The sequence below is a fragment of the Photobacterium sp. DNB23_23_1 genome (assembly GCF_052873815.1).
In genome coordinates, this window is record NZ_JBNNXT010000022.1 from 1 (window position 1) to 57,671 (window position 57,671).

Below are 57,671 nucleotides of genomic sequence, written 5' to 3' on the forward strand. Positions count from 1 at the left end.
ATTGACGCAAACGACTTCTGACAATGAGCTTTTCCTTGCAAAATCGGAGCAGACCATACATTTTTTAATATTTCATTGTGCTCTTCAAGACGAGCAAGTTTCTTTTTTAATTCGCGGATTTCGATTTGTTCAGGCGTCATCGGAGAAGCTTTAGGTGAAACTCCTTGCTGCTCTTCTTTAAGTTGGCGAACCCACTTATCCATGGTTGATTTGCCAACATTCATGGCCTTGGCGGCTTCAGCTACCGAGTAGCCTTGGTCAATAACCAACTGTGCGGCTTCTAGTTTAAACTCGGGGCTAAATGTTCTTCTGCTACGTTTTGTCATTGTGTCACCTGTTAGCTTTCTGAGGTGATGATATCACCTCTAATCAGGTGGCCAAATTCACCGTACCACTACACTCCACCTTTTATATACATGGCCAAAATTAAAGTCGAGGGGTATATTAGTCTACAAGGGGATAGATACCATTTTCATCATGTACCTCAGCCCCTGTGATCGGTGGATTAAAGACACAAGCCATAACCATTTCTTTATTTTTATATGCTCTTAGAAAATGTTCATCGTGTTTATCTAAAATATACAAAGTACCCGGTTTTATCGGATAGGTTTCACCACCTACCACTTCAATTTCGCCTTCACCACTCATGCAGAAAACAGACTCTAAATGGTTTTGGTAGTGTATATGGGTCTCAGTACCTTCGTAGATTGTTGTAATATGGAAGGAAAAGCCCATATTGTCGTCTTTGAGCAACATACGGACACTTTCCCAATTATCGGCAACAACACGTCGTTCACTGTTGCGACACTCACTGAGTGTTCTAACAATCATAATTCTTCCCTGTTAAGATGCTTTTTTATAAAATTTTGCAGCGACGGCCTCTACTGCCCCCTCGAATATACTCAACCCTTGGGTTAATTCAGCGTCACTAATTGTTAGCGGACAAAAAAACTTCACGACCTCATCGTTTGGGCCCGCAGCTTCGATGACCATACCGTTCTCGAAACACGCTTTCGCGATATCACCGGCAATATCTCCACGCTGGCATTCAATGCCGCTCATCATGCCGCGACCTTTACCCCGTACAAACATCTCGGGGAAGCGCTTAATACAGCGGTTGATGGTCTTATTCACCTGCTGGGCACATTGTTGGATATGCACGGAAAAATCATTGGTGGACCAATAGATCTCCAGTGCCATGGCTGCGGTTACAAACGCATGATTGTTACCACGGAAAGTACCGTTATGCTCACCTGGCTTCCACTGGTCGAGCTCCGGCTTAAGTAGCACGACCGCCATCGGCAAGCCGTACCCGCTAATCGACTTCGACAGCGTGACAATATCAGGCTTTATGCCTGATGGTTCGAAGCTAAAGAAAGTGCCAGTCCGGCCACAACCTGCCTGAATGTCATCAACAATCAGCAAGATATCGTGTAACTGACAAATTTTACTGAGTTTCTGCAACCATTGATTCGAGGCGACATTGAGCCCGCCTTCGCCTTGTACGGTTTCCAACAGAACGGCCGCAGGCTTATCCATGCCAGCCGAATTATCATCGAGCATGGTTTCGAACAATTTAAGGCCATCAACCCCGGCATAGCCTTCAAACGGTAAGCGGGTGACATTGTGTAGTTCTGAGCCCGCACCTTGTCGGTGATGTTGGTTTCCTGTGGCTGCTAATGCACCCGCTGTACAACCATGAAAGCCATTGGTAAATGCCACAACACTACTTCTGCCTTTTACTTTTTTTGCCAATTTCAATGCCGCTTCGACGGCATTGGTCCCCGTAGGCCCCGTGAACTGCACTTTGTAGTTAAGCTTTCTGGGCTCAAGAATAATTCGATTCAATGCCTCAAGAAATGTGCCTTTTGCTTCAGAATGCATATCCAAACCATGGGTAATACCATCCATTTCAATGTACTCAAGTAGCGCTTGTTTGAGTAGTGGATTGTTGTGACCGTAATTGAGAGATCCCGCTCCAGCAAGAAAGTCTAAGTACCGCTCGCCTTGATCCGTTTCAAGCCAACACCCTTTCGCTTTGCGAAAAACAACAGGGAAGCTGTTCGAGTAAGAACGAACATTAGATTCTTGCTTTTTAAAAATATTCATAATAAGACCGTTTTTGATACCGATTTAATGAAGATTATTTTAGGGGGATTCGATACAGATATTCTGTATCATGCTTGTCTTTGAAATGATCCTTTTCATCAAGAAAAGTCGTCACCTCTCCGAGCTTTCCATGGAGTAAATCTAACTTTTGAAACAGTGTCCAAGAAGCTTCATTTTCTTTGGTGATAGTCGTTTCAACTACCGTTATGTTTTCTAATCCTTTCCTGCCCAGAAGCGCTTTCAGCATACCAAATGCCAAACCTTTACCTCTGTAGAAAGGGGCGACAGCAACTTGCCAGACAAAAAGCACATTCTGTTCATCAGGTTTTTGATAGGCCGAAATGAAGCCAGCTATCTCACTGTTTTTCTCCGCCAAAATGCAGGTCTTACTGAAATGCGTTGATTGCAAGAAATTACAATAGGAGGAGTTCATATCTAATGGCGGACAATTTGCAATAAGACGATACACGTCATCACCATCATTGCGATTAGGTTCCCGAAAATTCCATTTAGGGCTTGAGTCCTCTCCAACATCTGAATGCGGCATCCAAGGAGCTGATGTGATCATGGGTAAAAAAATCCTTTGAGCCCTAATTAATTCCCTTTTTTATTATGAGCACTTTTCAGTGCCAGCAATCAACAAAACAATAATATAATAGGAAATTGTGCGATCAACATCACACTTTACAATGAAAGCACCTGAGCACATTAGTTCGAACCCTAACGTATTTACTAAATATGTTATGCAGTAGCATTGATTAACACAGAGAGAAACTTTTACCAGCCATCTACACTATGGGTAACGACCATTTACGCCAATATGCTGTATTGATAGCGGTTTATATCGACAAATAATCAAACTAACGCGAAGTATATTAAAGTTCGCGCAACAGTAACCCGCTAACAGATAAAAGCACCAAAACATCAATTAGTGATCTAACGATTATCCAAAATTAACAGCCTAAGCATTCACCACAAAAGAGAGGCGAATGTTAAGTAACGCCGAGAGGACATTAAAAAAATATTTCACAATGGTAAATAACAGGTAACCACACACTCACACACATCAAATAAAAACCATTAATTACAACAACTTAAAATCATAACCAACCTAGCACTCAACCACGTACAAACACGCCTTAACCCATTATACCGTATGCCATACATTGAAATAATCACTCAAATTTCTTAGAGTACAAAACGTTACACAACAAAACATATACAAAAGGATGATTGACATGGATCCCATACTGGAAGTTAAGGGACTGTATAAAGTGTTTGGAGACGATCCTAGTCGCGCATTTTCGCTTATTGAGAATGGTATCGATAAAGATCAAATTTTCGAACAAACTGGACTCACCCTGGGCGTGAACGACGTTTCTCTAACCATCAATGCAGGAGAGATTTTCGTTATCATGGGCCTATCCGGTTCAGGAAAGTCAACGCTAGTCCGGCTACTGAACCGTTTAATAGAGCCTACCAGAGGCAGCGTCTACCTGAGAGGAAAAGACATTGCTCATATCTCAGAAGAAGAACTTAGAGAAGTTCGCCGCCACAACATATCAATGGTATTTCAAAACTTTGCACTGATGCCTCATATGACGGTGATTGAAAATACCGCATTTGGCCTAGAGTTGGCGGGCGTCAATGTTAAAGACAGAAACATCAGTGCACTGTCGGCACTGCAACGTGTCGGCCTAGACTCCTATGCAGAATCATACCCAGATGAACTGTCTGGCGGCATGAAGCAACGTGTGGGCTTGGCCCGTGCGCTGGCTTGCGACCCTGATATTTTGCTCATGGACGAAGCGTTCTCAGCGCTGGACCCCCTCATAAGAGCTGAGATGCAAGATGAACTAATACGTTTGCAAAACGATGATAAGCGTACGGTCGTTTTCATCTCCCATGATCTGGATGAAGCAATGCGGATAGGGGATCGCATTGCGATTATGCAAAACGGTGAAGTCGTTCAAGTCGGTACTCCAGATGAAATTCTTCACAGCCCAGCTAATGACTATGTTGAAGCCTTTTTCCGCGGCGTAAATATAGCCAATGTCCTAACAGCTAAAGATATCGCCCGTAAAAAGCCCTCGGCAATGTTCAAAAAATCAGAGCACGACGGTCCAGGCTCCGCGTTACAAATCTTAATGGATCATGACCGTGATTACGGCATCGTTATTGATAAATCCAGCCGGTTCTCAGGCATTGTCTCACTTGATTCTTTGCAGCTTGCGCATAAGGAGAAGCGTTCATTAGCCAGTGCCCAGCTAGAAGATACTATCACCTTAGAGCCCGACCAGCCGATTAACGCCATCTTAGGCCTTGTGGCTAGCGTGCCCTACGCCGTCCCCGTCGTTGACGAGCAAGGCCACTATTTAGGTGTCGTGACAAAGTCACGTCTTCTGCAAACATTGGATAAGGATTAGTCTCATGTCATCGGAACAAACGAACAACGATCCTTGGTCACAACCAACAAGTCAACAAAGTGACCCTTGGTCACAAGGAGAAGATTCAGTATCAGGCCCAGACTGGTTAAGCTCAGAAGTCGTAGAAGAGAAGCCTTTCGATTTGTTAAACCCATTTCAAGATGCCGTTTTACCACTCGATAATTGGGTAGAGTCTGGCCTCAACTGGTTAGTTGAACACGGTCGCCCTGTCTTTCAAGCCATTCGTATTCCAATCGATTTCATACTAACGTCTTTTGAAACGGCATTGGTTTCAACACCTGCCCCTTTCATGATAATAATCTTATTCTTATTAGCTTGGCAGTTTTCTAATTTCCGGCTGGGTGTGTCGACCATTATATCGCTGATGTTTATTGGCCTAATCGGTGCTTGGTCACAAGCCATGACCACGCTTGCTCTGGTCTTGACCTCTGTTTTTTTCTGCCTATTGATCGGACTCCCTATGGGAATTTGGCTCGCGAGAAGCAACACGGCAGCGAGATTTATTCGACCGATTCTTGATGCAATGCAAACCACCCCAGCTTTCGTATATCTGGTCCCGATCGTTATGTTGTTCGGAATCGGTAACGTACCCGGCGTCGTGGTCACCATCATATTCGCCTTGCCCCCAGTCGTTCGACTGACCATTTTAGGGATTCAACAAGTGCCTGAAGAGTTAATTGAAGCGGGCCACTCATTTGGCGCAAACAAAAAACAAATGCTGTATCGCATTCAGCTCCCTTTGGCACTTCCAACCATCATGGCAGGGGTCAACCAAACCCTAATGCTGTCTTTGTCCATGGTCGTCATTGCTTCGATGATCGCTGTCGGCGGCTTAGGTCAAATGGTACTTCGTGGTATTGGCCGGCTGGATATGGGGCTCGCCGCTGTTGGAGGCTTAGGTATCGTGATTCTGGCCATTTTACTTGACCGTATTACCCAAGTCCTAGGCACTAACGCTGGTAATACAAAGTTACGCTGGTACCACACAGGACCGGTTTCATTCTTATTAAGACGTAAAAACAAAACGAAGCAGCCTACTATCAACTTGAGGAAAAATACAAATGAGTAATTCATGGAAGAAAGCACTTTTAGTCGGGACCATCGCCTCTGTCAGCTTTTCCGGCCATACACTGGCAAATGATCTACCGGGCAAAGGTGTATCCGTTCAACCCGTACAGTCCACCGTTGCCGAAGAAACTTTTCAAACATTAATCGTAAACCGCGCTCTAGAAGCACTCGGTTATGATGTTAAGCCAACAAAAGAAGTGGATTACAACGTCGGTTATACGTCTATTGCCAAAGGTGATGCCACTTTCCTCACTGTTGGCTGGTTTCCTCTTCACGCTGATAAATACACCATGTCTGGTGGTGATGAAAAATTCTACCGTCAGGGTCAATATGTCAGCGGTGCAGCGCAAGGCTACTTAATCGACAAAAAAACCGCTGAAAAATACGGCATTACCAATATCGGACAACTAAAAGATCCAGAGCTGGCCAAGCTGTTTGATGCCAATGGAGACGGCAAAGCGGATCTCACCGGGTGTAACCCGGGGTGGGGATGTGAAATGGTGATTGAAGAGCAACTCAGCGCCTACAGCCTACGTGATACTGTCACCCACAACCAAGGTAACTATGCGGCCATCATTGCAGATACCATTTCGCGTTATAAAAAAGGTGATCCAATCCTGTATTACACATGGACACCGTATTGGGTAAGTGGCGTACTGGTACCAGGTAAAGATGTCGTTTGGTTAGAAGTGCCATTCTCTGCCTTACCTGGCGAGCGCAAGAATATCGATACAACACTTGCCAACGGTAAAAACTATGGATTCGAGATGAACTCAATGAGTATCGTCGCCAACAAAGAGTTTGCCGAGAAAAACCCGTCTGCCGCTAAATTGTTCGAGATTATCAAACTCAACATCAATGATGTCAGTGCACAAAACATGATGATGAGCCAAGGAAAAAACAGTACTGCGGACATTGAATCACATGTTAACGGTTGGATTAAGGCGAACCAGAAGCAATTTGACGCTTGGATTACTGAAGCCAAGAAGGCCTCGCTGTAAGCGAGCCTAATGTATACCAACCTACATAAGTATTAGAATCATCTTTTAGCTTACAAAATTAACCCTCACTTTTGTAAAAAGTGAGGGTTTTCTTTGCGCTGATGCTTCTGGCGACCTAAAGAATATTTCAATACTCCCCAAGTATTCACCTCTACAATGGGATATTGACCTTGCAGCTACCTTTGACAAAGTGGGCAAGTTTATTTATCCACGAGCCCTAGCTTGTTCGAAAGCGGTTCGATAGCCCAACCTTGCAACACAACAGAAATCAACACGATAAAGAACACCATGTGGATCATCTCTTGTGAACCCGCAACGCCAGCAGAAGCGGGGATCAGGGCAAATACGATCGGGGTAGCACCTTTTAAGCCAATCGCTGAGATGAACAATTTCTTCTTAAACGATACCTTCCTAAATGGCAGGTAACTAAGGAAAACGGCCAACGGTCTTGCCACAAAGATCAAAGCAATAGCCGGAATGATAGCTGGCCACATATCCCCGATTAGTTCTTTCGGGAAGAACTGCAAGCCAAGGATAATAAACATCAGTGACTGAGCAAGCCACGATAAGCTGTTAAAGAAGTGCTTACTCACCTCTCGGCCACGTTTAAGTTCATTCCCGATCACCACGCCAGCGACGTAAGACGATACTAAGATATTGCCACCAAGCAAATCACTACCATATGCTGCGATAAAGAAACACGCCAAAATAAAGACAGGGATCAAGCCATACTCTTCAAGCTTAATTTTGTTTAGCAACCAAACGCAACACCAACCGATAAGGTAACCAGCCCCTAGGCCGACAAGGATCTGCTGAACGAGCTCAATGCCAATACTGATGCCGCTGATCTGCTGGCTCGCATTAACCAGCATCTCTGTCAATATAGCCACCAGTAGCAATGCTACGGGGTCATTGGTTGCTGATTCAAACTCCAAAATCGTATCGGTTGATTCTTTCAGTTTAAGTTTCTTTGATTCGAGGATAGAGAATACGGCAGCGGCATCAGTTGAAGAAACGACGGCGGCAAACAACAGACAGGTTAAAATGTTGAAGTCTGTGATGTAGTAGAGCAGTCCGCCGAAAATGAAAGTAGTAAACAACACCCCAACAGTAGAGAGCAACCCACCCTCTTTATAAGCCACCTTGATACTGGCTTTGGAGGTATTCAAGCCCCCGACAAAAACTATCACATTCAAGGCTAACGAGCCGATGAATGACGTTAACGCCAAATCGTCATAAACAAAATTAAATTCACCATTACCGAACAATAGACCAACACCGATAAAAATCAGCAACGAAGGCAGGCCCAAGGTTTTTGACGGCTGATGAAGCAGGATTCCGATGGCAATCAAAGCAGCCATCCCTAACATAATTAATTCTGTACTCAATAGACTTCTCCCAACAACACGGATGAATAACAATCTGGTAACTCAAATTGTACCATGCGCGCTATTGCTTAGAGGCTAATGTCTGCTGACAAGTTGAAATTATTATAAAAATTGATGTAATCAAACATTAGCTCTTTTGATTACTCAACGACTAACGATAACACCAAGCAGTCATATGCCTGCACATCAAGTTGGATGCTCCCCAAACCATTTTCGACTACCAGCGATACATCAGTCTCGGCATAGAGTTGTTCAACTAAGGCATACTCACCATCTGTAAGCTGCCAGTGAGCAATCAATGCCGCCGGCAGTGACAACGTCACTCGACGTTTTACTCTATCTGTAAAATTCGCCAACATGATCAACTGCTCGTTCGTATCAAAACGACTAAATGTAAACATCTGATCATCATACCCTTCACCATATTCACGGTTGTAGGTATGCAGCTCTTGGTACTCCCCCATCAATGCCGAACTAGTCAAAGAAAAATTCATCAAGCGTTGGTAGAAATCGCGTAACCCACGCTCTTCTTCCGTTAACTGCCCCCCGTCGAACTCGCCATGGTTCATCCAGCGTTGATGGTTTGGCACACCAAAATAATCAAAAATAGTGGTACGAGAAGCCAAACCAAACCCTGCATCTTCAGTGCCGGCTTCACCGACTTCCTGACCGAAGTAAAGCATGGTCGGTGAGGTACTCAGTAACGTTGATACCAGCATGGCTGGCTTGCCCTTATTGGCATCACCTGCAAATTCCGGACTCGCAACACGCTGCTCATCATGGTTATCAAGGAAATGGAGCATATGATGCTCAATGTCCATCAATTGCTCTTGAACCTCGACAATCGCATCGGTGGAGCCCTTGCCCTGCATGATCAACTTCAAGGCATCGTACAGATCGACTTTGTCATAAAGGTAATCCATTTTGCCTAGATGGATGTAATCACGGTACAAATCCGGCTGATACACTTCAGCCATCAAGAAAGCATCAGGGTTAACTTGTTTGATTGAGGAGTTCATATAACTCCAGAACTCAACCGGCACCATTTCGGCCATGTCATAGCGAAAGCCATCGACACCCATAGCAAGCCAGTAGAGCGCAATATCACGGAACTTGATCCATGAATTGGGTACCTCTTTATCTTGCCAAAAGGCAAAATGGGCAGCGTGGTCTTCATTCTCATATCCTTCTGGCAGTACATCAAAATCTTTGCTGCCATCAGGACGGATACCGTAGTTAACCTTGACGGTTTCATACCAATCATCAAACTCCGGCTTAGCCAGACGCGAACCGTTGCCGGTCCATTTAGCTGGCGACTCTACATACGGCGTAGTCATCGATGGATGGTGTTCACCACCTAGAGGTAGATAACCACCTTTCGCATCTGGAACCGAGAATGCCTCGCCAGGAATATAGTAAAAGTTATTATCTTTATGATAAATCACGCTGGTATCGTCAGATGCACCGAAATCTTCGATGCCCTCTGGGTTAGTCAAACCCTGATAACGCCTTGCCACATGGTTAGGAACGATATCAATAATGACTTTAAGACCATGTTTATGCGAGCGCTCAATGAGCGCCTTGAATTCATCAAGTCGGTTGGCTGGATCAATGGCTAAATCAGGATTGACATTGTAGTAATCCTTAACGGCATAAGGTGAACCTGCACGGCCTTTTACCACACTTGGATGATCGTTTTCGATACCATAGTCAGTGTAATCTCGCACCAAAGCGTGGTGCGGTACCCCGGTATACCAAATGTGGGTCACACCCAGCGCTTTAATTCCACTCAGTGCCTTATCGGTAAAATCAGCAAACTTGCCGACACCGTTTTCTTCCAATGTGCCCCACGGCTTGTTGGTCATATTGGTATTACCGAACAGGCGCGTGAACACCTGATAAACCACTTCTTTAGTCTGCTTAGTCGTTCGCTTTTGAGTAGCGGGTGAATGCGTTGAATATGTCATGAAGTAAACTCATTAAAGCAAATAGAAAAGATAAAGAACGAGCAGACGATTGCCTGCCCGATATACCCAATATTTCTCAAGGTGAGGATTCGAAAAACACCTTGCTCATGTGGGTAATGTTTAAACCAGCGCCTTACTGTTTTATCAACTCAAGGAAGGTTGTTTCCGCCGTGCTCGAACCTGCACGTTTGGCCTCTTCCATTAAGGTTAGGGCTTTTTTCAAATCGTTGCTCTCCACTGCCGCTTTAATCTGGCTATTATAGAAAGCCTCGCTCTCTGGGAGCATTTTCGCTGATGACGGAGTAGCAACACTTACCGCTGTCGTTGTTGCTGTCGTTGTTGCTGTTGCTACTGGCGCAGAGTTAGACTTCGTAGCAGTGGGGGTCGCTACCGCAACCTCAGGCACATCCGTTGCACGGTAGGAACGCAGTGCAACAGGTTTAAGATCTAACTCAAGTGAACCGAATTTCTGATGCTGAATAACCGGATCGGTCACCATCGGGCGAGCCAAGCCTAACTCTTCAGCGCGGATACGCTCAGGGTGTGGCACTTCAATTTGTCCTTCACGGTATTCAAGCGGAGAATAGACCACCATATATGGCGTTGCCGTTTGAGTCATTTCAAAGCGCTTATGGTAGCTATTTAGCTGGAATAATGATGAAGGTTTAAAATCGAAATCAGTTAACTCAAAAGACTCAACGACTTGGAAAGTCGGACTGAGCAAAAGTACTTTGGGTGCAAACACACCCGATGTGCGCATCCAACTTTTTAGGTCAACCCGCATACGATCAACATTTTCTGGCAGCACAAAACCTGAAAAGTAGCTTTTACCCTCGGCAAAATCACCTATTTGCGAATGCTCATCGACCACAAAATCGATACTATCTCCACTCATTGGGATCCACGCAAACTCACTATAAGCATGACAACAAGCAGGTTGAGAAATCGTAACGTCTTTTACATCTTCTGTCGTTGGGGAACTTGCACAGCCAAGCAGTGAAGCTGTCAGCAATGCCGCTAATGTTAGTTTCATTATTTTCATTTTATCTCCTACACCCATACTGCTGGGTGGGTATATATCTATCTGCTTTCACTAATCTACTTAAAAAAGCCAATAGGTATATAACCAATATCATTTGAAAAGGCAGCCCGAGGGCTGCCTTGGTAAAAATGTGATTTAGAACCAGATTTCAGTGTGGACACCGACTACATATTGGCTCTTCTCGCCATTATTTGCTGCGGCTTCATCATCAGCACCAAACCAAGTCACGTATGGCTTGATTTGCGGGCGACCGAAGTAATCAGCATTAACTGTAAAGACTGAAGCGGCTTCTAGGCTGTAGAAAGCAGTTTTCTCGTCTGAACGGCCCCAAGCTTTCTGATTTAAGTCTTCAATTGCGTAAGAACCCGTAAACTCAAGACGCAAGTTATCATTTACTTTATATGTTGGGCGTGCAGCAAAGATTAAACGCTCGACTTCATCAGTTCTGTCACCAGTGATACCCCAGTCTACATTTTCAGGAGCCCAGTAAGTTACTTCCGTACCTAACTGCCAGTTTGACCCAATGTTTGCTACACCGTAAGAAGTGATAAATAGCGATTTAGAATCTTCGCTAAATGCACCACCTGCACTCCAACTACCGTAGTTAACACCTCGGTTTGACGCTAGACCCGTACCATAACCAATTGCTGTTTGTGTCCAACCGTCGAAACCGTAGTAATCACGGTTATAGGTAATAGAACCACCAATTCCGCGATCAGCATCATCAGAGCCGGCTTCTGGGTTTGTGCGAGAAGCACGCATTAGTTTCAGATCGAAATCAAATGAACCGCCTAGAGCTTGTACACCGTAGTAGTAAAAGTCCAAAGAGGTTGCTGTTTGACGTGCACCCGGATCAGGCACTGAAACATCACAATCACCTACATCATTAGATGGGTTACCATCGGCATCTACACATTCAAATACATAATCTCGAGATGACCCAGCATCAGGGTCGACAGACATCATTGCAACACCCGCCTTGTGCCCGGACTCTAGGTTCATTTCAAAACCTGCACCCATACCAGAAGATTGTTTCCAGAACTCACCCGTTAGAATACCCGCAGAACGGTTTAAGAAGCGCTGACCACCCCATATCTCAGAGTTCGCAGGAAGGTAAGGTAGGTTACCAAGAGCAACATAGGCTTCTTTAACTTCAAATTGCGCATCTGTATTTTTCTTCTGAGAACCCTCTGAAGAATATGCGTAAGTATTACCGTTACCGTATTCAGAACGAATAACAAAATCACTGTAAACACCGTTTGCAAACTCAGTGTGTTTCTTGATAACAAACTCAACCTGATTGGTGCTCTCACTCGTTGCGGTGTTGGCGTAGCGGTAATCTTCTTTACCCATATCGCCATCAAACGTTGCGAAGTTGTCATCAAAACGTAGGTTCATAGAACCATAACCATTAACTGTCCAACCATCAGTGATGATATCAGTGGCAGATTCAGCGGCTACATTGTGTGAAGCTAGCGCGGTAAGTAATGCCGCTGCTACAGGTACTAACTTGTGTTTCATAGGAGTGTCCCTTTTATATTTTTATCATGATTGCTATCTAGCAATCTTTTCGGGACTCATATTCAGTCTTGATACAGTTTTCGACATCCTCCCAAACCGGGGAGGAGCAGGGAGGATGAGAGGGGCGTAGGAAATGGGGTGGAGAAAGGTTCCGTGATAAGCCTCACGAAGGTTAGGCGTAAAACTGAAAGTTAATTACAGTTCAAGCCAGAAAAACACGAAGCCAGTCACTTAAATGCAGTATTAATGAAATTATCGGTAACTTAAATTTTTAAAATTTTTTAAGAAAAAAAAACTTCTCTTGACTGATAAGATTTTCTCGCTTAAAAATCATTATTGATATGTAAAATAGCAAAGAGACGTACAGGATGTTCGCTAAATTAGCTCAACCATTTCCACTAGGGGCTACATTGTGTGATCAGGGTTGTAATTTTTCTATTCATTGTTCGGAAAACAAAGAGATCCAACTGGTTTTATTTGATAACAACAACAAAAAAACCTTCATTGAATTAGAAAGTCAGCACTTAGATATACATTATGTTTTTGTAGAAGGTATTAAAGAAGGTCAGGTATACGGTTACCAAATAAAAGACAAGAATGAATACCGTCTCATACTCGATCCTTATGCCCAGGCGCTAAATAAGACCCCCTACTATATAGAACCATTTACTGCCGATAGGAGCTGGCACTTTGCTAAATCGGTTGTTGTCGATCACCGCTTTGATTGGGACGGCACTACCCTCCCCCAAGTACCATTTGAACAAACGATTCTTTTCGAAACACACGTTAAAGGCTTTACCAAGCAACACCCTAAAGTTGAAGAGAAATATCAAGGCACCTACCTTGGCTTATGCCAACCAGAAATGATTGACTACTTCAAAGAACAAGGTGTCACCAGCCTTCAGCTCCTCCCAGTCACTTCCTGTATGTCTGAGCCTCACTTGCTAAAAATGGACAAGGTCAACTATTGGGGGTACAACAGCCTATGCTTTATGGCTCCGGAGCCACGCTATGCGACGGCCGATCCCGTTACCGAAATGAAGACCATGGTCAGGGAACTCCATCGCCATGGCATTGAAGTGATCATGGATATCGTGTTCAACCATACCGCCGAAGGGGGTGAGGGTGGCCCTAAGTTCCATTTCAAATGTCTAGATAAGAACTATTACTTATTGGACACACACAAGAACTACAAGAACCATACCGGTTGTGGTAATACCCTTGATCTGACTTATCAACCCAGTTTGACCATCGTGCTTGATACTTTGCGCCACTGGGTCACCCATTACCAGATTGATGGATTCCGTTTTGATTTGGCCGCCACTCTAGGCCGTCACGGCGATCGCTTTAATACCCAAAGTGCCTTCTTCAAGGCCATCGCACAAGATCCGATCCTACAGCAGGTGAAATTAATTGCCGAACCTTGGGATATCGGCCCTGACGGTTATCAGTTGGGCTATTTCCCTCGCGGCTGGAACGAGTGCAACGACAAGTTCCGCGACACGGTGAAAAGCTACTGGCTATGCCAAGAGAACAACGTCAAAGAGTTTGCGACCCGCATTATGGGCTCGCGAGACCTGTTCAGTGCTAGCAAATGGCCTGACAAACTGCCCGTCAATTTCATTTCATACCACGATGGTTTCACCCTTCAGGATTTGGTGTCTTACAACCACAAGCATAATCACGCTAATGGTGAAAACAACCGAGACGGTCATGGCGACAACCGTTCGAACAACCACGGTGTTGAAGGGGAAACAACTAATTATGCCGTCCTAGGCCGTAGAGAGCGTCAAAAGCGCAACCTCATGACGACCCTGCTATTTAGCTTTGGTATTCCTCATATCCTGGCTGTCGATGCGCTCTCTCACACTCAAGGAGGGAATAACAATGCGTATTGTCAGGACAATGAGATCAGCTGGGCAGATTGGACGACGTACAAAGATAAAACGGAGTTCAGCCAATGGTTAGCTATCATGCTAGAGCGTCGAAAAACCTACATGTCCCCATTCATTCGTGCTTTTAGGGGACAGAACAGGGGTCAACACCGGATTCATTGGAATCGTTCAAACGGGCAACCGATGAATGCCGAAGACTGGCAAGGGCTCGAAGCCTTTTCACTGTACCTTGGTTTGTTTGATTCAGGCAAGGAGCTGTTATTCTTGATCAATGGCTCTCGGATACCTACCCGTTACCGCTTGCCGGAAGGTAGCAAATGGCAAGTGATCTGCGATACGTCTGAGGCAACACTTGGCTCTCACCAAGTACAAACAACGTATATGCAAGGTGCGCAATCACTGACGATTTTGTACCGCGACTAGCTCTCTCTGTAACCCCAAACGACTCAGCCCGGCCTAACTATGCAGACCGAGCTGAGTTTACCCCTGACAGGTTAGCTTTCGCTTGCATAATTAACTCTTCAGGTATATTCAGGCGCTTCAAATACGCTTTCACTTTCTGAACACTATCAGAGAAACAATCATCACCCATTGCAGCTTGTAACGCCCTCTCCAGCAGCCTAAAGCTTCGGTACTCCCCAATTCCAAGCTGGTTCGTCTTGAGATAATTGTCAGCGATTTCCTGTTTCGAGGCCCCCATCAACAACTGGAAAAAAGCGCAAGTAACGCCGGTTCTATCAGATCCCAGCCTGCAATGGACTAAATATGGCCCTTCGTGTTCAGCAACAACGGCTATCAAACGCCGAATACCATCTTCAAAGCCCAACTCGTCATGATTTAGTGCCTCATTTCTGTCAGACATGAAATACACCGTCTCGTACGACACTGGTACACTATGGATGCTACCGGCCTTCCAGCGTTGTTTGTAATAACTATCAGGCGCTGACAACATAGAATCAGCGAGTACCGCTTCATTATCTGATAAATTGATTACGTTATGAATTTGATGATGTTCAATAAGCGCCATAACTGCTTCTTGCCTAGTCGGCTCAATCATCTTTAATTCTGAATGATTGGCTCTAGACGGCGTCACGGGGTGGTAAGATCGGAAGAGCCAATCTGGTTTTAACTTTCCACCAATGACAGGTCGAAAGTTAGCAAACTGGTAGTCTGAAGAAAAATGTGATTTTTGGTTTTTTATAATGAATGATTGCTTAGATGCCTCTGATATCTCTTTTAATTGGCATTCAGAAGGTTTTTCTAAAAATAATAATTGGTTTAAGCCACCGTTGCTTTGATTATTAAAACAGTGACCATTTTTAAAGTTCTCTATGTCAACCGGAGCCTGTGTTACCTCATTCCAAATAACGTATTCAATAAAGCCTGAGTTACCAATTTTATTCACTTCATTGACGTATTTTGTTAAGCGGCAGACATCACCACTTTTTTCAAGGCGAAAACCTTCATCAAGCTTCCAATTCGTAAAAGTTCCAATTAAATATAAATGTTCACACGTGCTAGAAAGACTGAATAGAACTCGATCACCTTCAATTTTATAACGCATAACTTGCCTTTCCCCCTAAAAAAAGCTCTATTCCAGCGATGAAATAGAGCTAAGCCTAACAATAGTAATGACAATAAACAGCCGTTAACGGGATTTAGCGACTTTCAGGTAGCAGTACAGCAAAAGATTCATACGGCTTCAGCGTAATAGTCGCTGGTAACACGTGATGGTGAGCATAGTTAGCAATGACACACTCGACTTGCTCTGCCTGTAAATGCTCTGGCAACGCCAGTGTAATTTCTTCTGCGGTAAAGTTATTGAGCACAAACAAGCGTTGGTTTGCATCAGACCGGACATAACCAAAGACTTTGTCGTGATCTGCAAATACCGGCTCAAACTCGCCGTACACAATAACCGGCAAGGACTTACGTAGTTCAATCAGTTTTTGGTAATGGTAAAACACTGAATTCTGATCATCTAACGCTGCGTCAACATTGACCACAGGGTAGTTAGGGTTAGCCTTGATCCACGGCTCGACAGACGAGAAACCGCCGTTATCACTGCTATTCCATTGCATCGGGGTACGGCCATTATCACGGCTATTCTCATGTACCGCAGCCAGCATAGTTTCTGGCGCGACCCCATTCTCTGTCCGCTCTTTGTAGAAATTCAGTGTCTCGATATCACGGTAGTCATCAATGCTCTCAAAAGCGACATTGGTCATACCGATCTCTTCCCCTTGGTAGATATAAGGTGTGCCTTTCATCATATGCAAAGTCGTTGCAAGCATTTTTGCCGACTCAACACGGTACTGGCCATCACAGCCGTATTTCGATACAACACGAGGAAGATCGTGGTTGTTCCAGAACAAAGAGTTCCAGCCCCCATCAGCCAGTTCAACCTGCCACTTGGTCAACACTTTCTTGAAGGTTGGCAAATCCAGCGCGATTGGTTGCCACTTATCTCCGTGCTTCCAGGTCAGGCTAATGTGTTCAAACTGGAAAACCATCGAAAACTCTTCGCGAGATGGATCGCTATACAACTTAGCAATCTCAGGCGTGGCATCCCAGGTTTCACCGACTGTCAGCAAGTCTTTATCTCCGAAAGTCGCTCGGTTCATCTGCTGGATCAACGGGTGTAGGCGTGGGCCGTTACCAGTGATTTTCTTATCAATTTCCTTACCGATAAGATCAATAACATCTAAACGAAACCCTCCGATACCCTTATCGATCCACCAGTTCATCATCTTGTGCACTTCTTCTTGAACCTTAGGGTTTTCCCAATTCAAGTCGGGCTGGCGCTTGGAAAAAATGTGCAGGAAGTATTCGCCGGTTTGCTCATCGAACTCCCAGCCGCTCCCACCAAAGACAGATCCCATTTCATCCGGTACTCCACCATTTTCTGCAGGTTGGCGCCAAACGTAATAGTCACGATAGGGGTTATCTTTTGATTTACGCGCTTCGATAAACCAAGGGTGCTCGTCGGAAGTATGGTTGACCACCAAATCCATGATAAGGCGAATATCGCGTTTTTTTGCTTCAGCCAGCAGCTCATCCATATCCGCCATTGAGCCAAATTCTGGTGCGATATCTTGGTAATCGGAAATATCATAGCCATTGTCATCCATCGGTGATTTGTACACCGGTGACAGCCAAAGGACATTGACACCCAAAGCTTTCAAGTAGTCCAGCTTGCTGATAATACCTTGAAGATCACCCATACCGTCATTATTGCTATCGCAGAAACTGCGCGGGTAAATCTGGTATACAACGGCATCGTGCCACCATTTAGGCGTAATATTCATGGGAAACCCTCAATAAGAAGTCATGGTATCGAAATTAGCAATATCTTATGCCGTTGCCTTTCTTATGAAAAATACACCACCCTCTCCGTGATATAGCTTTTTCCTATATCATAAAGATTATTAACGACGGAGATCACAAGTTTTAACCCTTTCGCTTTGTGATGGATTTCAAAAAATGTGAGACTGCCTGCAAAGATTTTTCACTGGTTTTATCAATGGACAAGCACTACCGCCAGTTTCTCGCCATTGCTGAGCATGGGAATATCAGCTCTGCGGCTGAGCAGCTCAACTTGAGTCAGCCTACCCTCACCAACAATATGAAGAAGCTGGAAAAAAGCTTAGATGTCACTCTATTCACCCGCCGTTCGAAAGGAGTGGAACTTACCGAATACGGTAGATTATTCCAAGAGCAAGTGCAGGAGCTAAACCGTCGCCACGATACCATGCTGGATAAACTTGCCGATCTCAAAGCAAGGAAAACAGAAAAGATCAAAATGGGTACTGGAGATGCCTGGTGGGAGGTATTTGTAAAATCCGCCTTGCAAAGCTATTGCAAGCAGCATCCAGGTATTTCAATTCAGCTTGAATTTGGTAACCATCTCAAGCTAATGGATATGCTGATCCACGGTCATATCGACTTATTCATAGGACACGAAATTCACGGCCTATCCCGTCGCTGTAATGTGCTGTTCACCCCAATACTACAAGATCAAGAAGCACTGTTCGTGCATCGCTCCCACCCTTTGTTAATCAGTGGTCATGCCGATGGTGACACCGACTTGTACCCACTGCTGCAAGTCACGCCAGACCAAGACAGTTATCAGCACTTGATCGAAAACCCACAACCCAAGCAACAAGAGCAAGAGCGAAAAAAACTCGGAGAGCGCATTAGCTATGAGATCAATTCCCTCAGTGCCAGTTTGGATTTATTGACGAGCTCCAAAGCCATCATGCCGTATACCAAAAGTATGGCTGACTACTTCGAGCAATTTGACATCGTCCCACTCCCCAGCACATCTTCGCCACAAACGGGCATCGTTGGCATTTATCATCTCAATGACCCCCTAGCCGTTCATGTCACTGATATAAAAAATGTTTTATCACGTTCATGGTAGGCCCTCACCTTTCCCAGTTTTAAACTAATACCAATCTGGATAAGTAGTTAATCAAGTATTTATCCAGAGCAAACGTGGTCGGGCTGGCATGTTGGCGAGTCATTAATAACTGGATAAGCTGAAAGCGTCGTTTGGCTAGTTATTCACTATTTTGCGCAATGGCGTCGATATGCCAAGGTAAGCAATCAAGAAGGTAGTGAGTTTGTTTAATAAAAAGAAAAGTCACCATAGCAAAAAGCTCTCTCTCGCCTTGGGACGTTCAGACACTGTTTCACGAATTGCTTAGCCCGTGCTGATGAGTAAAGAGACAAATCGGACTCTATTAATTGCATAGTTTCGAAGTCTAAACCTAATTCTTCGCAAGAAACTCTAAGTACACTGCTCTCACACAGAGTTTCATCGCTCCAACGAAGTGTGTATATATAACCAACCTCATCGGCATAGCGAATGTTCTCTACTGTTCCAATCCAGCCTGATATATCTTGACCAAAGTCAGGGTCTACCATACCGCAATTAACAGTGACCATATCTGCAATACTGAATTTGCTCTTCGCCTGTTTCATATACTATCCCACCACCAAAAGTTAACCATTTTCTGAGCTAATCATCATTTTGGCTCATGCCAAAGTCGCCTAATCCGCGATTGGAAAACAGTGAGGCCAGAGGGGGAACACCGACCTCACTGCCTTGTAAGCTACTTTGAAAAGCTCACAACTGTATAACTGACGACTCAATCAATACCTTAATAAGCTAACACAGAATGCAACGCTGAAGTTAATAGCAACATTTTAGTGACCAGCCCCACAAAACATCACACAAAATAAGAAAAACAGGTGATCCACAGCGCAAAATACAGATGAAAATTTACAACAAAACAGAATAATTAAAATATTCAAGAATTAAATAAAGACATACCTCACAATTTCAAAAGCACACCCAACACCAGCATAGTGAGCAATATCACATTAACGGAAATACCAACGAAGAAAAGTGCTACTGATGAGCATCATTATGTCTGCAGTTCGGGCAGCATACATTCATTTAGATAATTATTTTCCAATTAACTCACGAAATGTAATTATATTACACACAGAAAAAGGCCAGTGAAATGGCCAAAGATAGGGTAACTCTTAAACGCGAACAGAGCCGACTAAGAGTCAGGCTCTGCTTTGAGTACCCCACGACGGATCTGATCTAACTCGATTGACTCAAACAACGCTTGAAAGTTACCTTCCCCAAAACCTTCATTACCTTTGCGCTGGATAATTTCAAAAAATACAGGCCCTATAACAGTGTCGGTAAATATCTGTAGTAATATGCCAGTCTCATCACCGTCAATCAGGATCTTCAGTTCGCTGAGCTTAGCAACATCTTCATGATGTCCCGGCACGCGCTTATTGATCCCTTCATAATAAGTGTCGGGAGTATTCATGAAAATCAAACCACCCGATTTCAGCTTAGCGACGGTCCCGAATATATCATCAGTACTCATAGCGATATGCTGGATCCCTTCCCCATTGTATTGATTGAGGTACTCAGCAATTTGCGACTTATCATCGTGAGATTCGTTAATCGGGATCCTGATCTTGCCACAGGGTGCCGTCATCGCCCGCGATAGCAAGCCCGTCATTTTACCTTTGATATCAAAGTGTCTTATTTCCCTAAAGTTGGCTATTCGCTCATAAAAGCTCGCCCACAAATCCATATTACCCCGATTCACATTATGGGTAAGGTGATCAATCACCAGCAGCCCAGCATCACACTCTTGCATACGAGCCTGATAATCGGGATAGAAATCAAAGTCGATATCATAGATATTGCTATCACCGTATCGATCGACCAAGTAAATCAGTGACTCGCCAATACCGTAGATAGCGGGAATATTGAGCTCCATTGGCCCAGCCTGAGGCGGGCAAGCCGTTGCGCCTTTATCAACCGCATAAGCCAATGCTTGAGCGGAATCAGCGACCCTAAACGCCATGGCATTCACACTCGCACCATGGACTCCAGCAAAACCAGCCGCCTGAGAATGTAACTCCCCGTTGATGATAAAATTTACATCACCTTGACGGTATAACCATACAGACTTGTGTTTATGTTTGGCGATTTCAGCAAACCCCATATCGTGAAAGAGTTGTTTGAGGTTTACAATCCCTTCAGCCGTTGGGGCGGTATATTCCACAAACTCAAAGCCGTCTGTCCCTAGTGGGTTCTCATTCATCTTCATCATCCTTTTCTGCCATAAATCATCATGGTCGTATGACCTTATCTAAAGAACTAGCAGTTCCGTTATAGGATGAGAAATTCGTGCTGCATACCATGTTGCAAAAATGTAAAGTAAAGACGTAAACTCTCATTGCCAATTTCAATGACTCACTTCTGATGAGTCATGATCTAACTATCACAAATGACTTTTTCTTCTTATTTCTCAGTGAGATTTTCCTTCTCTCATCACCAAAAAAGAAAATTTCACACTACAGTTAATAAAGGAGGTAAATAAGATATGACAGTGACAAAGCGGGACCAGCTCAAACTACCCAAACGAAAAACGCCAGCGGTACAACTCTCATCTGAAGTAGAAATATACCTGCCCACATACCATTTTCTCGTTAACGAATTTGAACATGCCAGAAGGCATGAGCTGGGAATAATCCGAGATGATCACGAAGAATTTATTCATCAATATCGAGTCGCACTGAGAAGAAGCCGTACGCTGATCAGCCTGCTTAAGCCCCTATTCCGACGTCAGGATAAAGAGATATTGAAAGATTGCTTAAGGCAGCTCATGCAGCATACCAATTTGGTACGTGACCTTGATGTATTCCTGATAAACATGGAGCAGTATTTTTCATTACTCGAACACCAGCACCACAAAGGGTTGACCCGCTTCTTTGATGATATTCAATCCCAACGTAGGAAAGCATTGAAATTCCTCAAAGGATGGCTGAAATCCAGCGAATATAATTCTACGTGCAAGCAGGTACTTACTCAGCTTGAAAACATGAGGAACAACCCCACAGTCGAGGGACAGCTCGAATCAAACAGCACAGCACATAGTTTTTTATGGCGTCAATTCAAACAGATAGAAAGCCAGTGCCATAACATTGATGCCAATAGCGATGATACCATCATCCACCAGCTACGAATCGACTGTAAAAAATTTCGTTATTTATTGGAGTACTTTACACCGGTTTTACCAATAAAAGAGACCAAGCTACAGGTAGCCCAACTCAAGATTTTGCAAGATAGATTAGGCAGTTTTAATGATTCATCAGTGCAATTGGATTTTTTCAAGCACTACCTGACCGAGCAAAAACTAAAAAGTGGACGCTATAAAGCGATTGAAGAGCTGATTGATATTTATGCCGATTACCATTTAAAAGCTAAACAGCTAACTGTAGAGCAACTTATCCTGTTCAGGCAACCCAACAACCTTGACCTTTTTTATACCCTGTATCAAGCGCCGGCACCGTGATAGAACCGGCCCTTGAGAGCAGTGCTAACCCATACCGGTGTATGGGCTGACACCTTAAAAGAACTAGCCATTAAGTGCACGAACGATATCTTTTTCAATAGCCTCAGGGGTTTTAGTTGGGGCAAAGCGCTTCACTGGCTTACCGTCACGGCCTATCAAAAACTTGGTAAAATTCCATTTAATTTTCTTCCCCACCAAGCCCGGCAGCGCGCTAGTTAGGTATTTGAACACTTCATGGCTATCTGGGCCGTTCACATCCACTTTTTCAAACATCGGAAAGCTAACGCCGTAGTTTAGCTGACACACTTGTTCTATTTCATTATTCTCACCCGGTTCTTGGCCGCCAAACTGATTACATGGAAAGCCAAGGATAATGAGTCCTTTATCCTGGTACTTATCAAATAACATCTGTAAGCCTTTGTACTGAGGCGTAAAACCACACTCGCTTGCGGTATTCACGACCAGTACCACCTTCCCTTCAAACTCTTTCATATCAACAACATCACCGTTGATCTTGCTGGCAGAAAGTTCATAAAAGCCTGACATAACTTTTCCCTCTGAGTAATTTGGACGTCGTGTTTAGATACACAAGTCTCTTGTTTATACAGTCTAAGTGAATGATTTAGAAAGTTAGCTCTAATTTTCGTATACTGCCTTAAGCGTACATTTACCAATAGCCCAGTATGAAACCATTAAGACACTTATTAAACGAATTTGGCTTTGAGCAACTCCCATTTAGTGACGCCGAGCAAGAATTTGCTAGCGGGTTCATTGACTTTCGCTCTGACTTTTTCGTTCGCGTTTGCCAACAAAAAGCTGACAAACCCCAGCAAGATCTAGCTCTTGGCTTAGTTACTCACTCTTTTCAACAAATATTGGATGAGTTTCAGGCGACTCAGTGCAAAATCTCAGAAATAGATGCGCTCTTCCAACAACATGTCGGTGTAGAACATGCCCAGAAATTCCACACTATGAATGAGATGGAAGTGAAGGCCATAGGGGTGATTTGGTTTTTGTGTCAGGGCTTTAATGGTATTGATTTTAGCTATGCCAATGATCACGCTACAGAAATCAGCGAACAACTAACAATGAACGACAGCCAGCAAGCTGAAGCGCTACGACAGCAATTCATGCAATCCTATTACGTTGGTGTTGATCAGGCTCACATAGTCAAGCCGAAAGCCGGCTGGATATTAACATTTAAAAAAACCATAAAATCACTTTTTAATTAAAGGCTTAAGCTAAAACAACGATAATCGCTCAGTCAACCTCCCGACCTACTGATCATTAACCACTGAAAAATAAAGGTTATAATGAGAAACAGTCAACCAATAAAAATTTTGAATATTTATCCCACTGTAAATTGTTAAAACAAAAGATAATTAACAAAACAATATACAACTTTTACATCATCGATCGTTGCACGTTTTTTGCCCAAAACGTATGATTACCCCACTTCAAATATGTTGTTCCTTAAACGATTTATTGCTCGCCTATCATGGATTTGATAGGCGTTTTTTTTAGATAATCGGACGGAACTGAATATCTAGGTAATGTTCCAATTTCTGCTGCAAACGCTGTTTTCTCTCAACGCTCAAGAAACTTGCCATAATCGCATTCTCGCTGAACCTTGCCACTTCTTGTTTAGTCAAACCAAAAGCCTCGGCCACAGCCAAATAATTATCATTAAGATAGCCACCGAAATATGCAGGATCATCTGAATTGATCGTTACGAGTACACCTTGCTTCAATAGTTCAACAATATTATGTTGTGTCATTTCACCAAAAACATTGAGTTGTACATTAGATAATGGGCATACCGTTAATGGGATCTGGTGTTCTATCAAATATTGCACCAACTTAGGCTCATCAGTGCATCGTACACCATGATCGATACGGTCAACGTGAAGCGCTTCGATCGCCCCCCAAATATAATCGGCCGAACCTTCTTCTCCGGCATGGGCGACTGTTTTAAGCCCCGCATTTCGCGCCATCGCAAATACTCGCTCAAATTTTTCCGGAGGATTACCCAGCTCAGAAGAGTCTAACCCCACAGCCACAATATCATCCTTATAAGCTATCGATTGCTTGAGGGTTTCAATCGCATCTTCTTCAGATAAATCACGCTGGAAACACATGATCAAACCCGATGAGATGCCAAGGTTGGCTTCTCCATCCTTCAAAGCTCGTGTAATTCCTTCTGCGACGACATCAAAAGGGGTACCTGTTTGGGTATGGATTTGCGGGTCAAAAAATACCTCGGTGTGAATAATGTGCTGTTCTTTACAACGTTCAAGGTAGGCGTATGTCAGATCGTAGAAGTCCTGCTCAGTTTGAAGAACTAGGGCACCTTGATAGTAGAGGTCGAGAAAAGCTTGGAGATCATGAAATTGATAAGCGGCTTTTAGCGACTCAATAGAAGAATAGGGCAGCGTGACGTTGTTTCGCTCGGCCAGAATAAACATCAACTCAGGCTCGAGCGTGCCTTCAAGATGTAGGTGAAGCTCAACCTTGGGCAAACCACTGATAAAGCTTTTCATTACTTTCCTCCACAGAAAGGGGAAAGCTCTCCCCTTTGGAGTCTAAGACGGTATTGAAAGTAGTGTAGTTAAAGTTGGGGCCTTCCCCAAGTAGGTTCGGTGCTCATTCCAATGGATATTTTCACAGTGATAATGTAAAACACCCAAGCAACTGTTCATTATTTGGGTGTCATTGCAGATGTTAATCGAGCCCATTAATGCTCGTGTGTAATAAAGTGTTGTTACTCGGTTAAATCAGTATCTATCCAGTATTTAGAGCCTGAAATATTGGCATCAAGTAGTAGCCCTTTTTCACCAATTTGATAAATGGCCATACCGCCGTTGTATTTAGCGGCCAGCTCGGCGCTCTCAGTCCCGGCTACAGCACCAACTTCAGAGGTCGCTTCCCAGCCATCGGTAACAAATCCATCAAAGGTTTTCTGATCTTCAAAGAAGATCACCTGCTGGTAGAACTTACCGCCGAAACCAGCAGCCAAACCCGCTCCGAACATTTTCATGTATGTATGTTTTTCGGTTTTGCGGTTAATGGCAACTCCAGCCCCTTGGTTGGTATGAAGCATGAGCGAGAACTTACGCGAATCAAACACGGCATAGCCATAGGCGCTATCGAACAGTATCTTGGCAGAAGGTTGTTCGTTAAATAACCGAACTAAGGCCGTATCCGCCATGGTATTCAAGGCGAGACGGGCTTCCTCTGGGGTTTCCGGCTCTAGCATCTCATCCAGCTTGGTATCAGCAACATCCAACCACTCTTTGCTTTTCTCTACCGAGGCATCCGTCCACTCACCGGCGGTGTTATAGGCATCCTCACCCCATTGAGACGCTGACTCCCATGTCTCTTTGGAAAAGTCCGACACTGACTCCCAAGCTTCTTTAGTTCCTTTACCGACTTCTTCACCCAAATTTGAAGCCGCATCTTTAATTTCATCCCAACCAGCATGAACCGGAATAGTCGCGAGTGCCAATACCGCAAAAGCAATTTTCAGTTTCATTAGATTTCTCCTAATTCAATGACAGCAGTAGACATGGTGAAAGTTTAGCTGACAATCCACCGTCAAAACATCCTCATCTGAAATGCAGCCGAAAACTGCCACTCACTAGAGTGACATATCAGAATGAAAAAACAAAAGATGGATAATGTTATTTAGAGGGTAATAGCCAAGCCAAAAAAGAAAAAGTAACTCGGCACTCGGCCATAGGCTTTAATGCCACTCTCAATTCATCTAAGAGTGGCTGTTTTCAATTTTAACTAAGCGCCAGATCACTCCAAGTCAAGCGAGGGTTAGAACAATCCGTTGCACTCTCACTGTCTTTTTTCTGCTTCAGGCTTGGAATACTGCTAACATCATCAATCCAAGCTATTTGCGACTCACTGTATAGGTTCATACTCGGCGTTAAATCATTGATTGAATCAAGGCCACCAAGATGCAGCATTTTCAATCCTGAGTGTTTAATGTACTCATTGAATAAAGGCGTGCCACAATCGCCGCAGAAATATTTAGATGCTTTTTCTGAGATAGCAAATTGTTTTACTTCGCCTTGGGTAATAATAAAATCATGATCAAGCACGGCTACATACGTCGATATGGCCGAACCATTCATTTTTTTACAGTGATCACAATGGCAGTTAACCACTTTTTGAACAGGGCCTGTGATCTGATACTTGATAGAACAACAGCTGCAACTTCCCGTAATATTAGTCATTATTTTGTCCCCACTTTACTGCCTCTGCCAAACTAAAACGCTCGGAATCAAAAATGACATAACCTCTAACATCCTGGCGGGTTATTACTTCAGCTAGATTAATACACCCTTTAAAACCAACAACACCAAGACGCTCACTCAATTCAACTGGTGCATTATCAAATACCGTATTCAGAAAAGGAAACTTAGCACCTGAAACGATGCCTGTTTCATTAAAAACGTCCATTGCCTGAGCCAGAGTATCACTATCTGTGTACTCTATTATTTCTACAGCTTGTTCCAACAACATAAAAATGGATTCCATTTCAATCAACGAATAAACATACGAGACTGATGTTACCTAAATCCTCCCCCTGTGCAATATGCACTGGATCAAGTGGTCAAGAAAGCGTTATATCCAAATAACTTCACGAAACTTAATGTTACAAAGTGAAATGGGTTGGTTGTAAAATCAACGGCTGTAATACGCAAAAAGCCGACTTTTCAGTCGGCTTGTCTTTATTTCACGGTCAATTTAAGCGTTGTGCGCGTATTCATTGCCGCTCACTATTTTCACTTACTTTTTCTTTGGACGGAAAGGCTTCATCACTGCTTCGTTACATTCAAGGTACGGGCCTTCCATCAAATCGATGCAGTAAGGGATAGCTGGGAACACGGCATCCAAGCACTCACGGATCGACTTAGGTTTACCCGGTAGGTTAACTATAAGGCTATCACCACGTAGGCCTGCAGTCTGGCGAGACAAGATAGCGGTCGGTACGAACTTCAATGACTCCGCGCGCATCAACTCACCAAAGCCCGGCATCATTCGGTCACATACCGCTTCAGTTGCTTCTGGAGTCACATCACGCTTAGCTGGACCGGTACCACCAGTGGTTACAATCAGGCTGCAGTCTTGCTCATCAGCCATCTTAATCAGCGTCGCTTCAATCACATCCTGTTCATCAGGAATGACTTCGTACACCGGCTCCCAGTCCGACGTCAGGTAATCGTTCAGTGTATCGATAATCGCCTGTCCAGAGATATCTTCGTATACACCAGCACTAGCGCGGTCACTGACGGTCACGATACCGATTTTTGCTTTAGTCATTGGTTGTTCCTCAGGCTGAGCCTTGTTATCCATTCGTACTTTCACGCAGCAGGAAAGTAATGTTTCTTCATGTATGCAAGTTTAAGAAATTCTCTTGGATTGTTAAACACCTAATCGGAGTTAACTCAACTATAAGCCGCCCATTAAGGTGTATTTAGTCTCTAGAAAATCTTCTAGCCCTTGTCTTGCCCCTTCTCGGCCCAGACCGGACTCTTTTACCCCTCCAAAAGGTGCAACTTCGGTAGAGATCAACCCTTCGTTGATACCTACCATGCCATACTCCAGTGACTCACTGAATGTAAAAGCACGAGACAGGGACTGAGTATAAGCATAAGACGCTAACCCAGAACTGATATGGTTGGCTCGGCGGATCACTTCACTGTCGTCAGAAAAACGGAACAATGCCGCAACAGGGCCGAAAGTTTCTTCCGAGGCAATTAGCATCGAATCATCCATATCAATCAGCACTTGCGGGGGAAAGAAATGGGAACCTTCAGGTTGCGGTTCACCATGAGCAAGGGTGGCTCCTTTTGCCAGCGCATCATCAATATGGCTTTGAACTTTCGCGACAGCTGCGGCATTAATAAGAGGCCCGAGATTTACCCCTTCTTCAAAACCATCCGCCACTTTCAGCGCTTTGACTTTTACGACTAGCTTGGCCGTAAATTCATCATATACACTGTCATGAACATAGATACGATTGGCACAGATACAAGTTTGTCCAGCATTGCGGAATTTAGCCACCATCACCCCATCAATGGCTTTATCGAGATCGGCGTCATCACAGACAATAAATGGCGCATTACCACCTAGCTCCAACGCCAACTTTTTCACCGTATCAGCCGATTGCGCCATCAGCAGTTTGCCAACCCCTGTCGAGCCTGTGAAAGAGATTTTCTTTACAATCGGGCTCTCGGTAAGAACCCCGCCGATAGCAACCGCATCCCCTGTAATAACACTAAATAACCCGGCAGGGATCCCTGCTCTGTCCGCTAACTCCACCAAAGCCAAAGCCGTCAACGGTGTATCCGGTGCAGGTTTCAGCACCACTGCACACCCCGCAGCAAAAGCGGGCCCACACTTACGAGTAATCATAGCGGCAGGGAAATTCCAAGGCGTAATTGCGCCCACCACACCAATCGGCTGTTTGGACACCAAAATACGAGCATCCGGTTTATGACTCGGGATCAATTCACCATAAGCACGCTTCGCTTCCTCGGCATACCATTCAACAAAGCTAGCAGCATAGGTAATTTCACCTTTCGCTTCCGCCAATGGCTTGCCTTGTTCCTGTGTGAGGATCGACGCCAGATCGTCAGCATTTTCGACAATCAATTCGAACCACCGGCGTAGTACTGTTGCGCGCTCTTTTGCTGTTCGTGCCGCCCACTCACCCTGCACCTTATCAGCGGCATGAATAGCGGCATGCGTCTCATCCCTGCCTAGGCTCGGAACGGTTGCAATCTGCTCTCCTGTAGAGGGGTTTGTCACTGGTGTATAAGCATTATCAATCGCAGTCACCCAGTTACCTGCCACATAGCAGGCCTGTTTCAATAATTGGGGATCATGTAGCTTCACGAATTATTCCTTTTGAGGGCATCAGTTTATCAAACAGCATAAAGACTAAAGAATACATATAGAAGTTAGCTTGATCGTATTTTCAGACATTGATGACAATTTATGACTAAGTACCCTGTCATCACATTACATTCATTAACAAAGTAGCAACCACGTGGAGATATCAGCACAATGAATACGATTGCGTCAGGATACACAGTCAATTATTCTGCCTTAACAAAGACAAACACACACAACAAAAGACAATCGAATGAAACGTGAACATAACTACCCAATTGGGACACCGGGCAAGCCATGGGGCGATGAAGAGAAAGTACAATGGCTCGCGCAAACAACGATTAAGCGCTCATACTTAGAAGAAGTTGTATCTAAAATCAATGCACTAACAGCAGACTTCGACTTACTCCAATATGGAGCCTTAAGCTACGACGTTGAAAAATACCCTCTGTTTGCCATTAAAACCCGCAACTGGGACAACAACAAACCCGTTGTGCTTGTCACCGGCGGTGTTCACGGTTATGAGACCAGCGGTGTTCACGGCGCTCTGCAGTTTGCTGAGACTCAAGCCGCACAATACAGTGACAGCTTCAACATTGTGATTGCACCTTGCGTGAGTCCTTGGGGCTATGAGGTGATCAACCGCTGGAACCCGAATGCAGTCGATCCTAACCGCTCTTTTTATGCCGATAGCCCTTCAGAAGAAGCAGACAATCTGATGAAGATGGTTAACGGCCTGGAAGGCGAAATACTGGTTCATATCGACCTGCATGAAACGACAGACAGTGATGAACTTGAATTCCGTCCAGCACGTGAAGCCCGCGACGGCAAAGTTTTCATTGAAGACGGTGTGCCAGATGGCTTTTATACAGTCGGTGATACCGAAAACCCACAGCCAGAATTCCAAAAGGCGATCATTGACTCAGTACGCAAGGTCACTCATATCGCTCCACCAGATGCTGATGGCAATATCATCGGTAGCCCAGTACAGCAAGAAGGTGTGATCAACTACCCGCTGAAATCACTTAGCCTGTGTAACGGTATTACTGACTGTCGCTATGGCACGACCACTGAAGTCTACCCAGACAGCGACCGGGTAACACCTGAACAGTGTAATGACGCTCAGGTCGCCGCTATTAACGGTGCACTGGATTACGTTATGAAGCAACTAGGTTAATTACCGCACTCGAGGTATATCCAAACGAGCAAAAAGCTGGAGCCAAGTGTTCCAGCTTTCTATTTCCCCCTTCAACCATTCTTCGATGCAGTCATTCGCCTCAATCCATCGTCCTATTTCTAACACATCTTTCGCATTAACCCAGCACCAGCCAAAAAAAACTTCTATAATTTAATAATTTAAATAAATTATCAGGTAGTTATGCGCATTTTGTTTTTGCTGGCAATGGTTGTTTTCATTAGCGCATGCTCTAGTACCTACCACACGGGTTATTCAGCAGATCTACAAGGCTGTCTCAGCCACTTAACCGCTTTCAAAAAGGAGGTAAGGCGACAGCAAGTCTCAGATGTGCAGGTACTCAATCACAAAGCATTCCCCTATCTTGCCTTTGACCGTTTCAGCCAATCACAACTTGAGCAAGTGACCACCGACAGAGATCGCAGCCAGTGGTTTGATTACACGTCTCAACTCGCCACTCGCCAGCGCCAAGCGGAATTCAATAATCTGATCGTTAACCGATTCGACCTGCAGGTACTGGATCATTGCGCGGAAATACTCGTGACAGAAGCAAAGCATAATGATCGTGTATGGGAAGAAATCATTAAGCAAAAAGTCTCTGTCTCTGATAGTTACCAACTCTGGCTGCGTGTTTTTGGTCTTTACCCACTAAGTCGTCAGGTCGCTACCTCCTCCATTGATAAAGAGAAAAAAAGGATCTTGCTAGGGTTTAGTGAACCTCCCCGGCACACGGCCAGCTATCGCTTAGCAAAAACATCACTCCCCCTGGCGGATATTGAAGCATGGTTCAAGGCTGCCCTGCTGTATTCAACCTCAGGTTGGCCCATACTAACCGACGACCAAATATCGCAGCTTTATCACTTTTATTCCCCGTTGATAAATGTAGAAGATCACTCTGAAGATGATATCCCCGGGACTGTGCAGTATTTAGCAAATAAGCAGCAACCGGCAGTTAATCCTTCAAAACCAGCGATCTATCTGCACCACAGTTATACCCAGTTATACGGCAAGACATATTTGCAGCTGAACTACAGTCTTTGGTTTGCCAACCGCACGCCAACATCATCATTCGATCCCTACGCAGGAAAATTTGACGGGGTATTACTGAGGTTAACGCTCGATCATCAAGGCCGTCCATTGTTGCTCGATTCAATTCATCACTGCGGGTGTTACCACATGGTTTTCAACCTCACCGACCGCTTTGAGTTCGAGGACGCAATACCCGACATCGAAACACCCCTGCTGTTTAAGCGAACAGTCCCTTCGGGTTCATCATCTTGGTCAGTTACCCTATCCCATGGCGAGCATATGATTAAGCAGGTAACCTGGAAAAAAGTCACCTTAAATCAGCATGATCATATGAGCACCGGCAAAAAGGCCGAGAACAGAGTCCACCCCCTAACTCGTCTCGACTACGACTTATTACGCCAACTCCCAACTGATCGCCACCACACAATTAGCCTCTTTAATCAGCGTGGGTTACTGCCTAGCAGTGAACGCTTGGAAAGTACCTATTTATGGCCCTTCGGCATTCCGTCAGCGGGCGCGATGCGTCAACTTGGCCATCATGCCATTGCTTTTGTTGGGATCCGCCATTTCGATCAACCAAAACTGTTCGAGCAGCTCATACGGCCAGTGAAGCCCTAATAGGTTTGTCGCGAGATGAGAATGAAAAGATGTTAGGATGAACCCAAATACCCTAGTGTGACGATACTTAGGTATATCAGTTTGAATTCGCTAGTAAAGGAGCTACCTGTGCAAACCTCTTTCATCGACGGTGATTTGCTTTACCGCCAGCATATCTTTGACGTTCCTCTTGATTACACCATGCCAAATGATCAAACCATCGCGGTCTTTGCCCGAGAAGTCGTCGATCTTGCCCGTCAAAACGATGATCTCCCTTGGTTGGTGTATTTCCAAGGAGGCCCGGGGTTTCCATCGCCTCGCCCTGACAGCCGCTCAGGTTGGTTGAAGCGTGCGCTGCAGCAATATCGTGTACTCCTACTGGATCAACGTGGTACGGGTAACAGCACAGTGATCAGTCACCAGACATTAGCCCACATGTCTGCTCAAGAACAAGCCGACTATCTCAGCCATTTCCGGGCAGACAATATTGTCCGTGATGCCGAAACCATAAGAGAAAAGCTCGGTGTTCAGCAATGGGCAACACTGGGCCAAAGTTTTGGTGGCTTTTGTACCCTGACTTACCTTTCGTTCTACCCGCAAAGCTTGTCACGTTCTTATATCACCGGTGGTGTACCGTCACTGACTCGCCACGCTGATGAAGTTTATCAAGCCACTTACCAGCGGGTACAGGACAAGAACGAAGCGTTTTTTGCCCAGTTCCCGTCAGCTCAGATCCAGTGCCAAAAGATTGCCGATTATCTATTAGATAACGATGTTCGTTTGCCTAATGGGCAGAGCTTCACCGTTGAACAATTCCAGATGATAGGCATCAACCTTGGCCGCAGTGGTGCCAATGTACCTATGTACTACCTGCTAGAAGATGCCTTTGTTGAAGCCAACGGCAAAGAAACCCTTAGCTATGCTTTCCTCAACGCCATGCTGGCTGAGCAAAGCTACCAGACCAACCCTATCTATGCGATTTTGCACGAATCTATTTACTGCCAATATTCGGCATCAAATTGGTCGGCGCACAGGGTTCGAGATAACTTCCCGCAGTTCAACTACCACAAAGGCAGTGCCTTTAACTTCACTGGTGAAATGGTCTACCCATGGATGTTCGATCAGTTCGAGTGCCTGAAACCGTTGCAAGAAGCTGCGAACCTGTTGGCAGAGCGCACCGATTGGGCTGATTTATATGACGTTGAAGCACTAGCAAAGAATACCGTACCGGTAGCCTGCGCTGTCTATGCCGACGATATGTATGTTGAAATGCAGTACTCGCAGGAAACGTTAAAAGGTATTCCCAACAGCAAAGCATGGATCACCAACGAATATGAGCACAACGGCCTTCGCGCCGATGGTGAGCACATTCTGGATAAACTGATCCAAATGGCCGATGGCGTGGCGAATTTACCGTAATAACTGTTCATCCGTAACTTTAAGTTGCTGGACTCAAGCACCTCGAAATGACGAAGATATAACAGTATTTATCCCCTTTTGGGTTTTAGCCATTCGGGGATAATTTTTGCAGATAGCTGATTCAAGTACCTTTTCCCACCATTTTTTTGCAAAATTTCTGTTAGAATTACTGAATATTTGCTGAATTGGTGTCAATCAGCCTCTTTAGCACTACCTTTAAACAGTAGACTTAACCAATTGAATCTCCGTTCGCTAATTGATACAGGAAACCTATGACTTCCCTACGACTGTTGACCTCCTTGTGCTTGGCGGCCTTCGCTGCCTCTCCCGCCTTGGCGAAAAACACCCAGTATGAAAGCATTATTGAAAGCCGCGCCGAAATCGACAATAAAGTGGTGCTAGGTCGCACCGAACTCGTCTATTTTCCGGCTGTTGATTCGCTCGATAACATAGGTATTCCGGCTAAAATAGATACTGGTGCTGATTCAACCTCTATCCATGCCGAAAACATTACGATTACAACGGATGATCCTGTATTCAAGGGACTGGAAGGTGAAGAGTTACTCGACGCTATCGCCGTCGAATACGACGCACTGGGAAGCACCCAGCTGCGTGACCGTAAAGACAAAACCAATATCATGGTGAACTTTGATATTAGGCATCCGCACAGCGGTGAGTTGATCCGGCTGGAAAAACCGCTGTTTCGCTTAGCCATGATCAAAAGCCGTGGCGATGGTCATTTAGCCCGCCCAGTGGTTAAACTAGACCTAACTATCGCAGGGCAAACCGTCCCTACCGAAGTCAATCTGGCCAACCGCGATCGGTTCTCTTATCCTATCCTGATTGGTAAAACCTTCCTCAGAAACACGGCTTGGGTTGATGCCGGGTTTGATTACCTACAAGCGCAATCTGACGCTCAGATCATTGGCCGTAAAGAACACGCAAAGATCGAGAATATACCACTTGAAGTCAGTACCTCTTTCGACAGCCGATACAGCATTTTGCATGCCCTTGATATCAAGGTGGATGAAAAGAAAAAGACCGTCAGATTTACCCTGGAAGGACGAGATAAAACTCGCAAAACAATAACTGCACCACTAAGCCGAATGCTGAGCTTTAGCAATGCACAAAGGCCGATGGTGTATTTGCCTGTGACATTGGGTGGCTCAGAACAGTATATTCAGGTTTACCTTAAAGATCGCACCCAAAACCACAGTCAGCTCCGCCTTGGCACAGAAGCCCTCAATCAATATTTCGTGGTCAATTTAGGCGCCAGCTACTTGGGTAAATCTGACTTGGCCCCTATTTCATCAATGGCGAAAGACGATTCGATCTTAATGATCAGCGGTGAAGAAACCGTCAAAATTGACGGAATAAACATCAATGCTGGCCCTTCAGGTATTATAAAAACGCCGTTGCTAAAAGTGTCACAGATAGACGAACAGCGAACTGAATACGGCCGCATGATCCAGTACACCATCAAGGATGCCAATGGCAAAAGCCATAAAGTTGATAAGCCCCTTAAAAGAAAGATCCGTGTCGGTGACCAGGTTCGTCCAATTGTCGGCACGGAAATTTCACTGCCTTCATCATTGCTACTGCGCGATATTGCTCTCGAAACTCTCGAGCAAAACGATAGCGCTTACGGCCAACTAGAAATCAGCCCGGATTTGATCCCTGGAGATTTATTGGTCAATACCCGTACCACCCAGCTACTCGAGAAACAAGCACCAAAACAAGCCGGTTATATTGAGCAACTGAATATGGATAACATGCAATTCCCAGTAAAGCTGGATACTGGCGCAGACGTTAGCTCAATGCATGCTACCAACATCAAGACTTTTACCGATAATGGCAAGGAAATGGTCTCGTTTACCTATAGTAACCATCAAGGTGATGAGAAAGCGTATACCCGAGAAGTCGTCAAAACCATGCGAATTAAAGCGCGTGATGGAGAGAAGCCAAGTAGCCGCTATGTGGTTAACATGACTGTGAAGCTGGGGAATACAGAGAAGGAAATTAACGTCAATTTGCGCGACCGCAGCCGTTTTGAATACAGCATAATTTTGGGTAAGAATTTCTTGAAGAACAATATCGTGGTGAGCAGTGATGCGCAATTTATCCTGACCAACAAAAACTAACGCCTAACGGATACCAAACACAAAGGAGCTTTTCAGCTCCTTTGTGTTTTTCTGACTCTTCCTTTCCAAATACCTTTACACCAATCTGGGGTATGAACATTGAGATAATGACCTGCCGACACTTCATTGATCGTCACATTCACAAAGTCATCATCATGACAACCAACCACTGACGTAACTGCCATCAGCATTGCCCAAATCATGTGTTTACTCATACCCCCTCCAACACAACAACCGGATTTGTGTCGCAAAGTGTAGTTGTCAAGCAATGTCTCAAAGACCATACATTGACTCAGTAATGAGACCTCCTGCTCATAGGTAAGAAAAGTCCTGTTTATCAGCTAGATTCAAACGGACCATTGGCAATAAGATAATGATTAAATACTCATACCAAAGAGAGTGTTGCGCGAGTAAAGAGATAGCGAAAGTAAATCAATGTCAAAGTGCAGGACTTTTTGCGTCGATTAATTACAATTAATAAGTTAATGAATTAAATCTTTAGGGAATGAGTATGAATACTCAGAAGCTTGTCTTGTCCGTTGCTGGGATGCTTATTACATTTCCAACGCTTGCCGTTGGTGTATCCGAATGGCTCCACTGCCCAATCATCGAGCTTATGTACTAACCTGGCAAATCAGATTGAACAGCAGAATATATTCACTGTTTAGGAATTAAGCCAACGCTGACTTATCACCATTGAGAGCCAGAGTACGCACAGGCTTCGCTGGCGAGCCTACACATACCGTGTTGGCAGGTAAATCTTTCGTCACCACACTACCTGCACCAACAACGACATTATCGCCAATTGTCACCCCAGGGCATACTGTTGCATTGGCACCTAACCACACATCATTGCCAATAGTGATTTTCTTGGCAAACTCTTCACCCGATGCGCGCTCAACAGGATCAAGCGGGTGCCCAGCCGTTGCAATAACTACCCCCGGTGCTAGCATACAGTTGTCACCAATATTGATGGGGGCGCAGTCTAAAATTGTGCAGCCGTGATTAGCGTAAAAAGCTTTACCCACTTTTAGGTTGTAGCCATAGTCACAATAAAAAGGAGACTCGATCCACGCGTCAGTTTCTTTGCTCAGCAGCTCATTAATCAATGCCTTACGGGTGTCTTCCTCTGTTGGGCACGTTTGGTTCAATGCAAAACACAGTTTTTTCGCTTTTTGACGTTCAGCCACAAGTTCTTCATCCCACGCTTGGTACATCTCGCCTGAGATCATTTTCTGTTTTTCTGTTCCTGCCATGTTGGGTCTGCCCCTTATTAATCCGGCAATGCCGAATAAAAAATCGAAGCCATGATTATTCCTTAGCACTTTCAACATTGCTGCTTTTTCCATGATCTATGTTGTCAAAGATATGTCTAGATCACATTCAGCGCAGCCTTTGCGGGAAGGTTCCCAAACTTTTTAAATCAAGCACAAATGCAATATAGGCGCTCAGTATAAAGCGAAGTGGTGGGCGCCTGTTTACTTTAAACCTGCCGTTCAATGGAACGCTCGAAATCAATAATGTGTTGGGTATCAGCCTCATCATTGTTGCCACAATTATTAAAAATAAAAAATCCCTTGCAGTCATGCTGCAAGGGACGCTATTCAATGTGTTCCGCGAAGACTTCAGCAATGCCTAGGGCATATCGAACAGTCGGTAGCGGTTTTATATGATTGATATTGAAAAGATTATCCTACTTTAGCCGACTCTGTTGACGCTTGTTCAACGGCTTGTTCACTCTCTTTCGCATAGCGATTAGCCAAGATTGCACAGTAGAAGATCTGGATTTGGTGGTAGAACATAATTGGTAGCAGCATCATCCCTAGCATCGGGTTAGCTCCAAAAATCACTTTTGCCATCGGTACACCGGCTGCCAAGGTTTTCTTGGTGCCGCAAAAAACAGCCGCGATTTCATCTTCACGATTAAACCCTGCCTTGCGGGCAATCCATTGCATACTGTGTACCACCAATAACAAAATAAGGGTCGTAAACAGCAAGGTCATCAGCAACGTGCTTAAGGCAAAATCTGACCATATCCCATCTTTTACCGAGTCACTGAATGCATTGAAGACAATAAGCAAAATCACCCATTTATCGATTTTGTTAATGATCGCCTTACGTTTTTCCAAAAACTTAAGCAGCACAGGACGTAGCAATTGACCGACAATCATCGGCAGTAACAGCATGGAAGAGATTGATATCACAGTATCAATAATATCCATTTCTACCCCTTCCATCCCCATAAACCACTGGATCAACAAAGGCGTGATCAACACTCCCAATACGCTGGATAGAGAAGCATTAAAAATCGCTCCCGGCACATTGCCCCTAGCGGCGCTAGTCATGGCCACCGATGAAGATATCGTACTTGGCAAAACGAATAGGTAGCAGAAACCAAAAGCCAATGCTGCAGGCATCATGGCATGAAAAACATTACCGAAAATAAGCCAAAGCAAAGGATAGGCAATAAAAGTTGCACTCTGAACAAAGAGATGCAGCTTCCAGTTAGTGATACCGGCTTTGATCGCTTGTGGCGACATACCAACACCATGCAGGAAGAAAATAATGGCAATACCCACAGCGGTAACTTGGTCCAAATGCAGTAAACCACCCGACTGACCCACAGAAGGCATAAGGGCTGCCAGAGCAACCGCAACTAGCATCCCGGTTAGGAACCATTCTTTTTTAAAGTAATTAATAATTTTTTTGATCACATTCGTACCTTTCTTGTTTACATACGGCTCAGCCACTTGCGCCAAACTGCCTGCCATCCATTGGCAACGTTTAGGTAATAGGATACGCTGGTCACAACTTCCTGCTATCGCAAAGAAGATAACTTTTGTTGATTACAGGACAAAGTAGCCCATTTTATTCCCTACCGGTTAATAAACGGTGCCGATTGTTACACGGGAAAACAAAACTGGAAGCTTTATCACGATGAAACCGACATTCAGTAGCAACCAAAGACAACACCGGCAAGTTCCCCTTCTTAGAGAGCTTCCTCGTCCCATTTATGCCAGAGTCGAAAATTGGCATCAGTCTGGTAGCCAAACCCACTGGCATACCCATGGTTGGGGCCAGTGGTCTTATGCCGCTGAAGGCATGCTCATCGTCCATACCCGCCAAGGCCATTATGTTGCCCCGCCTCAGTTTGCGATCTGGATTCCCGAAGGGGTTGAACACAAAGTCATTTCCAATGGTGCTGCGCAAATGCGTAGCCTTTATATCGAAACACAGTCGTTACCCAACTCGGAATGGAAACAGCCAAGAGTATGCAGTATTACGCCTCTGGTTCGTGAACTGGTTCTCCAGTTCTGTACCCTACCAGCCAGTTATGATGACAAAAGTGCTGATGGCCGATTAGCTCAAGTACTGCTTGATCAAATCGCTTGCCTCCCCCCCGCAGCAACCCAGTTAACAATTCCCTGTGATAAACGCCTCGCCACACTCGCAGATCTTCTCCAGAGGCACCCCGAAGAGCCGAGGGACATCGAGCAGCTTGGGGATCTCGTTGGCTTATCAGGACGAAGCGTCAGCAGGCTTTTCAAGCAACAAACAGGGCTAACATTCCAGCAATGGCGACAACGGGCCAGATTGCTTGAAGCACTGAATAGGCTTGAATCGGGATCACCGGTCACACGGGTATCTATCGAATGTGGTTACGACTCAGTCTCTGCATTTGTCTCCACATTCAAAAAACAATTTGGCATTACGCCTGGAAAATACCAGCGAAAAGACTAATAACATACAAAGAAGCTTTGTAGCGCCGAGCCAACTAGTGAAATCACACCATTCGTATTAGTCTTTAAAGACCTCACAGCATAAGGCAGACACCGATGACGACCAGCAAGGAAATCCATTGGCCTGAGTATTACCACCCCAAAAATGCGCAATTGCATGTGAGAAACGAAACACAGATCCCCGCTCAAGCCAATACTGTCTGGTCATGTCTCGTGCACGCACCTTGCTGGCCCCAGTGGGGACGCGCCAAAACATCAGTACAAATTATCAATGGCGACGGTATAGAACTGCACAAAGGCACGATCTTTAACTGGAAAACACGAGCCCTGCATTTTGATTGTACGGTGGTTGAATATATTCCTCACGAGCGGATCGCCTGGAAAGGCAAGTGCGGGGATGTCGACATGTACCATGCATGGCTAATAGAACCCACCGATGATGGCTGCAGTATTCTAACAGAATCAACACAGCGCGGTGGGATGACCTGGCTAACCAAATACTTCACTAGCAGGAACATCCACTCCTACCACAGGAAATGGCTAGAAGAACTCAAAAAGCAGCCAGAGTGTAAAAGACAAAAATCACGTTAGCTCCTTACTATCCGAAGTCCTTTCTCTCTAAAAGATAAATTGAACAATCATTCAAATAATTATTGAACACTCGTTCAATGCGTTCTATATTAATTATCAATGGAGCAAAAACTAACCTCCTCATCACACAGAGAAAACGCTCATGACGACATTTACTATCCACAGCATTGAAACAGCACCTGAAGCCAGCAAAGCTCGTTTAGAGGCCGCGCAGAAGCAAAACGGTATGATCCCTAACTTGTATGGTGTATTGGCTGAATCACCAAACACATTCGAGGCTTACCAGGCCATTCATCAACTGTTTTCTAACAGTTCATTTGATACAGAGGAACTGACTGTGGTGTGGCAAACCATCAACGTTGAGCACGAGTGTACATACTGTGTACCAGCTCATACCGGTATCGCCCATTCAATGAAAGTTGATCCTGAATTAACAGAAGCATTGAGAAATGAAGAAGCAATGCCTACCCAAAAGCTTCAGGTTCTACGTGACACAACACTGAGTATTGTTCGCAAGCGAGGTAATATTTCAGATGCCGAGTTAGAGACATTCTATGCTGCCGGTTATGGCCAGCAGCAAGTACTGGAAATAATCCTAGGACTATCGCAGAAGGTGATCAGTAACTATGTTAACCACATAGCCAAGACGCCATTGGACGCTGTGTTCCAAAAGTTCGCTTGGCAAAAATAGATAGCCCGACATGAAGAGCCTGACAATGACAGAAAAAATTAAACTCGACATTATTTCCGATGTAGTTTGCCCATGGTGTCTCGTCGGTTATAAGCATCTAGAGGCTGCAATCAATGAACTTGAGCTACAAGATCGCATCGAGATTGAATGGCAGCCGTTCGAACTCAACCCGGATATGCCCGCTGAAGGAGAAAACCTTCGCGAGCACATCGCAAGAAAGTACGGTTCGACACCAGAAGATAGCCGCCAAGCCCGGGCGAGAATCGCTCAGCTTGGGGCTGAACACGGGTTCGTTTTCAACTACTTCGACGAGATGAAAATGGTCAATACATTAGATGCCCATATCTTGTTAGAGTTTGCCAAAGAATACGGCAAACAGACGGAGCTAAAAATGCGATTGTTTACTGCCTTTTTCAGCAAACAACAGGATGTATCCGACCGACAAGTATTACTGGGTGAAATCGCAGCCCTTGGTCTAAACAAACAAGCCGCTCAGGCTAGACTTGAAGATACTGCTCATCGCGAAGAGATCCGCTCACAGGAAGCTTATTGGCAACAGTTAGGTGTGTCAGCAGTTCCGTCCGTAGTATTCAATCGCACCAGCGTGCTAACCGGCGCACAGGAAGTTGAAACCTATAAGCAGGTGCTTGCTGAATTAGTCAACGAATAACAGTGTAGGTGAGCACACGCTCATCTAAAGGTAAACAGCAGGGCGAGAGGCTAAAGTGATCGACTCAACCACTCTTCGCTGTTGGCCCCAACAACACATTCATTATTCACACGCATGGCAAGGCGTTGCTGACAACGGGAAGATACTTGCGCAAAACTTTGCTTTGGCAATGTTCGAACGGATTCGATCAAGGCTATCCAATGTGGTTGATCTTGAATAGCCAACGTGTAGTAGACCCACTTACCTTGTTTTTCCTGCGTCAGTAGCCCTGCCTTATAGAGCATTTTAAGATTGCGTGAGGCGTTGTATTGACTGTCGCCAGTTACATCCATGGCTTCAGCAACAGTAATTCTTTGATCAACATGAACCAGTAACCAAAACAAACGAAGCCTATGGGGTTCTGCTAATGCCTTTAATGCATCGATGTATTGTTCTTCCATTATTTATGTTGTTGTTTTTTAATACTAGCTACCATTATAGCGATTCCAATCAAGAAAACGATTCCTGAATGGGTCGCATGAAAGGCAAGCGATGAGGCTTCTGCTCCAGTAAATAAGGCAATCCAAAAGAACGGGCAAAAAAAACCAAGCAAAGCAATATTTCTTCCCGCTCGGGTCTGTTCCGATATTTGACCACCATTAATCAACACTGTGAAAGCTTTAAAAATATGGCTGTACGCACACCACTTCCCTATCCCAGATAATAGAGTCTTCATCTGTTTCGTTCCTTTGGCAATGAAGGATAAATACATCAGACTTGAATATATGATTACTTGCGCATTTATGCAAGTGTATCGATATGGTAAAGCCACTGAGGAAAGGTGGCTTGTCATCATTACCAGTAAGACTATGGCTTGAGATTCAACACCTCATCAATGTCACTGGCGCTGTGACGTTCTGGAACTTGTTCCCACTCTTCACCCCAAGTGCGATTGACCATCTTTCCGCGCTGTACCGCAGGACGGGCATCGATTTCTTTGGCCCAGCGGACTAAGTGGGTATACTGCTCAACCTGAAGGAACTCCGCAGCATCATACAACTTGCAAAGCACCAAGTTGCCATACCACGGCCAAATAGCCATATCTGCAATAGTGTATTCATCACCGCCAATAAACGTATTAGTGGCTAACTGCTTATCGAGCACATCAAGCTGGCGCTTGGCTTCCATGGTGAAACGATCAATCGGGTATTCAAACTTCTTAGGTGCATAAGCATAAAAATGACCAAAGCCACCTCCAAGATAAGGCGCAGAGCCTTGTAACCAGAACAACCAGTTCATGACCTTCGTCTTCGCGGCTACATCTTGTGGGAGAAAATGACCGAATTTTTCTGCAAGATACAGCAGGATTCCGCCAGATTCGAAGACATTAATTGGATTTTCATCCGAGTAATCCACCAAAGCCGGGATTTTGGAGTTTGGGTTAACGCCAACAAACCCTGATGAAAACTGATCGCCCTCGCCTATTCGAATCAAATGGGCGTCATACTCTGCTTCTGAAACACCAGCAGTCAGTAACTCTTCCAGCATGATCGTTACTTTCTGGCCGTTGGGGGTCCCCATAGAATAGAGCTGCAAAGGGTGATCGCCAACTGGCAGCGTTTGCTCATGCCTCGCTCCTGAGTCCGGGCGATTAATACTCGCCCATTCACCACCGTTTTCACTGTCGTAAGTCCAAACTTTTGGTGGATTATATTCTGTCCCCATTTGCTGCTCCTCGCTTGGTGATGTCAGTCACATCGTTGCAAAAGTCAACTAACACAAAATAATGAACAAACGTTCAAAATCAACATTAGCTAATAATCCAGCCTAGCGCAATATTTTTGAGCGAGTGTTCACTTTCTAAAAAATATAAAATAACGCGATGGAGATGAGGATGAGGATGAGGATGAGGATGAGGATGCAGCAATGATGGCTGAAGCCTACAAAGTACCCTTCCTAGGTATTCGCATCCTGTCGAACAACCTAACAAACGGCGGTAAGTACGACCCATCAACGGCCACTGACAACCAGAAGTTCGTGAAAAACGTTGTATTGCACTACATCTCAACTCTGAAGTAATTCGTTATTCATGAACGTCAAAGAGCCTCCTTGTGAGGCTCTTTTTGAATCTTTTGAAGTAATAGAGGGCCCTTTTTAGTCCTCGACTCCCGGTGTTGACTCCCTAACAAATAACTCGCTTGGTATATTCATCGCCAGTTGCAACAAGGGTTGTTGTTTAACCAAAGTATCAATCCGAATTAGCGCCTCTTCCCCCATACGTGAATAAGGTAATTCAACGGATGATAGTTGTGGTTCAAGCTCGCGGCCATGACTGGCGTTATCATACCCCATCACCGCAATATCTTTACCTACCTTTAAGCCCGACTCTTTTATCGCCTGATAACATCCCATTGCCATATAATCACTGCAACAGAAGATAGCCTCAGGTCGATTGGGTAACGCCAAAAGCTCGAGTGTTTGCTTATAAGCTTTATTCAACGACCAATCTCCCTCAACAATATAAGCCGACTTTGGCACTAAATTGTGATCAATGAGTGCTTGCTTATAGCCTTCAGATCGCTGAGTAGAGCATTCCATCCAAGATTCACCCGTAATTATGGCGATATTCTTGTAGCCTTGGTTGACCAAATGTTCAGTTGCAACGTAACCACCATGCAGATCGGCGGGCAAAATAGAGGGAAGAGATGGGTTATTTTTCGCACTGCAGTTCAACAGTACCATCGGTAAATCAGTTTTAATCTTTAGTGTTAGATCGCGTCGAGTTACTGATGAGGCGTAGATTACCCCGACGTATGTTTGGTTACAGCTAATCTCGGCCTGAATCTGTCGCTCAAGGTTGGGGTTATTACCAAAATAAAAGGTTGAAATAAGATAGTTATATTCCCAAGCAGAGTTCCAGATAACACTGATTGCATCCATGAAAGGGTCATGATCAGAAATCGAGTCCAGAATAAGGGCTATCTTCTTCGGTTCCTGGCTTCGTGAAAGTGATGGCTTTTTGGCATAACCGAGTTCATCGGCAACCGACAACACCTTATTTCGAGTTTCATCAGAAATCTGAATAGATTGAGATTGGTTGAGTACCAGGGATACCGTTGTTTGAGAGACATTGGCGGCTCGGGCGATATCCATCATTGTTACTTTCTTTGCCATGTTTTACTTCATTGTGCCCGCAGATATAAAGAAACTTTACCATAAATTCCTTATCTTAGCATGCTCTCCCCTAACCCTACCTCTCAGTCAAAACAAATTATCGTCAACGATAAATACACGTTAGCTTTGCCCCATTCATCACCAACTAAAGCTTTCCGCCTCCCTCACAATGCAACTAATAATATTAGTAAAGATTAGATATCTATAAAACCTCAGAAACCCCATACAAATCTGATTAAACGTTGATTGCAATGTGCTCCTGATCTCATCATTACTAAATATTCGTGTCAATCTCGTGACAAGAGTCATAAACGTCCAACTAATATTTTGCTTAATATAACTAATATTATTAGCATCTCGATATCAACTTAGAACAACAAGAACATCGCAGGCAGAAGCCTCCCTTATACTGTGTCAATCATTAATGGAGTTACAATGAATACTGACTCGAACAAAATAGCCATGGCAAAAATATGCCTAGCCTACTTTTTCTATAATTTTTTCTGGTCTCTGAGTTCCGGCTCGCTGTTTGCAGTATGGCTTAACGACCGAATTGGTATCGACGGCTCACAGATTGGTGTTTTATTTGGTCTACAGACTGGTCTCGCAGTACTGTTCAAGCCGGCTTTTGGCTACATGCTGGACAAGTTAGGATTGAAAAAGCACCTGATGTATTTCATCGCAGCACTTAGCTTGTTAATCGGTCCTTTCTATATCTATGTTTACGGGCCACTACTGTCGGACCCGTCAACATTTAAGTTTGGTGTTCTTTTCGGCGCCATCTACCTTGGTTTACTTTTCCAAGCCGGTAGCGGTGTTATCGCATCCTACAGTGAGCGTTTTGCACGTTGCCACGACTACGATTTCGGCCTTGTCAATGGTTTCGGTATTGCAGCCTGGGGCTTATCAGCCATCCTTGCAGGCTTCCTTTACAACATTAATCCTAATCTGATTTTCGTTGCTTGTAGTGTTGCTGCTGCATTGATGCTGATATTCATCGCAACTCTTAAAGTAAAACATCTGGATAACGCAGATAACCATGTTATTTCTGCAGACAAAATCGAAAAGAAAGATGTCATCAAGCTATTGAAGAACCCTAAAATGTGGGCGTTCATGACTTATGCCGGCACTATCTCAGTCGTATTCTGGACATCTATGTCTCAGTTTACCCGTTACTTTGTTAGCTTTTTCGAGACCCAAGAGCAAGGCATTACCTTCAGCTCCAACATGGATGGTATCTCTGCTTTCTTCCTATTCTTTGTCAGTGCAAGCGTGCCATTTGTTATCAAGAAGATTGGTGCGAAAGGCAGCCTTATCCTAACGGCATTTGGTATCACCTCTTTTCTACTAATTATTGGTTATGCCGGTTTAGGCGAGAAGAACCTCTACATGGCTGTCTTTGCCAAACTGTTGTTCGGCATCGTAAACCCACTACTTATCGTTTCTGTATTCGCCTATATTGCTGAACAGTTTGACAAAAAGGTGAACTCATTTACCTACATGTTCGGTTTCCAGGTCGTCAATAACATCTTTACTGCCATTGCCGCCCCTACTATGGGAGTTATGTACGATACCCATGGTTTTGCCTGGAGTTACATTTACTTCGGCCTATTTGCCGGCGCCGCAACCATCATGGCCTTCTTTACACTTAGCAGCAGAAAATCAGTCGCGTTAGCTAAAGAAAAAGATCTAGTGGCTGCTTAAACATCAAATATAAAAGGGCAGTTAACTGCCCTTTTATACATTAATTTCTCAAACAAACACAACTAGCATCATATGAGGTTTTACTGTGTCTACTTCAATTATTGAACCTACACAACGAGTGTCTTCCCTCAAAGAAAAGCGTTTATTTAATTTTAATTGTGAATCATTGCCAAATGAGCTCACCTTTCTACATACTGATGCGTTCATTACACAAACAAGTGACGAAAAATACGCTGTAAAGATCGTCAGCCATGCCAAAGATAATTTTTATACTGCTACCAATATTGAACCGGCAGCACCGTGGGACTGGAGCCAACTTCCGAACTTCAGCTTCGCTTTTGATGCATCAAACCTAACCAGTCACTCAACGCAAGTCTTCATCAATATCTTCAATACTCAGGGGGAAATGCACAGCCGCTCCATCACCATTCCAGCCTGTCGTAATGCTAGAACCTACATCACAGAATTGAAGGGCGATTGCTTAAAAGGTAAAACCAACCATTACTCAGGTTTACGCTCCAATCCCGCTCCTTTTGATACTCCCTATGAATACGCCACCTGGATGTGGGGGTCTATCAATATGAACCTGAGCAGCATCTGTAAAATTGAACTCAGTATTCACGGTTCATTGCTTGATCATGAGCTTATCCTGAGTAATTTCCGTCTGATCATGTCACCATCAGTCAACCCTGATTATCTCACTGGTATTATTGATAAATTTGGTCAAAATGCCAATGTGGACTATGTACAAAAAATTCACTCTGAATCTGAATTATTAACACTTCGTGATAATGAACTAGAAGCGTTAAAAGAAGGCAAAATGCCTCAACGTTCAACATTCAGTGGTTATACCGGTGATCAGCGTTATGAAGCCACTGGGTATTTCAGGACCCAGAAAGTTGCGGGCAAATGGTCATTGATTGATCCTGAAGGCTACCCGTATTTCGCAACCGGCATCGACATAATCCGCCTTGCCAACGCCTACACCATGACAGGGATTGATTACGATCATTCAAAAATTGATCAACGCCAAGCCGATGACCTGACCCCTGAAGATTCAATTGAAAAGGTAACGGTTTCCACCGCGGCAAAGGAAACAGCCTTTACAGCCAGTGACATACGCAGAAACTGCTTTGACTGGCTTCCAAGTTACGACGAACCATTGGCAGAACACTACGGTTACATGCGCGAACTGTGGGAAGGGCCGACAGCACAAGGTGAAACCTTCAGTTTTTATGCTGCTAACCTTCAGCGTAAATATGGTGAGAATTACCGTCAAACTTGGAGTGAAGTTACCATCGACAGGATGCTTAACTGGGGCTTCACTTGTTTAGGTAACTGGGCCGCTCCCGAATTTTACCGTAACGAAAAAATCCCTTTCTTTGCCAATGGCTGGATCATCGGCGACTTCAAAACCGTCAGCAGTGGCGATGATTTCTGGACAGCATTACCCGATCCCTTTGATCCTGAGTTTGAGCAACGTGCCATCGCGACCGTCAAGCAGGTCAAAGCTGAAATCATGGACTCTCCTTGGTGTGTCGGTATCTTTATCGACAACGAAAAAAGCTGGGGCCGTATGGGGACGATTGAAGGCCAATATGGCATTCCGATCCATACTCTAAGTCGTAATGCTGAAGAGTCACCGACCAAAGCGGTCTTTATGACCGTATTACAAGGCAAGTATCACACCATTGAAGCATTGAACCAGAGCTGGTCAACCAACTTTGACTGCTGGCAGACAGTGGAACAAGGGATTAAAGGGTTAGATCATAACCAAGCCCAGCTTGATGATTACGCCCTCTTACTTGAAACATATGCTTCAGAGTATTTCCGCATTGTAGCTAAAGCCGTCAAGTCAGAACTGCCTAACCACCTCTACCTAGGTGCCCGCTTTGCCGACTGGGGAATGACACCGCAAGTGGTTCGCGCTTGCGCCAAACATGCCGATGTAGTGAGTTATAACTACTACAAAGAAGGCTTACACCCAGAACCTTGGAAATTTCTGGAAGAAATCGATAAGCCAAGCATCATTGGTGAGTTCCATTTTGGCGCCCGTGATACGGGTTTCTTCCACCCAGGGTTAGTGTCAGCAGAAAGCCAAGATGAGCGTGGTGAAATGTATGAGCGCTATGTCCAAAGTGTGATTGATAACCCGTATTTTGTCGGCTGTCACTACTTCCAATATATCGATTCACCGATCACTGGTCGTTCTTTTGATGGTGAGAACTACAACATCGGCTTTGTTTCGGTAACTGATGTGCCTTATAACGGAATGGTTAATTCTGCCAAAACAATTAACAGCTCTTTATATCAGCAAAGATTCAACCCCAAAGCTAAGTAAATATTAGACATTAATACCCTGGCCTTTTAATAGGTCAGGGATACCTGTATCTAATTTTTCCATTATGACCATTTTAAGTTTAGTGAGTTATTTAACAAGGATTGATAATGAATAAGAAAACATTTAAACATGCTGTTCTTTCCAGTTGTATATTATTTGCCATTTCTGCCAATGCGAATGAAGGGGGATTTACTTTTAACGGTTATGCAAAAGGCGGCATTGGCATTACCAACGATGATATCCTAAGTCCTGGCGGCTATAATTGGGCCGACAATGGCATGAATATTTTTCGCTTGCCCGGCAATACCTACACCAATTCTTCTGGTGGTCGATTAGGTAACGAGGCTAATTGGCTTGAGTTACATTTTGGGTATGGCTGGGAACAGAAAAATGACATGGATTGGACAATCCAATCGAACATCGTTCATGGTGATGGCGGGTTGGCCCTGGATGAACTTGCTATACAAAGTAACGGCATTATTCAGTCTAACCCTGAAGCCGTCATCTGGGCAGGTAAACGCTATTATAACCGTGTAGAAACCTTCCTTACCGACTCACAGTCTATGTCCAATGATGGATTGGGTTTTGGCCTTGAAAACTACGATCTTGGCTTTGGTAAGCTGCATCTGGGCGTTAGCCGGAATATCTATGAAGAAGCACCTGAGGACGGTGCTGGTGAACTGGTCGCTTTCACCAGTTCGCTTTCCTTTATCGAGCTGACAGACAACCTCACACTTAACCTTTATGCCAATTATGGCACTCCGATGGGACCAGACTCAGAAAACAAAACCGACGATAAGCCTGATGCTTATCAGCTAGCATCAAAGTTATTGCTGTTAAGTGATACAGGTTATGACGAGCTCTTCATCCGCTATTCGAAGAATGCGTCAGGTTCGATGACCCGAAGCTGGGAAGCTTTACCAGACTATCAAATAGGTGGCTTTTGGCAGGGCGTACACTCAGTCACAGACAACTATACCCTTTCTTATATCTGGCAACATGAAACAGCAAGTTTTGACGAAAAGGCACGCCAACGAGCTGACACTCGTGTTAAAGACTCCCATTGGAACGCCTTTGTTGCCCGCAACAGTTACACCTGGAACGAGCGCACATCAACTGAATTGGAATTAGGCTACGAGTTTATCGACATTACTGCTGTCGATTCATCGCAAGACGGCACAAATTCAGGATACAAAGTGACCCTTTCGCAAAACCTTCACATTGCTAGCGACTTCTGGGAACGCCCTGTCATTCGCTTCTTTGTTACTTATGCCGAGCAAGATGTTGAAACTCTTGCCTATGACCGCTGGGATGTCGACCTTGATAGTGGCGTTACAACAGGAAAATCAGACGCGCTGACCTTCGGAGCTCAATTCGAAGCATGGTGGTAATCATCTATAAGGTCACCTTCAGGTGACCTTTTAAATCCATAAAAGGAGTAGCAATGCGAACTCGTAAAACAAAAATAGCAATTTTACTTTCATCGATTGTGATAACAAACTCAGGGAATTTTGCTGTTGCCGATATAAATGACACACTTATATTTAAAGACGAAATAACCACCATATCAAAAGAACCGCATAATTTTATTGAATGGCAATCAACAAAAACTCATCATGCAAAAATAAGAATAGAGAACAATATTAATTCTCCTGATAAAAATTCTGTTGAAATATCATTCGATGCCGTTTCTGATGAAGATAAAAATACACTTTGGCCAAGTGTGAGGTTCTCACCTAACGCAGGAACATGGAACTGGAATGCCAAAGGAAGTTTAAAATTAGATATCACCAACCCTACAGATCAACCTGCTAATATCATTATGAAGCTTGTCGATAGTACCGGTCAGGTGGGGGTAATAGACAACCAACTCAATTATTCTGTGATAATTGAGCCAGGGAAAACACAAACTGTCGAGATGCTGTTCAACGGTAGCAAACGCCAACTCGATAACTATTGGGGAGGTGAACAGATCGACCTCAGACAACTTGTTGAATTCCAGTTATACGTTCAAGGACCAGCCGAAAGACAGACCGTTATCATCGATAATCTGGATCTAATCGATGCATCAGGCGACTTTATCGCTGCTGATGAGCGAATCATCAACGCAGGCCCTGTACCAACTTTGGCATTAATTGATGACTTCAGTGACGATAATACTAGCGGCCTGATAAGGCCATCCCTGAGCACGGCAACGATTAAGCCGCAGACTCAATCAGGGGATAAACGTTTCACTGTCACCTTTTCCGCGACAGAAGCTTATCCTAATATCACGTTTCAACCCGATGAACCGTGGAATTGGTCTGAATACGGCAATTTCAACCTTGCACTTGATATTGAAAACCCAGCTAGCGAAACCATTCAACTTTTTGTTCGAGTTGATCAAGCCAAAAATACGGAATCAGGCGGAACCGCTGATGGCGTGACCGATAGTATATCTGGCTATGTCACTTTAAAACCAAACAGTGACGGTACTTATTACTTAGCACTGGGCCAGTCATCAGGGACGATGACATCAGGTTTACGAAGCGAACCACCTAAACTATCCTATGACGCCCACGCCATCAGTTTTGGTTGGGGGGAAACCAAACTCGACACCAGCCAAATTCACAGTATTCAGCTATACCTACAAAACCCAACTAAAGATGTAGATATAGCGGTAAAATCTATCCGGCTCATTCCTGACCTAGATACTGAGATAACCCGCTACAAGGACATCGTTGATCGATATGGCCAATTTACAGGCGATGAATGGCCTGAGAAAATTCACTCTGATGAACAATTAGTCCGTGCCGGACAGGAAGCTCTGAAAACGTTAGGACACGCTTCCCCTATGGCAGATCGTTGCAAGTATGGTGGATGGAAGCAAGGACCCAAGTTAGATGGAACCGGCTTTTTTAGAACGACAAAAGTCGACGGAAAATGGACATTGGTTGACCCAAAGGGTTGCCTCTTTTTCATGACCGGTCTTGATAACGTCCGCATGGACGATACTGTCACTATAACAGGTATAGATTACGATGATGCTAACTCGAAAGCTCCAGTGATTGCTTCAGAGCTTCGTCATTCCATGTTCGAGTGGCTACCAGAGCAGAGCGATCCGCTTGCGGTTAATTATGACTATGCACCTTTTGTCCATTCAGGAGCGCTAAAGCAAGGGGAGGTATTTAGTTTCTACCGTGCCAACCTAATGCGCAAATTTGATACCGATAAACACCAAGCGATGCAGATTTGGAAAAATGTTACTCTTGATCGCATGAACGACTGGGGATTCACCACACTAGGTAACTGGATCGACCCAATGTTCTACGGCAGTGAGCGGATCGCCTATCAGGTCCATGGATGGATCAATGGCAGCCATAAACGGATCAGCACTGGCAATGACTATTGGGGCCCTATCCATGATCCATTTGATCCGGAGTTTATCAATAGCGCTAAGGCCATGGCTCAAGAGGTCGCCTCAAAAGTCTCAGTCAATGATCCATGGCTCGTCGGTGTGTTTGTCGATAACGAAATCAGTTGGGGCAATGTAATGAATGAAGCCAACCACTTCGGTCTTATCGTCAATACACTTAGTTATAGTAGCCAGGAAAGTCCTGCCAAAGCCGCCTTTAGCCAAAGTCTTAAAACAAAGTATTCGACTATTAAGGCGCTGAACCAAGCTTGGCAAACGGGTATCAAGTCATGGGACAGCTTCGATCTTTCATTTAACCACCGTTCTGCGCTCACCGATGGAATGCGGGAAGATTACTCCGATTTGTTGCAAATGTTATCTGAGCAATACTTCTCTATCGTTCAGGCTGAAGTGAAAAGAGTACTACCGAATCACCTCTACCTTGGTGCTCGTTTCGCCGATTGGGGAATCACTCCTGAAATAGCCCGTGGCGCTGCAAAGTATGTTGATGTGATGAGTTACAACCTGTATGCCAATGACCTAGACGACAGTAAAAAAGCACATTGGAAAGACTTGCTACCCGAGTTGGACAAACCAAGCATGATTGGTGAATTCCACTTTGGGGCCACCGACACCGGGTTGTTCCATGGCGGAATCATAACCGTCGCCGATCAATCTGAACGGGCAAAGATGTACACTCATTACATGGATAGTGTCCTGAATAATCCATACTTTGTCGGAGCCCATTGGTTTCAATACCTTGATTCCCCTGCAACAGGGCGAGCTTGGGACGGTGAGAACTACAACATAGGCTTTGTTACTGTGGCTGATGAACCTTATGTTGAACTAATTAAGGCAGCGAAACAGTTTAATGCCCAGCTTTACGATAAAAGGTTTAAAGGGTAACAACTGAGAAAGGAAACAAAAGGGGCCAAAATACTGGCCTCTTTTTTCATCTTAAGATACTTATGAACAACCAGCAGTCGTCGATTCACGGGCATAAAGCTCACTAGGTAAATTAATAGAACGCTGAAGAAGTGGCTGTTGCTTAATTAAAGCATCGATTCGGAGAATCGCCTCTTCCCCCATTTTTGAATAGGGCAACTCCACCGAGGATAACTTTGGCTCCAACTCCAAACCTAAAGGAGCATTGTCATAGCCAACAACGGCAATATCCTGCCCGACCTTAAAGCCCTGCTCTTTGATCGCCTGATAGCACCCCATTGCCATATAATCACTAAAGCAGAAAATCGCATCAGGACGATTGGGCAACGCTAGCAACTGCAATGTTTTCTGATAAGCACTTTTTAACGACCAGTCACCTTCAACTTGATATTCCTTTTTAGGGATCATTTGGTTATCGATAAGCGCTTGATTAAATCCGGCAAGTCGCTGCTGGGTCGCTTCCATCCACGTTTCACCAAGAATAGCAGCAATTTTACTGTACCCCTGATTGATAAGGTGCTCTGCCGCTTTATAACCACCATGCAAATCGGCAGGCATTATAGATGCCAACGACTCGTCTACACTGGTGCAGTTTAACAGCACAACGGGCAAGTCCGCCTTAATTTTCACTTCAATCTCTTTGCGTGTCACAGATGAAGCATAAATAATTCCAACATAGGAATTATTACAATTAATTTCAGCCTGAATCTGCTTTTCTAAATTTGGATTATTCCCTGAATAAAAGGTCGAGATAAAGTAATCATTCTCCCAGCCTGTATCCCATATTGTATTAATCGCATCGATAAAAGGGTCATGATCAGAAACAGAATCCAGAATGAGTGCTATTTTTCTTGGTTCATCGTACTTAAGAGTCGTCGTTCTTTTAGAATACCCTAACTCATTAGCCACTAATAACACCTTGTCTCTGGTTTCATCTGAGATTTGTACAGTATTTGAGCCATTTAATACTAGCGATACCGTCGTTTGAGAAACACTCGCCTCCCTTGCGATATCTATCATTGTGATTTTTTTTGCCATCTTTACTTCACATTCAAAATTAAACTGAAAAGCCCGGCACAGAAGCCGGGCAAAACGATTGCACACTAATACAATTCATGACACATAAGATCATGAATCAAGTTGGCACTTTCTCAGCACTTACCGCTTTTATCTTGATATATAAGATTGGAACAATAAACATCAACACGCAACTATTGCCTATTACTATTGATGAATCATTTATTTCCAATCCATATACAATCCAAAGTGAAACACCTAAAAAGAACATGATATACATAGGTAATGAAATTCCCGATGTATCCCTCGTCTTTAAGGTTTTCAGCGCTTGTGGAATAAAAGATACGGTCGTGAAAAAGGCAGCAATTAAACCAATGCTTACCATCCCCCTCTCCTTACATTGCCGCTTCCAAAATGCGCTTAGACCAAGTCAGGTCAAGATCACCTGTTTCAGACAATGCGGTCATATTATGTTTTTCTAACAGGTCAAGAACTGGCTCAACATCCTTAAAGGTGTAGCCATAGTCAGAGAAACGGGTCTTAAGACCAAGGGAGCGGAAGAATTCTTCTGTCTTATCAATCGCTGCATCGATTTTTTCGTCATCAGTGCCTTCAGTAATATCCCAAACCCGCTCAGCATACTGAAGAAGCTTCGCCGCTTTCTGTTCTTTACGTACACGCCACAACGCAGGCATGATAATTACAAGGCTTGGTGCATGGGCAATGCCAAACAGTGACGTTACTTCATGGCCAATCATGTGGGTAGCAAAATCAACTGGCACACCAGAACCAATAAGACCGTTCAACGCCATGGTTGAACACCACATTAAGTTGGCGCGAGCATCATAGTTTTCCGGCTGTTCCAGGTTATCTTGCGCCACTTCCACCATAGTTCGCATGATGCCTTCCGCTGTACGGTCCTGGAAACGCCCTTCCGCAGGATAAGTCACATACTGTTCAGCTGTATGGATAAAGCTATCAGCAATACCATTAGCAATTTGAGACTTTGGCAAGGTAAATGTATAGGTTGGGTCAAGAACCGAAAACGCAGGATAAGCGAACGGCGATGAAATACCTAGCTTGTCTTCACCGTGACTAATAACCGCATGCGGATTCATTTCAGACCCCGTGGCAGGCAAGGTTACAACTGTTCCCACAGGAATCGACTGTGTAATGCGTGCATCCGTCATTGGGGTGATATGTAGGATGTCGGCTTCATTACCGATAAATGCTTCATTGTGTGCTGCAAGTGAGATGAACTTTGCACCATCCATAGTTGAACCACCACCCACAGCAAGGATGAAGTTCACTTTTTCTTGACGGACAATTTCTACCGCTTCCATTAGAATTTCAAACTTTGGATTAGATTGAATCTTATCAAATTTAATCACTTCATTTGAAATAGTGGACAGCACTTTATCCAGCGTTCCGATTTTCTCAATGATTGAATCATATACCACCAGCACTTTTGCATCTTCTGGGATATAGTTTGCCATGCTTTTAGCTGCCCCTTCACCAAACAAAATTCGAGTTGGGTTAGAGAAATCAAAATTAATCATATTTGCCTCATTAATTAGAGTTTTGGAAAGTGCCAGCACTTAGGATTTGACGTTTTACTTTGTATTTGCAGATGAAGTTCCAATTCCAGCTTGGATCGTATTTGTGGCAAAGGCCCCAAACACCCATCCCCGGTGATTGAACCAGATTATCTGGGTTTGGGTCACGGTATAGACCAACAGCCTCTGGTGCCCCTTTAATATGGGACATAATTTGAAAATTCAGACCATCCTCTGCAAATTGAATGGTATTTTTCTCTGGCCCATCAGTAGTAATTAACGAAGCGATGCCGCCATTATGATGCCAAACAGCGACTTCGTGGCCACTGTTGCTAATTGGATTCAGTTCCGACCGCTCATAAGGCCCCCAAATGTTGTCTGCAATAGCAACACCGTGCTTAATTTCGCGTCCACCCATATTCATGCTCTCCCCCATTGTCTCCCCTTTGTAATACAGGAAGAATTTACCGTTGAAAAACAAAAGGCATGGGTCATGAACTTTATGGCTGTCAAAGCTTCCTTTCTTTTTAACAATGAAACGATTGTCTTCTTCACCTTCCCACTCACCATCCATTGTCGGTGACAGAATTGGCGCATTAGACTTCTTCCATGGACCAAATGGTGAGCTTGCTTCTGCAATGGCGATATGCTCGAACTGTCGGTTAACGTAGGGGTATTTAACCGTTTGGTACACTAAGTAATAACGCCCCTCATGCGCTAAGATTTCAGGCGTAAAGCATGAACGATCGTCATAAGCCCCTTCCGGCCCTCGTTCAATAGCAACACCTTGCTCATGCCAGTATTCACCGTCTTCGGAAGTTGCATGCCAAACTTCGGTAAGATCCCACGGAAAAACTTTGTCTTCTTTGTTATCCGAACCAAAACCGACTGTTTCGCCCTCTCCCTTGGTATACCAGCAATGATAAAGTTCTTCGACTTTAATGACGGCAGACGGGTCACGGCGAATAATGCCTTCTTCGAAAGCAAAGTCGCCTTTCAGTGGCTCAACATCAAACTCAATCAACCACTCTGGTCCGCGTTGATCGTAACCCCGCTCGATTGCACGCTGACTAGCAAGACTCAGTTTTTTAGCCATTATTGTTCCTCGATTTACATGTACCCAGGTTAACCTGAAATTTAAATTAGTTAATTTACTAATATTATTAGCCAAATAATACACTAATATTATTAGTTTGCATTGAACTGCGTCACACTTTGGGGGCTGATAATCGTTTTCTCACAATCAAACGCCATCAATTTGCGACCAACTCAGCTTCGATGTCTTCAATCGATTTACTTTTCGTTTCAGGCAATACCTTCAGCATGATGACGAGACTGACCAATCCCACAGCACCGTAGCTCAAGAACGTATTTCCGGCACCAAAATGCTCCAACTGCCACGGGAAGAACTGTTGAACAAAGTAACTGGTCAAGCTAGTGATAAGTGCGGCAAAAGGAATGGCTATACTGCGTATTTTATTGGGGAAAATTTCAGAAAAAATCACCCACATTATTGGCCCTATAGAGAAATGGAATGCCCCTAAGAAGACAAAAATACCGAATAGAACGTACGAAGCATTAATATTAATCGCCGACTCAATTATAGGTCCAGTCACCAAAGGTAATTCATTTGGACTGTATAATTCGGCCAAATCAGCCTTGAATTCGACATCAGAGGAATAGTGCGTACCAACTAAAACAGCTAACGGTTCTGTTGGTATTTCCTGTTGCTGCAAGCTTGCCACCGCTTGCTCATCCAATTGATAGGTCGCACTGTGAAAGCCATACCATGAAGAGCCATGAGCGATAACAATCAGTGCTAACCCTGCCAAGGTTAATTTGCGACGCCCCAGCTTTTCAATAAACAAGATCGCGACAATGGTAAAGCTAACATTGACAATCCCAACGTAAATTGTCTGCATGAAACTGCTTTCGACGCTCATTCCAATTTGCTCGAACACTACAGGTGCGTAGAACAAAACGGCATTAATACCAATGACCTGCTGTGTGATAGCAAAAGCCACGGCAATAAATAGCACCAACCGCATCCTGCGGCTAAATAAGTCTTTGACTTGGCCGAGCAGATTAGTGTCGTCACCAGAGACAGTCTGTCTCACGTTCATGATCAAAGGCTCGATCTCATTGGCTGGTACAATTTTCTTAAATACTTCACGCGCCTCGGTAATACGCCCTTTGGAGATCAACCAACGAGGTGATTTCGGCACTTTAACCAACAAGACAAT

51 protein-coding genes (1 of these 51 running past the window's edge) are annotated in these 57,671 nt (G+C 44.4%); 20 read left to right on the top strand and 31 right to left on the bottom strand.

Annotation, left to right across the window (positions count from 1 at the left end; genetic code table 11):
• The 4 genes from ACVA53_RS14570 to ectA all read right to left on the bottom strand — a co-directional run.
• Positions 1-326, bottom strand: a 326-nt coding sequence (locus ACVA53_RS14570) for a transposase (protein ID WP_446505455.1), incomplete at its 3' end; no start/stop codon positions are given.
• A 118-nt stretch (positions 327-444) separates the two neighbouring features.
• Positions 445-831 (bottom strand): ectoine synthase, encoded by a 387-nt coding sequence (locus ACVA53_RS14575; protein WP_446505456.1) that lies wholly within the window; start codon positions 829-831, stop codon positions 445-447.
• A gap of 12 nt (positions 832-843) precedes the next feature.
• Complete coding sequence (ectB, locus tag ACVA53_RS14580) at positions 844-2,109, bottom strand: diaminobutyrate--2-oxoglutarate transaminase (protein ID WP_446505457.1); 1,266 nt, start codon at positions 2,107-2,109, stop codon at positions 844-846.
• Between the two features lie 34 nt (positions 2,110-2,143).
• The gene (gene ectA, locus ACVA53_RS14585) at positions 2,144-2,677 is read right to left on the bottom strand and encodes a diaminobutyrate acetyltransferase (protein WP_446505458.1); all 534 of its coding nucleotides are present in this window, start codon (positions 2,675-2,677) and stop codon (positions 2,144-2,146) included.
• A gap of 670 nt (positions 2,678-3,347) precedes the next feature.
• Between ectA and proV the strand changes: the two genes are divergently transcribed.
• Genes proV through proX form a run of 3 tightly spaced genes read left to right on the top strand, consistent with a single transcriptional unit; the run spans position 3,348 to position 6,625 of the window.
• Positions 3,348-4,535, top strand: coding sequence for a glycine betaine/L-proline ABC transporter ATP-binding protein ProV (gene proV / locus ACVA53_RS14590; protein WP_255044756.1), 1,188 nt, complete (start codon positions 3,348-3,350; stop codon positions 4,533-4,535).
• Between the two features lie 4 nt (positions 4,536-4,539).
• Positions 4,540-5,625 (top strand): glycine betaine/L-proline ABC transporter permease ProW, encoded by a 1,086-nt coding sequence (gene proW, locus ACVA53_RS14595; RefSeq protein ID WP_255044755.1) that lies wholly within the window; start codon positions 4,540-4,542, stop codon positions 5,623-5,625.
• Positions 5,618-6,625 (top strand): glycine betaine/L-proline ABC transporter substrate-binding protein ProX, encoded by a 1,008-nt coding sequence (gene proX, locus ACVA53_RS14600; RefSeq protein WP_446505459.1) that lies wholly within the window; start codon positions 5,618-5,620, stop codon positions 6,623-6,625. The genes proW and proX overlap by 8 nt, the downstream gene beginning before the upstream one ends.
• Positions 6,626-6,825: 200 nt before the next feature.
• Here the strand turns inward: proX and ACVA53_RS14605 are convergent, their stop codons facing one another.
• The 4 genes from ACVA53_RS14605 to ACVA53_RS14620 form a co-directional block, all read right to left on the bottom strand.
• Positions 6,826-8,013, bottom strand: coding sequence for a potassium/proton antiporter (locus tag ACVA53_RS14605; protein WP_255044753.1), 1,188 nt, complete (start codon positions 8,011-8,013; stop codon positions 6,826-6,828).
• A gap of 140 nt (positions 8,014-8,153) precedes the next feature.
• Positions 8,154-9,980, bottom strand: a complete 1,827-nt coding sequence (locus ACVA53_RS14610; protein ID WP_446505460.1) for an alpha-amylase family protein — start codon at positions 9,978-9,980, stop codon at positions 8,154-8,156.
• 133 nt (positions 9,981-10,113) lie between these two features.
• The gene (locus ACVA53_RS14615; protein WP_446505461.1) at positions 10,114-11,022 is read right to left on the bottom strand and encodes a MalM family protein; all 909 of its coding nucleotides are present in this window, start codon (positions 11,020-11,022) and stop codon (positions 10,114-10,116) included.
• A 135-nt stretch (positions 11,023-11,157) separates the two neighbouring features.
• The gene (locus tag ACVA53_RS14620; protein WP_446505462.1) at positions 11,158-12,543 is read right to left on the bottom strand and encodes a carbohydrate porin; all 1,386 of its coding nucleotides are present in this window, start codon (positions 12,541-12,543) and stop codon (positions 11,158-11,160) included.
• Positions 12,544-12,911: 368 nt separating this feature from the next.
• Between ACVA53_RS14620 and glgX the strand changes: the two genes are divergently transcribed.
• Positions 12,912-14,861, top strand: a complete 1,950-nt coding sequence (gene glgX, locus ACVA53_RS14625) for a glycogen debranching protein GlgX (protein ID WP_446505463.1) — start codon at positions 12,912-12,914, stop codon at positions 14,859-14,861.
• A gap of 37 nt (positions 14,862-14,898) precedes the next feature.
• Here the strand turns inward: glgX and ACVA53_RS14630 are convergent, their stop codons facing one another.
• A complete protein-coding gene (locus tag ACVA53_RS14630) occupies positions 14,899-16,002 on the bottom strand; it encodes a tyrosine-protein phosphatase (protein ID WP_446505464.1) in 1,104 nt (367 codons plus the stop codon).
• 94 nt (positions 16,003-16,096) lie between these two features.
• On the bottom strand, positions 16,097-17,746 hold the full coding sequence (locus ACVA53_RS14635; protein ID WP_446505465.1) for a glycoside hydrolase family 13 protein: 1,650 nt from the start codon (positions 17,744-17,746) through the stop codon (positions 16,097-16,099).
• A 215-nt stretch (positions 17,747-17,961) separates the two neighbouring features.
• Here ACVA53_RS14635 and ACVA53_RS14640 point away from each other — a divergent pair, with 215 nt between their 5' ends.
• Entirely contained in the window at positions 17,962-18,861 is a 900-nt protein-coding gene (locus ACVA53_RS14640) for a LysR family transcriptional regulator (protein WP_255044747.1), read from the top strand.
• A gap of 206 nt (positions 18,862-19,067) precedes the next feature.
• Here ACVA53_RS14640 and ACVA53_RS14645 read toward each other — a convergent pair whose 3' ends face one another.
• Positions 19,068-19,424 (bottom strand): hypothetical protein, encoded by a 357-nt coding sequence (locus tag ACVA53_RS14645; protein WP_255044746.1) that lies wholly within the window; start codon positions 19,422-19,424, stop codon positions 19,068-19,070.
• Positions 19,425-20,011: 587 nt separating this feature from the next.
• Positions 20,012-21,088 carry a 4-hydroxyphenylpyruvate dioxygenase gene (gene hppD, locus ACVA53_RS14650; protein WP_255044760.1) on the bottom strand — a complete coding sequence of 359 codons (1,077 nt, stop codon included), beginning with the start codon at positions 21,086-21,088 and terminating at the stop codon, positions 20,012-20,014.
• 276 nt (positions 21,089-21,364) lie between these two features.
• Between hppD and ACVA53_RS14655 the strand changes: the two genes are divergently transcribed.
• Positions 21,365-22,336, top strand: coding sequence for a CHAD domain-containing protein (locus tag ACVA53_RS14655; protein ID WP_255044745.1), 972 nt, complete (start codon positions 21,365-21,367; stop codon positions 22,334-22,336).
• A gap of 63 nt (positions 22,337-22,399) precedes the next feature.
• Here ACVA53_RS14655 and ACVA53_RS14660 read toward each other — a convergent pair whose 3' ends face one another.
• The gene (locus tag ACVA53_RS14660) at positions 22,400-22,882 is read right to left on the bottom strand and encodes a glutathione peroxidase (RefSeq protein ID WP_255044413.1); all 483 of its coding nucleotides are present in this window, start codon (positions 22,880-22,882) and stop codon (positions 22,400-22,402) included.
• A 137-nt stretch (positions 22,883-23,019) separates the two neighbouring features.
• Between ACVA53_RS14660 and ACVA53_RS14665 the strand changes: the two genes are divergently transcribed.
• Positions 23,020-23,568 (top strand): hypothetical protein, encoded by a 549-nt coding sequence (locus tag ACVA53_RS14665; RefSeq protein ID WP_255044412.1) that lies wholly within the window; start codon positions 23,020-23,022, stop codon positions 23,566-23,568.
• Between the two features lie 288 nt (positions 23,569-23,856).
• Here the strand turns inward: ACVA53_RS14665 and ACVA53_RS14670 are convergent, their stop codons facing one another.
• The 6 genes from ACVA53_RS14670 to ACVA53_RS14695 all read right to left on the bottom strand — a co-directional run bounded on the left by ACVA53_RS14670 (position 23,857) and on the right by ACVA53_RS14695 (position 29,248).
• Positions 23,857-24,876, bottom strand: a complete 1,020-nt coding sequence (locus ACVA53_RS14670; RefSeq protein WP_446505466.1) for an adenosine deaminase — start codon at positions 24,874-24,876, stop codon at positions 23,857-23,859.
• 221 nt (positions 24,877-25,097) lie between these two features.
• On the bottom strand, positions 25,098-25,868 hold the full coding sequence (gene befA / locus ACVA53_RS14675; RefSeq protein WP_446505467.1) for a beta cell expansion factor BefA: 771 nt from the start codon (positions 25,866-25,868) through the stop codon (positions 25,098-25,100).
• A 253-nt stretch (positions 25,869-26,121) separates the two neighbouring features.
• The gene (locus tag ACVA53_RS14680) at positions 26,122-26,580 is read right to left on the bottom strand and encodes a GFA family protein (RefSeq protein ID WP_255044409.1); all 459 of its coding nucleotides are present in this window, start codon (positions 26,578-26,580) and stop codon (positions 26,122-26,124) included.
• Complete coding sequence (locus tag ACVA53_RS14685; protein WP_255044408.1) at positions 26,573-26,869, bottom strand: hypothetical protein; 297 nt, start codon at positions 26,867-26,869, stop codon at positions 26,573-26,575. Before ACVA53_RS14685 ends, ACVA53_RS14680 begins: the two co-directional genes overlap by 8 nt.
• Before the next feature lie 267 nt (positions 26,870-27,136).
• Entirely contained in the window at positions 27,137-27,670 is a 534-nt protein-coding gene (mog, locus tag ACVA53_RS14690) for a molybdopterin adenylyltransferase (RefSeq protein WP_255044407.1), read from the bottom strand.
• Positions 27,671-27,799: 129 nt separating this feature from the next.
• Complete coding sequence (locus ACVA53_RS14695; RefSeq protein WP_446505468.1) at positions 27,800-29,248, bottom strand: NAD-dependent succinate-semialdehyde dehydrogenase; 1,449 nt, start codon at positions 29,246-29,248, stop codon at positions 27,800-27,802.
• Positions 29,249-29,498: 250 nt separating this feature from the next.
• On the opposite strand from ACVA53_RS14695, the gene ACVA53_RS14700 reads away from it, so the two are divergent.
• The 4 genes from ACVA53_RS14700 (at position 29,499) to ACVA53_RS14715 (ending at position 35,626) form a co-directional block, all read left to right on the top strand.
• The gene (locus tag ACVA53_RS14700) at positions 29,499-30,422 is read left to right on the top strand and encodes a M14 family metallopeptidase (protein ID WP_446505469.1); all 924 of its coding nucleotides are present in this window, start codon (positions 29,499-29,501) and stop codon (positions 30,420-30,422) included.
• A 201-nt stretch (positions 30,423-30,623) separates the two neighbouring features.
• Positions 30,624-32,087: a hypothetical protein gene (locus ACVA53_RS14705; protein WP_446505470.1), complete on the top strand. Its 1,464-nt coding sequence runs from the start codon at positions 30,624-30,626 to the stop codon at positions 32,085-32,087.
• A gap of 108 nt (positions 32,088-32,195) precedes the next feature.
• Positions 32,196-33,485: an alpha/beta fold hydrolase gene (locus ACVA53_RS14710; RefSeq protein ID WP_446505471.1), complete on the top strand. Its 1,290-nt coding sequence runs from the start codon at positions 32,196-32,198 to the stop codon at positions 33,483-33,485.
• A gap of 272 nt (positions 33,486-33,757) precedes the next feature.
• Complete coding sequence (locus ACVA53_RS14715) at positions 33,758-35,626, top strand: putative ATP-dependent zinc protease (RefSeq protein ID WP_255044403.1); 1,869 nt, start codon at positions 33,758-33,760, stop codon at positions 35,624-35,626.
• Between the two features lie 32 nt (positions 35,627-35,658).
• Here ACVA53_RS14715 and ACVA53_RS14720 read toward each other — a convergent pair whose 3' ends face one another.
• From ACVA53_RS14720 to ACVA53_RS14730, 3 genes are all read right to left on the bottom strand, one after another.
• The gene (locus tag ACVA53_RS14720; RefSeq protein ID WP_255044402.1) at positions 35,659-35,841 is read right to left on the bottom strand and encodes a hypothetical protein; all 183 of its coding nucleotides are present in this window, start codon (positions 35,839-35,841) and stop codon (positions 35,659-35,661) included.
• A gap of 456 nt (positions 35,842-36,297) precedes the next feature.
• On the bottom strand, positions 36,298-36,882 hold the full coding sequence (locus ACVA53_RS14725; RefSeq protein WP_255044401.1) for a sugar O-acetyltransferase: 585 nt from the start codon (positions 36,880-36,882) through the stop codon (positions 36,298-36,300).
• A 432-nt stretch (positions 36,883-37,314) separates the two neighbouring features.
• Complete coding sequence (locus ACVA53_RS14730) at positions 37,315-38,289, bottom strand: bile acid:sodium symporter family protein (protein WP_373689582.1); 975 nt, start codon at positions 38,287-38,289, stop codon at positions 37,315-37,317.
• Positions 38,290-38,563: 274 nt separating this feature from the next.
• Here ACVA53_RS14730 and ACVA53_RS14735 point away from each other — a divergent pair, with 274 nt between their 5' ends.
• The 4 genes from ACVA53_RS14735 (at position 38,564) to ACVA53_RS14750 (ending at position 41,318) form a co-directional block, all read left to right on the top strand.
• Positions 38,564-39,367 carry an AraC family transcriptional regulator gene (locus ACVA53_RS14735; RefSeq protein WP_255044399.1) on the top strand — a complete coding sequence of 268 codons (804 nt, stop codon included), beginning with the start codon at positions 38,564-38,566 and terminating at the stop codon, positions 39,365-39,367.
• A 95-nt stretch (positions 39,368-39,462) separates the two neighbouring features.
• On the top strand, positions 39,463-39,957 hold the full coding sequence (locus ACVA53_RS14740) for an SRPBCC domain-containing protein (protein ID WP_255044398.1): 495 nt from the start codon (positions 39,463-39,465) through the stop codon (positions 39,955-39,957).
• Positions 39,958-40,099: 142 nt separating this feature from the next.
• Complete coding sequence (locus ACVA53_RS14745; protein WP_255044397.1) at positions 40,100-40,648, top strand: carboxymuconolactone decarboxylase family protein; 549 nt, start codon at positions 40,100-40,102, stop codon at positions 40,646-40,648.
• 25 nt (positions 40,649-40,673) lie between these two features.
• On the top strand, positions 40,674-41,318 hold the full coding sequence (locus ACVA53_RS14750) for a DsbA family oxidoreductase (protein WP_446505472.1): 645 nt from the start codon (positions 40,674-40,676) through the stop codon (positions 41,316-41,318).
• A gap of 50 nt (positions 41,319-41,368) precedes the next feature.
• Here ACVA53_RS14750 and ACVA53_RS14755 read toward each other — a convergent pair whose 3' ends face one another.
• The 3 genes from ACVA53_RS14755 to yghU all read right to left on the bottom strand — a co-directional run bounded on the left by ACVA53_RS14755 (position 41,369) and on the right by yghU (position 43,022).
• Positions 41,369-41,758 carry an ArsR/SmtB family transcription factor gene (locus tag ACVA53_RS14755; protein ID WP_255044395.1) on the bottom strand — a complete coding sequence of 130 codons (390 nt, stop codon included), beginning with the start codon at positions 41,756-41,758 and terminating at the stop codon, positions 41,369-41,371.
• The gene (locus tag ACVA53_RS14760; RefSeq protein WP_255044394.1) at positions 41,758-42,033 is read right to left on the bottom strand and encodes a hypothetical protein; all 276 of its coding nucleotides are present in this window, start codon (positions 42,031-42,033) and stop codon (positions 41,758-41,760) included. The genes ACVA53_RS14755 and ACVA53_RS14760 overlap by 1 nt, the downstream gene beginning before the upstream one ends.
• 131 nt (positions 42,034-42,164) lie before the next feature.
• On the bottom strand, positions 42,165-43,022 hold the full coding sequence (gene yghU, locus ACVA53_RS14765; protein ID WP_446505473.1) for a glutathione-dependent disulfide-bond oxidoreductase: 858 nt from the start codon (positions 43,020-43,022) through the stop codon (positions 42,165-42,167).
• A 201-nt stretch (positions 43,023-43,223) separates the two neighbouring features.
• Here yghU and ACVA53_RS14770 point away from each other — a divergent pair, with 201 nt between their 5' ends.
• Positions 43,224-43,376 carry a hypothetical protein gene (locus ACVA53_RS14770; RefSeq protein WP_255044392.1) on the top strand — a complete coding sequence of 51 codons (153 nt, stop codon included), beginning with the start codon at positions 43,224-43,226 and terminating at the stop codon, positions 43,374-43,376.
• A 75-nt stretch (positions 43,377-43,451) separates the two neighbouring features.
• Here the strand turns inward: ACVA53_RS14770 and ACVA53_RS14775 are convergent, their stop codons facing one another.
• Positions 43,452-44,471 (bottom strand): LacI family DNA-binding transcriptional regulator, encoded by a 1,020-nt coding sequence (locus tag ACVA53_RS14775; RefSeq protein WP_255044391.1) that lies wholly within the window; start codon positions 44,469-44,471, stop codon positions 43,452-43,454.
• 435 nt (positions 44,472-44,906) lie between these two features.
• On the opposite strand from ACVA53_RS14775, the gene ACVA53_RS14780 reads away from it, so the two are divergent.
• The 4 genes from ACVA53_RS14780 (at position 44,907) to ACVA53_RS14795 (ending at position 52,816) form a co-directional block, all read left to right on the top strand.
• Positions 44,907-46,175: an oligosaccharide MFS transporter gene (locus tag ACVA53_RS14780; RefSeq protein WP_446505474.1), complete on the top strand. Its 1,269-nt coding sequence runs from the start codon at positions 44,907-44,909 to the stop codon at positions 46,173-46,175.
• 85 nt (positions 46,176-46,260) lie between these two features.
• The gene (locus ACVA53_RS14785; protein ID WP_446505475.1) at positions 46,261-48,516 is read left to right on the top strand and encodes an agarase; all 2,256 of its coding nucleotides are present in this window, start codon (positions 46,261-46,263) and stop codon (positions 48,514-48,516) included.
• Positions 48,517-48,623: 107 nt separating this feature from the next.
• Complete coding sequence (locus ACVA53_RS14790; protein ID WP_446505476.1) at positions 48,624-49,907, top strand: carbohydrate porin; 1,284 nt, start codon at positions 48,624-48,626, stop codon at positions 49,905-49,907.
• 53 nt (positions 49,908-49,960) lie between these two features.
• Entirely contained in the window at positions 49,961-52,816 is a 2,856-nt protein-coding gene (locus ACVA53_RS14795; protein ID WP_446505477.1) for a beta-galactosidase, read from the top strand.
• 60 nt (positions 52,817-52,876) lie between these two features.
• Here the strand turns inward: ACVA53_RS14795 and ACVA53_RS14800 are convergent, their stop codons facing one another.
• The 5 genes from ACVA53_RS14800 to ACVA53_RS14820 all read right to left on the bottom strand — a co-directional run.
• Complete coding sequence (locus ACVA53_RS14800) at positions 52,877-53,893, bottom strand: LacI family DNA-binding transcriptional regulator (protein WP_255044918.1); 1,017 nt, start codon at positions 53,891-53,893, stop codon at positions 52,877-52,879.
• A 97-nt stretch (positions 53,894-53,990) separates the two neighbouring features.
• Entirely contained in the window at positions 53,991-54,257 is a 267-nt protein-coding gene (locus ACVA53_RS14805) for a SemiSWEET transporter (RefSeq protein ID WP_255044919.1), read from the bottom strand.
• A 10-nt stretch (positions 54,258-54,267) separates the two neighbouring features.
• Positions 54,268-55,431 (bottom strand): iron-containing alcohol dehydrogenase, encoded by a 1,164-nt coding sequence (locus ACVA53_RS14810; RefSeq protein WP_446505478.1) that lies wholly within the window; start codon positions 55,429-55,431, stop codon positions 54,268-54,270.
• Positions 55,432-55,441: 10 nt separating this feature from the next.
• Entirely contained in the window at positions 55,442-56,524 is a 1,083-nt protein-coding gene (locus ACVA53_RS14815) for a glycoside hydrolase family 117 protein (protein WP_446505479.1), read from the bottom strand.
• Between the two features lie 157 nt (positions 56,525-56,681).
• Positions 56,682-57,671: the 3' portion of an MFS transporter gene (locus ACVA53_RS14820; protein WP_255044922.1), read on the bottom strand. Its footprint extends 561 nt past the window's final position; only the last 990 of its 1,551 coding nucleotides appear in the window; its start codon lies off the right edge, out of view; it ends in the stop codon at positions 56,682-56,684.

What these genes read in the sequence shown, in the direction of transcription:
- ACVA53_RS14575 (WP_446505456.1), bottom strand. Translation starts at nt 831, where the DNA reads ATGATTGTTAGAACACTCAGTGAGTGTCGCAACAGTGAACGACGTGTT.
- ectB (WP_446505457.1), bottom strand. Translation starts at nt 2,109, where the DNA reads ATGAATATTTTTAAAAAGCAAGAATCTAATGTTCGTTCTTACTCGAAC.
- ectA (WP_446505458.1), bottom strand. Translation starts at nt 2,677, where the DNA reads ATGATCACATCAGCTCCTTGGATGCCGCATTCAGATGTTGGAGAGGAC.
- proV (WP_255044756.1), top strand. Translation starts at nt 3,348, where the DNA reads ATGGATCCCATACTGGAAGTTAAGGGACTGTATAAAGTGTTTGGAGAC.
- proW (WP_255044755.1), top strand. Translation starts at nt 4,540, where the DNA reads ATGTCATCGGAACAAACGAACAACGATCCTTGGTCACAACCAACAAGT.
- proX (WP_446505459.1), top strand. Translation starts at nt 5,618, where the DNA reads ATGAGTAATTCATGGAAGAAAGCACTTTTAGTCGGGACCATCGCCTCT.
- ACVA53_RS14610 (WP_446505460.1), bottom strand. Translation starts at nt 9,980, where the DNA reads ATGACATATTCAACGCATTCACCCGCTACTCAAAAGCGAACGACTAAG.
- ACVA53_RS14615 (WP_446505461.1), bottom strand. Translation starts at nt 11,022, where the DNA reads ATGAAAATAATGAAACTAACATTAGCGGCATTGCTGACAGCTTCACTG.
- ACVA53_RS14620 (WP_446505462.1), bottom strand. Translation starts at nt 12,543, where the DNA reads ATGAAACACAAGTTAGTACCTGTAGCAGCGGCATTACTTACCGCGCTA.
- glgX (WP_446505463.1), top strand. Translation starts at nt 12,912, where the DNA reads ATGTTCGCTAAATTAGCTCAACCATTTCCACTAGGGGCTACATTGTGT.
- ACVA53_RS14630 (WP_446505464.1), bottom strand. Translation starts at nt 16,002, where the DNA reads ATGCGTTATAAAATTGAAGGTGATCGAGTTCTATTCAGTCTTTCTAGC.
- ACVA53_RS14635 (WP_446505465.1), bottom strand. Translation starts at nt 17,746, where the DNA reads ATGAATATTACGCCTAAATGGTGGCACGATGCCGTTGTATACCAGATT.
- ACVA53_RS14640 (WP_255044747.1), top strand. Translation starts at nt 17,962, where the DNA reads ATGGACAAGCACTACCGCCAGTTTCTCGCCATTGCTGAGCATGGGAAT.
- ACVA53_RS14645 (WP_255044746.1), bottom strand. Translation starts at nt 19,424, where the DNA reads ATGAAACAGGCGAAGAGCAAATTCAGTATTGCAGATATGGTCACTGTT.
- hppD (WP_255044760.1), bottom strand. Translation starts at nt 21,088, where the DNA reads ATGAAGATGAATGAGAACCCACTAGGGACAGACGGCTTTGAGTTTGTG.
- ACVA53_RS14655 (WP_255044745.1), top strand. Translation starts at nt 21,365, where the DNA reads ATGACAGTGACAAAGCGGGACCAGCTCAAACTACCCAAACGAAAAACG.
- ACVA53_RS14660 (WP_255044413.1), bottom strand. Translation starts at nt 22,882, where the DNA reads ATGTCAGGCTTTTATGAACTTTCTGCCAGCAAGATCAACGGTGATGTT.
- ACVA53_RS14665 (WP_255044412.1), top strand. Translation starts at nt 23,020, where the DNA reads ATGAAACCATTAAGACACTTATTAAACGAATTTGGCTTTGAGCAACTC.
- ACVA53_RS14670 (WP_446505466.1), bottom strand. Translation starts at nt 24,876, where the DNA reads ATGAAAAGCTTTATCAGTGGTTTGCCCAAGGTTGAGCTTCACCTACAT.
- befA (WP_446505467.1), bottom strand. Translation starts at nt 25,868, where the DNA reads ATGAAACTGAAAATTGCTTTTGCGGTATTGGCACTCGCGACTATTCCG.
- ACVA53_RS14680 (WP_255044409.1), bottom strand. Translation starts at nt 26,580, where the DNA reads ATGACTAATATTACGGGAAGTTGCAGCTGTTGTTCTATCAAGTATCAG.
- ACVA53_RS14685 (WP_255044408.1), bottom strand. Translation starts at nt 26,869, where the DNA reads ATGTTGTTGGAACAAGCTGTAGAAATAATAGAGTACACAGATAGTGAT.
- mog (WP_255044407.1), bottom strand. Translation starts at nt 27,670, where the DNA reads ATGACTAAAGCAAAAATCGGTATCGTGACCGTCAGTGACCGCGCTAGT.
- ACVA53_RS14700 (WP_446505469.1), top strand. Translation starts at nt 29,499, where the DNA reads ATGAAACGTGAACATAACTACCCAATTGGGACACCGGGCAAGCCATGG.
- ACVA53_RS14705 (WP_446505470.1), top strand. Translation starts at nt 30,624, where the DNA reads ATGCGCATTTTGTTTTTGCTGGCAATGGTTGTTTTCATTAGCGCATGC.
- ACVA53_RS14715 (WP_255044403.1), top strand. Translation starts at nt 33,758, where the DNA reads ATGACTTCCCTACGACTGTTGACCTCCTTGTGCTTGGCGGCCTTCGCT.
- ACVA53_RS14720 (WP_255044402.1), bottom strand. Translation starts at nt 35,841, where the DNA reads ATGAGTAAACACATGATTTGGGCAATGCTGATGGCAGTTACGTCAGTG.
- ACVA53_RS14725 (WP_255044401.1), bottom strand. Translation starts at nt 36,882, where the DNA reads ATGGCAGGAACAGAAAAACAGAAAATGATCTCAGGCGAGATGTACCAA.
- ACVA53_RS14730 (WP_373689582.1), bottom strand. Translation starts at nt 38,289, where the DNA reads ATGCTAGTTGCGGTTGCTCTGGCAGCCCTTATGCCTTCTGTGGGTCAG.
- ACVA53_RS14735 (WP_255044399.1), top strand. Translation starts at nt 38,564, where the DNA reads ATGAAACCGACATTCAGTAGCAACCAAAGACAACACCGGCAAGTTCCC.
- ACVA53_RS14740 (WP_255044398.1), top strand. Translation starts at nt 39,463, where the DNA reads ATGACGACCAGCAAGGAAATCCATTGGCCTGAGTATTACCACCCCAAA.
- ACVA53_RS14745 (WP_255044397.1), top strand. Translation starts at nt 40,100, where the DNA reads ATGACGACATTTACTATCCACAGCATTGAAACAGCACCTGAAGCCAGC.
- ACVA53_RS14750 (WP_446505472.1), top strand. Translation starts at nt 40,674, where the DNA reads ATGACAGAAAAAATTAAACTCGACATTATTTCCGATGTAGTTTGCCCA.
- ACVA53_RS14755 (WP_255044395.1), bottom strand. Translation starts at nt 41,758, where the DNA reads ATGGAAGAACAATACATCGATGCATTAAAGGCATTAGCAGAACCCCAT.
- ACVA53_RS14760 (WP_255044394.1), bottom strand. Translation starts at nt 42,033, where the DNA reads ATGAAGACTCTATTATCTGGGATAGGGAAGTGGTGTGCGTACAGCCAT.
- yghU (WP_446505473.1), bottom strand. Translation starts at nt 43,022, where the DNA reads ATGGGGACAGAATATAATCCACCAAAAGTTTGGACTTACGACAGTGAA.
- ACVA53_RS14770 (WP_255044392.1), top strand. Translation starts at nt 43,224, where the DNA reads ATGATGGCTGAAGCCTACAAAGTACCCTTCCTAGGTATTCGCATCCTG.
- ACVA53_RS14775 (WP_255044391.1), bottom strand. Translation starts at nt 44,471, where the DNA reads ATGGCAAAGAAAGTAACAATGATGGATATCGCCCGAGCCGCCAATGTC.
- ACVA53_RS14780 (WP_446505474.1), top strand. Translation starts at nt 44,907, where the DNA reads ATGAATACTGACTCGAACAAAATAGCCATGGCAAAAATATGCCTAGCC.
- ACVA53_RS14790 (WP_446505476.1), top strand. Translation starts at nt 48,624, where the DNA reads ATGAATAAGAAAACATTTAAACATGCTGTTCTTTCCAGTTGTATATTA.
- ACVA53_RS14795 (WP_446505477.1), top strand. Translation starts at nt 49,961, where the DNA reads ATGCGAACTCGTAAAACAAAAATAGCAATTTTACTTTCATCGATTGTG.
- ACVA53_RS14800 (WP_255044918.1), bottom strand. Translation starts at nt 53,893, where the DNA reads ATGGCAAAAAAAATCACAATGATAGATATCGCAAGGGAGGCGAGTGTT.
- ACVA53_RS14805 (WP_255044919.1), bottom strand. Translation starts at nt 54,257, where the DNA reads ATGGTAAGCATTGGTTTAATTGCTGCCTTTTTCACGACCGTATCTTTT.
- ACVA53_RS14810 (WP_446505478.1), bottom strand. Translation starts at nt 55,431, where the DNA reads ATGATTAATTTTGATTTCTCTAACCCAACTCGAATTTTGTTTGGTGAA.
- ACVA53_RS14815 (WP_446505479.1), bottom strand. Translation starts at nt 56,524, where the DNA reads ATGGCTAAAAAACTGAGTCTTGCTAGTCAGCGTGCAATCGAGCGGGGT.